General features: G+C 45.3%; 41 protein-coding genes, 2 tRNA genes, 1 pseudogene and 1 riboswitch (1 of these 45 only partly in view). Of the genes and pseudogenes, 28 read left to right on the plus strand and 16 right to left on the minus strand.

Annotated features, from left to right (window positions below):
- Positions 1 to 460: 460 nt before the first annotated feature.
- Positions 461 to 637 (plus strand): annotated as a pseudogene (locus tag F453_RS15970) (thioesterase).
- 136 nt (positions 638 to 773) lie between these two features.
- Here the strand turns inward: F453_RS15970 and F453_RS0101155 are convergent.
- Entirely contained in the window at positions 774 to 1,562 is a 789-nt protein-coding gene (locus tag F453_RS0101155; protein ID WP_018966352.1) for a tRNA threonylcarbamoyladenosine dehydratase, read from the minus strand.
- A gap of 287 nt (positions 1,563 to 1,849) precedes the next feature.
- Here F453_RS0101155 and F453_RS0101160 point away from each other — a divergent pair, with 287 nt between their 5' ends.
- Both F453_RS0101160 and F453_RS0101165 read left to right on the plus strand, forming a co-directional pair.
- The gene (locus F453_RS0101160) at positions 1,850 to 2,977 is read left to right on the plus strand and encodes an ABC transporter substrate-binding protein (RefSeq protein WP_025789816.1); all 1,128 of its coding nucleotides are present in this window, start codon (positions 1,850 to 1,852) and stop codon (positions 2,975 to 2,977) included.
- Positions 2,978 to 2,984: 7 nt separating this feature from the next.
- On the plus strand, positions 2,985 to 3,998 hold the full coding sequence (locus tag F453_RS0101165; protein WP_018966354.1) for an iron chelate uptake ABC transporter family permease subunit: 1,014 nt from the start codon (positions 2,985 to 2,987) through the stop codon (positions 3,996 to 3,998).
- A gap of 186 nt (positions 3,999 to 4,184) precedes the next feature.
- Here the strand turns inward: F453_RS0101165 and F453_RS0101170 are convergent, their stop codons facing one another.
- The 3 genes from F453_RS0101170 to F453_RS0101185 all read right to left on the minus strand — a co-directional run bounded on the left by F453_RS0101170 (position 4,185) and on the right by F453_RS0101185 (position 8,071).
- Positions 4,185 to 6,350, minus strand: coding sequence for a helix-turn-helix domain-containing protein (locus tag F453_RS0101170; protein WP_018966355.1), 2,166 nt, complete (start codon positions 6,348 to 6,350; stop codon positions 4,185 to 4,187).
- 180 nt (positions 6,351 to 6,530) lie between these two features.
- The gene (locus F453_RS0101175; RefSeq protein ID WP_018966356.1) at positions 6,531 to 7,025 is read right to left on the minus strand and encodes a low molecular weight protein-tyrosine-phosphatase; all 495 of its coding nucleotides are present in this window, start codon (positions 7,023 to 7,025) and stop codon (positions 6,531 to 6,533) included.
- A gap of 173 nt (positions 7,026 to 7,198) precedes the next feature.
- Complete coding sequence (locus F453_RS0101185; RefSeq protein ID WP_009235426.1) at positions 7,199 to 8,071, minus strand: sigma-70 family RNA polymerase sigma factor; 873 nt, start codon at positions 8,069 to 8,071, stop codon at positions 7,199 to 7,201.
- Positions 8,072 to 8,550: 479 nt separating this feature from the next.
- Here F453_RS0101185 and F453_RS0101190 point away from each other — a divergent pair, with 479 nt between their 5' ends.
- Genes F453_RS0101190 through F453_RS0101200 form a run of 3 tightly spaced genes read left to right on the plus strand, consistent with a single transcriptional unit; the run spans position 8,551 to position 11,914 of the window.
- Positions 8,551 to 9,615: a mannose-1-phosphate guanylyltransferase gene (locus F453_RS0101190; protein WP_018966358.1), complete on the plus strand. Its 1,065-nt coding sequence runs from the start codon at positions 8,551 to 8,553 to the stop codon at positions 9,613 to 9,615.
- A 14-nt stretch (positions 9,616 to 9,629) separates the two neighbouring features.
- On the plus strand, positions 9,630 to 10,715 hold the full coding sequence (gmd, locus tag F453_RS0101195; protein ID WP_018966359.1) for a GDP-mannose 4,6-dehydratase: 1,086 nt from the start codon (positions 9,630 to 9,632) through the stop codon (positions 10,713 to 10,715).
- A gap of 26 nt (positions 10,716 to 10,741) precedes the next feature.
- Positions 10,742 to 11,914 (plus strand): GDP-L-fucose synthase family protein, encoded by a 1,173-nt coding sequence (locus F453_RS0101200; protein ID WP_018966360.1) that lies wholly within the window; start codon positions 10,742 to 10,744, stop codon positions 11,912 to 11,914.
- 483 nt (positions 11,915 to 12,397) lie between these two features.
- Here the strand turns inward: F453_RS0101200 and F453_RS0101205 are convergent, their stop codons facing one another.
- Positions 12,398 to 13,468, minus strand: a complete 1,071-nt coding sequence (locus F453_RS0101205) for an AAA family ATPase (protein WP_018966361.1) — start codon at positions 13,466 to 13,468, stop codon at positions 12,398 to 12,400.
- A gap of 261 nt (positions 13,469 to 13,729) precedes the next feature.
- Between F453_RS0101205 and thrA the strand changes: the two genes are divergently transcribed.
- The 6 genes from thrA to uvrA all read left to right on the plus strand — a co-directional run bounded on the left by thrA (position 13,730) and on the right by uvrA (position 23,641).
- Entirely contained in the window at positions 13,730 to 16,165 is a 2,436-nt protein-coding gene (thrA, locus tag F453_RS0101210; RefSeq protein WP_018966362.1) for a bifunctional aspartate kinase/homoserine dehydrogenase I, read from the plus strand.
- Between the two features lie 11 nt (positions 16,166 to 16,176).
- Positions 16,177 to 17,421, plus strand: coding sequence for a cofactor-independent phosphoglycerate mutase (locus tag F453_RS0101215; protein ID WP_018966363.1), 1,245 nt, complete (start codon positions 16,177 to 16,179; stop codon positions 17,419 to 17,421).
- 15 nt (positions 17,422 to 17,436) lie between these two features.
- Positions 17,437 to 18,750, plus strand: coding sequence for a threonine synthase (gene thrC, locus F453_RS0101220; RefSeq protein ID WP_018966364.1), 1,314 nt, complete (start codon positions 17,437 to 17,439; stop codon positions 18,748 to 18,750).
- A gap of 40 nt (positions 18,751 to 18,790) precedes the next feature.
- Positions 18,791 to 20,260: a glycoside hydrolase family 125 protein gene (locus F453_RS0101225; RefSeq protein WP_018966365.1), complete on the plus strand. Its 1,470-nt coding sequence runs from the start codon at positions 18,791 to 18,793 to the stop codon at positions 20,258 to 20,260.
- A 171-nt stretch (positions 20,261 to 20,431) separates the two neighbouring features.
- Positions 20,432 to 20,519, plus strand: a tRNA-Ser gene (locus tag F453_RS0101230).
- Between the two features lie 302 nt (positions 20,520 to 20,821).
- The gene (gene uvrA, locus F453_RS0101235) at positions 20,822 to 23,641 is read left to right on the plus strand and encodes an excinuclease ABC subunit UvrA (protein ID WP_018966366.1); all 2,820 of its coding nucleotides are present in this window, start codon (positions 20,822 to 20,824) and stop codon (positions 23,639 to 23,641) included.
- A gap of 399 nt (positions 23,642 to 24,040) precedes the next feature.
- Here the strand turns inward: uvrA and F453_RS0101240 are convergent, their stop codons facing one another.
- Positions 24,041 to 24,997, minus strand: coding sequence for an NAD-dependent epimerase/dehydratase family protein (locus tag F453_RS0101240; RefSeq protein ID WP_018966367.1), 957 nt, complete (start codon positions 24,995 to 24,997; stop codon positions 24,041 to 24,043).
- A 183-nt stretch (positions 24,998 to 25,180) separates the two neighbouring features.
- On the opposite strand from F453_RS0101240, the gene kbl reads away from it, so the two are divergent.
- Complete coding sequence (gene kbl, locus F453_RS0101245; protein ID WP_018966368.1) at positions 25,181 to 26,368, plus strand: glycine C-acetyltransferase; 1,188 nt, start codon at positions 25,181 to 25,183, stop codon at positions 26,366 to 26,368.
- A gap of 427 nt (positions 26,369 to 26,795) precedes the next feature.
- Here the strand turns inward: kbl and F453_RS15975 are convergent, their stop codons facing one another.
- The 4 genes from F453_RS15975 to F453_RS0101260 all read right to left on the minus strand — a co-directional run bounded on the left by F453_RS15975 (position 26,796) and on the right by F453_RS0101260 (position 32,280).
- Positions 26,796 to 26,969 carry a thioesterase gene (locus tag F453_RS15975; protein WP_081619092.1) on the minus strand — a complete coding sequence of 58 codons (174 nt, stop codon included), beginning with the start codon at positions 26,967 to 26,969 and terminating at the stop codon, positions 26,796 to 26,798.
- Positions 26,970 to 27,617: 648 nt separating this feature from the next.
- Positions 27,618 to 29,021, minus strand: coding sequence for a glycoside hydrolase family 57 protein (locus tag F453_RS0101250; RefSeq protein WP_018966369.1), 1,404 nt, complete (start codon positions 29,019 to 29,021; stop codon positions 27,618 to 27,620).
- A 25-nt stretch (positions 29,022 to 29,046) separates the two neighbouring features.
- Positions 29,047 to 30,315, minus strand: a complete 1,269-nt coding sequence (locus F453_RS0101255; protein WP_025789815.1) for a glycosyltransferase family 4 protein — start codon at positions 30,313 to 30,315, stop codon at positions 29,047 to 29,049.
- Positions 30,316 to 30,333: 18 nt separating this feature from the next.
- Positions 30,334 to 32,280 carry a glycogen debranching enzyme N-terminal domain-containing protein gene (locus F453_RS0101260; protein ID WP_025789814.1) on the minus strand — a complete coding sequence of 649 codons (1,947 nt, stop codon included), beginning with the start codon at positions 32,278 to 32,280 and terminating at the stop codon, positions 30,334 to 30,336.
- Between the two features lie 255 nt (positions 32,281 to 32,535).
- Between F453_RS0101260 and F453_RS0101265 the strand changes: the two genes are divergently transcribed.
- Complete coding sequence (locus tag F453_RS0101265) at positions 32,536 to 33,240, plus strand: Crp/Fnr family transcriptional regulator (RefSeq protein WP_009235441.1); 705 nt, start codon at positions 32,536 to 32,538, stop codon at positions 33,238 to 33,240.
- Here the strand turns inward: F453_RS0101265 and F453_RS0101270 are convergent.
- From F453_RS0101270 to gap, 3 genes are all read right to left on the minus strand, one after another.
- Positions 33,237 to 34,169 (minus strand): diacylglycerol/lipid kinase family protein, encoded by a 933-nt coding sequence (locus tag F453_RS0101270; protein WP_018966373.1) that lies wholly within the window; start codon positions 34,167 to 34,169, stop codon positions 33,237 to 33,239. The two genes, F453_RS0101265 and F453_RS0101270, sit on opposite strands and share 4 nt — an antisense overlap.
- Positions 34,170 to 34,172: 3 nt before the next feature.
- The gene (gene miaA, locus F453_RS0101275; protein WP_018966374.1) at positions 34,173 to 35,123 is read right to left on the minus strand and encodes a tRNA (adenosine(37)-N6)-dimethylallyltransferase MiaA; all 951 of its coding nucleotides are present in this window, start codon (positions 35,121 to 35,123) and stop codon (positions 34,173 to 34,175) included.
- 82 nt (positions 35,124 to 35,205) lie between these two features.
- Positions 35,206 to 36,225 carry a type I glyceraldehyde-3-phosphate dehydrogenase gene (gene gap / locus F453_RS0101280; protein WP_009235444.1) on the minus strand — a complete coding sequence of 340 codons (1,020 nt, stop codon included), beginning with the start codon at positions 36,223 to 36,225 and terminating at the stop codon, positions 35,206 to 35,208.
- A gap of 196 nt (positions 36,226 to 36,421) precedes the next feature.
- On the opposite strand from gap, the gene mscL reads away from it, so the two are divergent.
- The 13 genes from mscL to serB all read left to right on the plus strand — a co-directional run bounded on the left by mscL (position 36,422) and on the right by serB (position 53,951).
- Positions 36,422 to 36,814 (plus strand): large conductance mechanosensitive channel protein MscL, encoded by a 393-nt coding sequence (mscL, locus tag F453_RS0101285; protein ID WP_009235445.1) that lies wholly within the window; start codon positions 36,422 to 36,424, stop codon positions 36,812 to 36,814.
- Between the two features lie 126 nt (positions 36,815 to 36,940).
- On the plus strand, positions 36,941 to 39,481 hold the full coding sequence (locus F453_RS0101290) for an endonuclease MutS2 (protein ID WP_018966375.1): 2,541 nt from the start codon (positions 36,941 to 36,943) through the stop codon (positions 39,479 to 39,481).
- A gap of 650 nt (positions 39,482 to 40,131) precedes the next feature.
- A riboswitch (cobalamin riboswitch) is annotated at positions 40,132 to 40,327 on the plus strand.
- 41 nt (positions 40,328 to 40,368) lie between these two features.
- On the plus strand, positions 40,369 to 42,384 hold the full coding sequence (locus tag F453_RS0101295) for a TonB-dependent receptor plug domain-containing protein (protein ID WP_025789813.1): 2,016 nt from the start codon (positions 40,369 to 40,371) through the stop codon (positions 42,382 to 42,384).
- Between the two features lie 14 nt (positions 42,385 to 42,398).
- Positions 42,399 to 43,559, plus strand: a complete 1,161-nt coding sequence (locus tag F453_RS0101300) for a YncE family protein (protein WP_018966377.1) — start codon at positions 42,399 to 42,401, stop codon at positions 43,557 to 43,559.
- A 141-nt stretch (positions 43,560 to 43,700) separates the two neighbouring features.
- Positions 43,701 to 45,467, plus strand: coding sequence for a DUF4465 domain-containing protein (locus F453_RS0101305; RefSeq protein ID WP_025789812.1), 1,767 nt, complete (start codon positions 43,701 to 43,703; stop codon positions 45,465 to 45,467).
- Between the two features lie 304 nt (positions 45,468 to 45,771).
- Positions 45,772 to 46,041, plus strand: coding sequence for a co-chaperone GroES (locus F453_RS0101310; protein WP_009235450.1), 270 nt, complete (start codon positions 45,772 to 45,774; stop codon positions 46,039 to 46,041).
- Positions 46,042 to 46,172: 131 nt separating this feature from the next.
- On the plus strand, positions 46,173 to 47,801 hold the full coding sequence (groL, locus tag F453_RS0101315) for a chaperonin GroEL (RefSeq protein ID WP_018966379.1): 1,629 nt from the start codon (positions 46,173 to 46,175) through the stop codon (positions 47,799 to 47,801).
- Between the two features lie 337 nt (positions 47,802 to 48,138).
- Positions 48,139 to 48,333 carry a hypothetical protein gene (locus F453_RS0101325; RefSeq protein ID WP_018966381.1) on the plus strand — a complete coding sequence of 65 codons (195 nt, stop codon included), beginning with the start codon at positions 48,139 to 48,141 and terminating at the stop codon, positions 48,331 to 48,333.
- 18 nt (positions 48,334 to 48,351) lie between these two features.
- Positions 48,352 to 49,893, plus strand: coding sequence for a RapZ C-terminal domain-containing protein (locus F453_RS0101330; RefSeq protein WP_009235453.1), 1,542 nt, complete (start codon positions 48,352 to 48,354; stop codon positions 49,891 to 49,893).
- 103 nt (positions 49,894 to 49,996) lie between these two features.
- Positions 49,997 to 50,773: a sugar phosphate nucleotidyltransferase gene (locus F453_RS0101335; protein WP_018966382.1), complete on the plus strand. Its 777-nt coding sequence runs from the start codon at positions 49,997 to 49,999 to the stop codon at positions 50,771 to 50,773.
- A gap of 74 nt (positions 50,774 to 50,847) precedes the next feature.
- The gene (gene guaA, locus F453_RS0101340; protein ID WP_026292405.1) at positions 50,848 to 52,392 is read left to right on the plus strand and encodes a glutamine-hydrolyzing GMP synthase; all 1,545 of its coding nucleotides are present in this window, start codon (positions 50,848 to 50,850) and stop codon (positions 52,390 to 52,392) included.
- A gap of 165 nt (positions 52,393 to 52,557) precedes the next feature.
- Positions 52,558 to 52,713, plus strand: coding sequence for a hypothetical protein (locus F453_RS15780; RefSeq protein ID WP_009235456.1), 156 nt, complete (start codon positions 52,558 to 52,560; stop codon positions 52,711 to 52,713).
- Positions 52,714 to 52,718: 5 nt separating this feature from the next.
- Positions 52,719 to 53,951, plus strand: a complete 1,233-nt coding sequence (gene serB, locus F453_RS0101350) for a phosphoserine phosphatase SerB (protein ID WP_018966384.1) — start codon at positions 52,719 to 52,721, stop codon at positions 53,949 to 53,951.
- 59 nt (positions 53,952 to 54,010) lie between these two features.
- On the opposite strand, the gene F453_RS0101355 is transcribed toward serB, so the two are convergent.
- Both F453_RS0101355 and spt read right to left on the minus strand, forming a co-directional pair.
- Positions 54,011 to 54,084: transfer RNA gene (locus F453_RS0101355), tRNA-Pro, on the minus strand.
- Positions 54,085 to 54,154: 70 nt separating this feature from the next.
- Entirely contained in the window at positions 54,155 to 55,345 is a 1,191-nt protein-coding gene (gene spt, locus F453_RS0101360; RefSeq protein ID WP_018966385.1) for a serine palmitoyltransferase, read from the minus strand.
- A gap of 218 nt (positions 55,346 to 55,563) precedes the next feature.
- Between spt and F453_RS0101365 the strand changes: the two genes are divergently transcribed.
- Positions 55,564 to 56,583 (plus strand): diacylglycerol/lipid kinase family protein, encoded by a 1,020-nt coding sequence (locus tag F453_RS0101365; RefSeq protein ID WP_018966386.1) that lies wholly within the window; start codon positions 55,564 to 55,566, stop codon positions 56,581 to 56,583.
- Positions 56,584 to 57,097: 514 nt separating this feature from the next.
- Here F453_RS0101365 and nifJ read toward each other — a convergent pair.
- On the minus strand, positions 57,098 to 57,671 hold the end of the coding sequence (nifJ, locus tag F453_RS0101370) for a pyruvate:ferredoxin (flavodoxin) oxidoreductase (protein ID WP_018966387.1). 2,999 nt of this gene lie beyond the right edge of the window; only the last 574 of its 3,573 coding nucleotides appear in the window; its start codon lies beyond the right edge, outside the window; the stop codon is at positions 57,098 to 57,100.

A 57,671-nucleotide genomic window follows, 5' to 3' on the forward strand; every position in this document is an offset into this window, starting at 1 on the left:
ATGTTGTGTGTAATGCTGTTACAGATAACATAGGACAAGGTTATAGATGGCCAGGAACAATATTACACATAAGAGGTAACACGAGTACCACTTATGTGTAGCACATCCCCTACTCGTTTTAGATATAATGAAAGAGTTGAAAAAGTTATTTCAAAGTTTACTAAACGTTGTCATAAATCAATTTTGGCGCTTACCACTTTACCACTAAAACGCCCCAAGAAATACGAGAGTTCGGGATAAAACACTCTCGTTATGCCTTGTGGTGCGTAGCACTAGTTGGCGAGAAAGCTATTTCTTTACCTGTCCAATCTTGTTTAGGGGGCATGGTTTCTTGCCTCGAACTCGCCAATCAACCCTTGCGTCGTTCGCATTTTCATAGTTCCGAGAATGCGCTTTCTATGCCCTCATTATGTATTATTAGATTAATCGCCACGTTAAATGTATTTTGGACGGCTGTTCCATGTTATCTGGAATGCTGTTCCAGTTGAATTGGAACCCTGTTCCAACTTAGCTGGAACAGGAGTCCAACTTAGCTGTAACAAGGCTGGAGCTGAAAAAGCTCACTCCAAGCACTTATGGGGTGAGGAGTGAAAGATGGTGTTTGGAGGTAGGAAGGGTAATAAAGTGCGATGAATAAAATGTACTAGCGTCCTCAAATCTCCTTGCTCTTTTTCTAACCAGACAGGTCTTCACAATATTATATACGCGTGCGTACGCGCGCGCGAAGCAAATCTTTAGCTTTTAAGAAGAGAATGGACATGTTAGACTTAGTGTTAATTTGAAGAGTAAATTTCCCATCCTATCAAGTCCTTAACAACCTCTCCTCCAACAACGATACCCGCTGCAGCAGGTACGAAAGCGTTACTTGCTGGCACACTGTTCTTTCCTTTGGGTTTATGTGCAGCTTCATTAGTCGTTTCGTCAATATCATTGGTTGGACAGTCTGTTTGTTGCAAGTCGGCCATACCCATAGGTTTAAGTGGCTTCTCTTCGCTAAACACCACTTTAACGCCAGTAATGTCCAGTGCTCTCAGCTTCTTTCGTATCACTTTAGCTAAAGGGTCCATAGTTGTTTTCGATAGGTCGGCCACCCTAAAAGCCGTTGCGTCCATCTTGTTTGCAGCGCCCATGCTTGATATAAAAGGCACATCAAGCTGTTTGCAACGCCTTATCAACTCAATCTTTGCCGTGATGGTGTCGATGCAATCTACCACGTAATCGTATTGCTTTAAGTCTACTTTGTCAGCATTCTCAGGTAAATAAAACATCTTATATTTGCCTACTACGCATGCGGGATTGATATCGTTGATGCGTTTTTCAATTACATCAACCTTTGCTTGTTCAAGCGTAGAGTGCAAAGCAATCACTTGTCTGTTCAGGTTGGTTATATTAACGGTGTCTGCATCAAATACATCGATGTTGCCAACACCACTCCTCGCCAGCACTTCTACGGCATATCCCCCTACTCCACCAACGCCAAATACAGCCACTTTACAGCCTTTCAGTCGTTCTACGGCATCTTGGCCAATAAGCATTTGGGTTCTGCTAAATTGATTTTCCATATTGTCTTGTCTGTATTTATTCCTTACTGCATACTCTAAAAATAATGTTTCGCCAGCAGTGAACGCGGCTAAGGTACGGCAAAGTTACATAGAAAAACCATGCGAACAGACAACTAGGCGTACCTTTTTTAAAGCAATAGAGTCTGTGGTGAATCCTTATAGTGCATTAAAGGAATGTTATCATGGTTACGGCGATAAACAATCTTTGTTTGAAACATGTACAAGCCCAAGAAATAAACTTCCTATTTTGTCATAAGACAAACAAAATTTGTAACTTTGTGGGATATATGAAGAAGGTTTTGTTTTTGTTGTTTGTCGTTTCAATTATTGTTTCTTGTGGTGGCAAACAGACCAATGGACAGAGGAGCGAGGGCGACACGCTCCGCTTTAAGTATGCCCAAAATATCGTGGTTGTAAGACAACAGGATGCTACTATTGTAGAATTGAAGAACCCATGGAAAGAAGGTGCGCTACTGCATCGCTACATCTTATTAAGCGATAGCAATGTCTCGCCAGGCAAGGCGGTTGATGGCGTACCAACAACCGTTATCCGTAAGGGGAGACATAGGACCATTGTGTGTCCGTCGGCACATGCTACCTTACTTAAGATGTTGAATGTAGAGCAGCAAATAGTAGGTGTATGCGACTTGAAGTATATGGTTTCACCCCACATGCAACAGTTGGCTAAGATGAAAAAGATTGCCGACTGTGGCGAAAGTATGAACCCTGACATTGAAAAGATGATGGAAGCCCATGCCGATTTGGTGCTCGTTTCTCCTTTCGAGAATAGCGGTGGTTATGGAAAGCTAGACAAAACGGGTATCGCCATCATAGAATGTGCCGACTACATGGAAACTTCTCCCCTTGGCAGAGCAGAATGGATGAAGTTTTATGGGCTCTTGTTTGGCTGTGAACAAACGGCTGATTCGCTGTTCATGGAGGTGGAAAAGAACTATATGGAACTGACGGAAACTGCGAAAAAAGAACATGAAAGACCTACAATACTGACCGAAAAACTTACGGGAACGGTATGGTACGTACCTGGTGGACAAAGCACGATGGGACGGATGATAGCCGATGCGGGAGCAACTTATCCCTTTTCAGACAATAAACAGAGTGGAAGTTTAGCCTTGCCACTAGAAAAAGTGCTGGAAGAAGCGCGTTCGGCAGACATCTGGTTGATAAAGTACAACGCTCCTACCCCACTCACTTACTCGCAGATGCTAGGAGAGAATAAGGGATATGCCATGATAAAGGCTTTCAAAACACGTCATGTTTATGGATGCAATGCGGCCATAAAACCTATTTTCGAGGAAACTCCGTTTCGCCCGGATTGGCTTTTGCAAGAGCTTGTTCGCATCGCTCACCCCTCAAAACAACCTTTTGTGGGACGTTATTTCGAACCATTAAATTGATGATAACATGCGTTCCGTACCGCTAAAAATCTTTGTTTTGGTGCTTTTCATCCTGATTTTGTTCGGGTTGAATCTTTTGATTGGCTCCGTTAGCGTGCCTTTCAAGAGTGTGCTGGGCATTATTATGGGATATAAGTCGGAGAACGAGCTTTGGAATTATATTGTTATCGAAAACCGATTGCCACAAGCGCTTACTGCATTATGTTGTGGTGGGGCTTTATCGGCTAGTGGTTTGATGCTTCAAACAGCCTTTCGTAACCCTCTTGCAGGACCAGGAATATTTGGCATAAACAGCGGAGCCGCTTTGGCTGTGGCCGTTGTGATGCTGTTCTTAGGTGGTAGTGTGTCGATAGAAACAGTGAATTTAAGCGGTTTCACCGCAATTTTGTTTGCTGCGTTTGTGGGTGCAATGGCCGTAACCTTTATCATTTTAGCTTTCTCAACTCGTGTTCGCAGCAACGTATCTTTACTTATTATCGGTATCATGATTGGCTATTTGGCTTCTTCGGTTATTTCGTTGCTCAACTTCTTTGCCACAGATCAGGGTGTAAAGTCGTATCTTATATGGGGTATGGGCAGCTTTGGCGGTGTTTCGTTAGGCAACATTCCCTTTTTCTGCGTTGTGGTATTGGTAGGCTTGCTTTGTTCCCTTATGTTGGTAAAACCACTTAATGCCCTTACTTTAGGCGAACAATACGCCCAAAGTCTTGGTATAAACGTGGGCCGAACGCGTTTTGTGTTATTAGCTATCACGGGGTTGTTAACTGCCGTAACAACAGCTTTCTGTGGTCCGATTGCATTTATTGGTTTGGCTGTTCCGCATCTAGCCCGACTATTAACAGGTACAGAAGACCATAGTTTGTTATTACCGGCAACAATTTTTCTAGGTTTTGGCGTAGCCTTGCTTTGTTCATTGCTGTGCTACTTGCCACCCAACGGTAGCATCATTCCCATTAATGCCATTACACCATTAATTGGTGCACCCGTCATTGTGTACATTATGATTAAACGCAGGGGATGAGTTAAAGGTGGAAGAATGGTAAGGCGAAAGGGTGAAAAGATAAAGAATTGAAAAAGTGAAAAATGTCTTTGTCTGTTGAGAGCTAACAGGTAAGTTCGTCAACAGCTTAACTTGTCAACTTGTCCACTCGATAACACATCAGTTCATCATGCTGTTAACTTGTCAACTTGACATCTTAGAGTCACATTATTTCTTGTTCCTGTAATACTCGGCCATCACAAATCGGATGTCTTCGTAGCTTATATTCGGACTAAGTTCCGCTTTTATGTCGCTCGCTGTTTTCCTTTCTTCAGGATGTTTCATTAAGAAGCGGGTTATCTCTTGGCGTTTCTTGTCGTCTACAAACTCTGAAATGGCTATTGCTCCTTCACCAACATAATGAGCCAAGTGCGTGCAAATGGTGCTTTTTGTCAGTTCGCGTCGTTTGGCAATATCATCTATACTCATGCCTAAACGATAGAGATTAAATGTGGCCAATTTCGTGTCGACTTTCTGTTTTACTTCCTTAGCTTTCTTCGTATTCGGTTTATCAGTATCCATCGTACCCAACAACAGCTTAGCCTTGGCCGAAAGATAATCACCTATACCGAACGAAACATCCTCCCTGCTTTCGTATTTTAGCAAGTTCCATTTAAAGTCTAGGGCTTCATGTACGTCGGAATATCGCTCTTTTAGCGTCTTTTTCAGGGCTTTATTGTCAGTGTCAATCTTATTTTTGCGGTGCATTTCTACAAGCAAAGACAAGCGTTTGTGAAAGTATTCTGCACCCGAGCGAATGCGTTTTATCACCTCGTTGCCCAATTCCTGCCCTTGTTGGGTAGCCAACATCTGTGTATATTGCAACCTGAACTTAGCTGCCACCGCCACAATCTCGTCTAGAATGGGTCTAGCCTGTCGATATTCTTGCAGCAAGCGTGGGTATCTGCGGGCGAAATGTTCATCAATAAAGCGCGTAATACGTTCGAATGCGATGCCAATAGGACGAAAATCGAACAGTTCGTCAATTAAGTTCAGTTCGTATGCGCGCTGCATTTGCGAAAGCATCTCACTGTTGGGTTGGTGTGCAGAAGCATCCATGTTGAACTGATGCACTTTCTCGTCGCAGATAACGGCATTTGTCGAGAGTGGTGAACTCAGCACTAGTCCTTCCAAAGTTTTGCATCGGCTTAGCGCAACGTATGTTTGGCCGTGGGCAAATGAGTGTTGTGCGTCGATGATAGCATGTTCGAAAGTTAGTCCCTGACTTTTATGTATGGTCACAGCCCATGCCAATCGCAGTGGAAACTGCTTGAAAGTGCCTTCCACTTCTTCTTCAATCTCATGCGTATCTTTATTTAATACGTACTTAGCGTTCGTCCATTCTTCAGGCAAAAGGTCGATCAATTCGCCCGTTTCATTACCTTTCACGGTTACGCCTCGTGGTGTTGTAGACACAACCTTGCCCAACATGCCGTTGTAATAGCGGCCTTTGCCTGTGCTATCGTTCTTTACAAACATCACTTGGGCGTTCTCTTTCAGTTCTAGTACAAACTCCGTAGGGTACGATTGCTCAGGAAATTCGCCCGTGATACTTGCCTTGTATTGCCTACTTACGCCTGGCAGTTCGGCCAACTTGCTTTCGTTGATGCTCTGCGCTTGGTAGTTGTGCGTCACTAGGCGAATATAGTCAGTGTCAGAAGGTGGAACAAAGTTTGGGATATATCTGTTATTAAGCCTATTAAAGGTGTCTTGGTCGGCCTTGTTGTCACGTATCTTGTTCAACAGAGAAAGAAATTCGAGGTCGTTTTGCCGATAAACGTGTTTTAGCTCAATGGTTATGTATCCCGTTTGTTTAAGAGCGAGGCTCGAAAAGAAATAAGGTGAATCGTAATACTTACCCAATAAGGTCCACTCCTCATCCCTTACTACGGGCGGAAGCTGTTGTAAATCGCCAATAAGCAAAAGCTGCACGCCACCGAAAGGTTTGCTTCTGTCGCGATACCGACGTAAAACCATGTCTACCGAATCAAGCAAATCGGCCCTCACCATACTGATCTCGTCAATCACCAGTAAGTCGAGCGTTCGTAAGATGCGCTGTTTTTCTTTGCTAACTCTAAAAATTCCCTCAGTTTTAAAGGTAGAATTGGGTACGTAAGGCGCAAAAGGCAGTTGGAAGAACGAGTGAATGGTTACGCCATTAGCATTGATGGCAGCGATGCCCGTAGGGGCAACCACCACCATTCGCTTAGGAAGTTTGTCTTTAAGGGCGCGTAGAAAGGTGGTTTTACCTGTTCCAGCCTTGCCTGTAAGGAATATGCTTGTGCCCGTGTTTTTCACAAACTGCCAGGCTAAGTTCATCTCGTCATTCTTCATTGTTTCTTTATCTTTGTGGTGCGTGGATGCCTGCAAAAGCTTAGGTAGTAAAGATTAAATGGAATATTATTAATCTGCTGCCTATCAAATGTTTATTTGTTGTGTTGTGGCACTTAGAAGTGATTGCGTTGATGTGTCTTTTCAACAATACCTCCGCTTGTATAAGTAAGGGCTAAGGCATTATATCTCGCAGCCTTCCGCTAACTTATCAGCCAACCCATTTGCAGCATCTTCGATGAGATCGAGCGCATAATTGAAGTCTTTTTCATCACCATAATATGGGTCTGGTATAAGTTTGGCCTTGGGATGGTTAGTGGTATAGTCCACCAGCATCTTCACTTTGGTCAGTTCGTGTTCGTCGTTTGTCTTTTGCGAAAGCATCTTCCAGTTCTCATTATCCATCACGAAGATGTGGTCAAAGCGTTTAAAGTCGCTCGTGGAAAACTGTCGTGCCCTACTGTTAAAGTCGTAACCGCGGGCTGCACCACATTTTCGCATCCTGCTGTCAGGAAGTTCGCCCACATGCCAACCACCTATTCCTGCCGAGTCTACTTCGAACATGTCAGCCATTCCCCTATTTAGTAGCACCTGTTTCATCACCCCCTCGGCTGCGGGCGACCTGCAAATGTTTCCCAAACACACGAATAACAATTTAGTTCTGATTTTATCTTCCATGTCCTTATATATAATAATGAGTGATGCAAACTTACTAAAAAAAGCCCTAATGGACAAGAATAGCGGTGAGAAACAAGTTCTCTCGTGTACACTTTACAGCGAAATGCACAAACAAAAACATCCTGCCAAGCAAATGGCAGGATGTTTGTAATCATTATTATGGGCATGTAGTGTTAGCCCAAATATTTCATTAAAATCTTTGCATTACCGCTATCGCGTAGTTTGGCAATGCTCTTTTCGCGTATCTGTCTTACGCGTTCGCGTGTCAAACCCAGTTGATCTCCAATCTCTTCAAGGCCTTTTTCGTGGCAGCCAATACCGAAGCACTCGCGTATAATGGTAATTTCTCTATCCTTAAGAACCTTTGCCAGTACACTATTCAGTTCGAGAGCCATCGACTCGTGGTCTGCTTGCTTATCGGTTCTGCTATCGTCTCCAGATGCCATAACGTCGAGCATGCAGTTGTCTTCGCCATCTTGGAAGGGTGCGTCGATGCTTACATGGTGTCCGTCAGCCATCAGGCTTTGCCCAATTTTCTCTTCATCGAGGTTAGTTGCATCCGACAATTCCGAAACGGAAGGGTGTCGTTGGTTCTCTTGTTCGAACTTATTTATCTCGTGGTTGATTTTATTGAGCGAGCCAACTTGGTTTAGTGGCAGTCTCACAATTCGACTTTGTTCGGCGATAGCTTGAAGGATGCTTTGGCGAATCCACCATACGGCGTACGAGATAAACTTGAAACCACGCGTTTCGTCAAACTTCTGCGCCGCTTTTATTAGTCCTATATTACCCTCGTCAATCAAGTCGGTGAGTGTCAACCCTTGGTGTTGATACTGTTTCGCAACAGATACAACGAAGCGTAGATTGGCTGTAACCAGCTTGTCTTTTGCCTTTTCGCCCTCTGGGCCACCCTTCCTTATCTTCTGGGCAAGCTCTATCTCCTCGTCTATCGATATCAATGGAGCCCTACCTATTTCAACAAGGTATTTATCAAGTGCCTCACTAGAACGATTGGTAATGCTTTTTTGAATTTTTAATTGCCTCATTTTTAAACCTCACATCAAATTTAAATGTCCGTTGACTTATCTATTTAAAATATGCCGTAAAACCTTGCAAAGGTAATGAAAAGAAACCATATATGCAAGTTTTTAACTTATCTAGTATCACCAAAAAACATGCCAAGCTATTTGTCTGCCAAAAAGAAATGTTGAAATGTTTTTGTTGACTTAAAAAAAAACGCTAACTTTGCCTGCAGTGAAAGCTTGAAAACGTAAGCACACAGCACATAATGAACGATAAAAACGAATTGTTATTGCACTGGTCTTCACTAGATAAGAACAATTAACAATATGGCAGAAGGCGTTATGCCTTGTTTTTAAATCATTAATAGTCAGTGATAATGCGAGGAGGTGTGCAGGCACAAACAATGCTCGTTGACAATAACCAATGCCGCAAATCAAAAGGTTAAGCAGCCCCATTTTGCCTGCCACCCAACCTAACAAGGATATAAAAATATAACGATTTTATGAGCATGAACAATTTTAATCATCTCGTCATCATGGCAGGTGGAGTTGGTAGCAGGTTTTGGCCAATGAGCACCGAAGAGAAGCCAAAGCAATTTATCGACGTGCTTGGCACTGGCCGTTCGCTGTTGCAACTCACGCTCGATAGGTTTGCAACGGTATGTCCGCCCTCGAACGTATGGATTGTTACCAACAAGAAATACCAGAGCGTGGTGGCCGAACAGTTGCCCGAAATCGATCCAAGTCATATCTTGCTCGAGCCGTGTAGGCGTAACACGGCCCCCTGCATTGCATACGTAAGTTGGCGAATAAAGAAAGAATGCCCCGGAGCAAACGTCATCGTCACCCCCAGCGACCATGTGGTGACCGACGTGCAGGAGTTTCGTCGCGTAGTTACTTCATGCCTTAAATTCACAAGCGAAACAGATGCCATACTTACTCTTGGCATGAAACCCACACGACCTGAAACGGGATATGGCTACATTCAGGCTGATCTCACCGTTAATTCGGCAAGAAACACCGAGGTGTTTAGAGTCGATTCGTTCCGTGAAAAACCCGATCTGCCTACGGCAACAGAATACATCAGCAAGAACAATTACTTTTGGAACGCAGGTATTTTCATTTGGAGCGTACACACGATAGTGAACGCTTTTAGGGTTTACCAGCCCGCAATGAGTAAGCTTTTCGAAGGTTTGATGCCCTATTATGGTACATCTGAGGAGCAAGCAAAGATAGACCAAGTGTACCCGCAGTGCGAAAATATATCGGTAGACTATGCCATTATGGAGAAAGCAGAAGAGATTTTTGTTTGTCCTGCCGAGTTCGGATGGAGCGATTTGGGCACTTGGGGCAGTCTTTGGGAACAGTCTAAGCGCGACCTTTATGGTAATGCCTGCATCGGAAACAACATTAAGCTCTTCGATTCGCACAACTGCATCGTGCACACCACCCAAGAACAGCGCGTTGTGATACAAGGGTTAGACGATTGTATTGTGGCCGAACAAGATGGCATCTTGCTTATTTGCAAGCGAAGCGAAGAACAACGTATAAAACAATTCAGCGAATAACATACTTAATTAATATGGAAAGAAAAGTTGCGCTCATCACTGGTATCACTGGCCAAGACGGTAGTTATCTGGCTGAGCTCTTAACTGAGAAAGGATACGACGTGCACGGACTGCTAAGACGTTCATCGTCGTTTAATACGGGAAGAATAGAACATCTCTACCTAGACGAATGGGTTAGGGACATGAAAAAGCAGCGGCCCATCAACCTGCATTGGGCAGACATGACCGATTCTTCATCACTCATTCGCATCATTGGGGAAGTTCGCCCCACCGAGATATACAACCTGGCTGCTCAAAGCCATGTAAAAGTGTCGTTTGAAGTACCCGAATATACGGCCGACGTTGATGCTACGGGTGTATTACGATTGCTTGAGGCGGTGCGTATCTGTGGACTTGAAAAGCAATGTCGCATCTATCAGGCTTCTACATCTGAACTTTACGGCAAGGTGCAAGAGGTTCCACAGAAAGAAACAACACCTTTCTACCCACGTTCGCCCTACTCGGTGGCCAAACTTTACGGCTATTGGATTGTGAAAAACTATCGTGAAAGCTACGGAATGTATTGCTGTAACGGTATCTTGTTTAACCACGAGAGCGAGCGAAGGGGCGAAACCTTTGTCACCCGCAAGATTACGCTCGCCGCATGTCGTATTAAACAAGGATTTCAAGATAAGCTTTATCTGGGCAACCTCGATGCTAAGCGCGACTGGGGATATGCCAAAGACTATGTGGAATGCATGTGGATGATGTTGCAACAAGAACAACCCGAAGACTTCGTTATCGCCACAGGCGAAATGCACACCGTGCGCGAGTTTTGCGAATTGGCATTTAAAGAGGCGGGAATAGACATCCGTTGGGAGGGTCAAGGCGTGAACGAGAAGGGAATCGACACCCAAACCAACCGCGTACTTATAGAGGTAGACCCCAAATACTTCCGTCCTTGCGAGGTGGAACAGCTTCTTGGCGATCCCACAAAGGCTAAAACGATGTTGGGATGGAATCCTACGAAAACGTCTTTCAGGGAATTAATTAAGAAAATGGTGGAACACGACATGCTGTTCGTTAAGAAACTATACATCAAGGCACAAATGCCCGAATAGCCCTCCCACCCCATTTTACTTGCAAAATGCTACATAAAGATACGAAAATATATGTGGCCGGACACCGAGGACTTGTTGGGTCGGCCATCTGGAAGAACCTCGAAGCGAGGGGGTATCACAATCTTGTGGGGCGTACCCATAGTGAACTAGACCTCACCAACCAAGCGCAGGTGCGTGCTTTTTTTGATGAAGAACAGCCAGAAGCTGTAGTATTGGCCGCTGCACATGTGGGTGGCATCATGGCTAACTCACTTTATAGAGCCGACTTCATCATGTTGAACATGCAGATGCAGTGCAACGTAATCAGCGAATCGTTTCGTCACAACGTTAAAAAACTGCTTTTCTTGGGCTCGACATGTATCTATCCTAAGAATGCCACTCAACCAATAAAGGAAGACGAACTGCTTACTTCGCCCTTAGAGTACACCAACGAGGAGTATGCACTAGCCAAGATATCCGGCCTAAAAATGTGCGAGAGCTACAATTTGCAATATGGCACAAACTATATAGCCGTGATGCCCACCAATCTATATGGGCCTAACGACAACTTCCATTTGGAAAACAGCCACGTTATGCCTGCTATGATGCGAAAGATTTACCTTGCCAAACTTGTCAATGAAGGCGATTGGCAGGCCATTCGTACTGATTTGAACAAACGGCCAGTGGAAGGCGTCGACGGAACAGCCACCGAGGAACGTATATTAGAGGTGCTTTCTAAATATGGTATCTCCAACAATGCGGTGCAGCTTTGGGGAACAGGTAAGCCGCTTCGCGAATTTTTGTGGAGCGAAGACATGGCCGACGCTAGCGTACATGTGTTGCTCAACGTAGATTTTAGCGACATCATCGGCATCGAGAAATATTCTTCGGTGTTCTACGGGGCGGAAATCAACGGCCAAAACGATCGAAACTCTAACGCAGGACGTGGTGGCGCCATCCCCGCATTGGGAGAAATAAGGAACTGCCACATCAATGTTGGTACAGGAAAAGAGATTACCATCAAAGAATTGGCAATGCTTATAGCAAAGGCTGTGGATTTTAAGGGCGACATCCAATTCGACGCCTCCAAACCAGATGGTACTCCGCGCAAGCTCACCGACGTAACTAAGCTGAACAATCTTGGATGGAAACACAAGGTGGAAATAGCCGATGGTGTAGCCAAACTCTTCGCTTGGTATCAACACGACCTGAAAGCATAATGCCCATCTTCTCCTCCACACAATGCTAAACAAGGCATGCTAAGGGGTTGAGCGCTTTGTCTGCATCATGTAGGACATGTTGCTTTCACACTAAAAATATACGGGTTACAAATTGGCGAATAAACCAATTGTAACCCGTTTTCTTATTGTAAGCATTCTTAAAGGAAACCATTTGCTGAACGACAGCTAAAATAATGTGCTTAGTTTACAGATTTATTGCTTTGTTCCACACTAACTGGACCACTATTCCATGTCATCTGGAACATTGTTCCAGTTAAGATGGAACGCGATTCCAAATCATCTGGAATACGATTCCAATTCATAGGGAACAAGTACGTTAATCTGTTTTTATTAAACGGAACGTAGTTAATTGATAATCAATACGTTAAATATTAGATCCCGATTGCTGTCTAAACGCTTCTCACATCACGTGTAGCTGTGTTATGGGTATTTTGCATCCCTCTCCCACTCCACAACCCGTACCTATTCCTGTCGTTGCCTTATCCAGCGTGCAAAGAATGGATCTTCAACCTCAAAAGCGTCTAGTTTGATGACATAGCCACTTTGCATCAGCCGTTTTACGCTGCTGTATATCGTGCTAGTAGGAAGCCGGCGGTTATTTGCAAGCTGCACGTTGTTTACCAGTCCCATCAAAATGCTGCGGTCGGTCTTGTTGAAATTCAGCCAAATACGTTCAAAGTCTAAGTCGTGCGTACGTACAAGGATTGTTATAGCCTGCTCTACAACCTCTGTCGCATCGAGATTTTTGTATGTCAACAAGTCCCAAACAAATGCAGCCAACTGTTGCGTATAATACGGATGGCAACGTGTGGTGGCTAAAATTTGCTCTACCACGTCTGCTTTTGCTCCACAATCGACTGGCAATCGTTCGGAAATATACTGGCTGAAATTGTCGTGAGGTATTCTGTCGAGATGCATCAGCACGCCGAAACGATAGAATGGAGAACGTTTTCGCTCGAATATTTCGGTCATCATCGACTCCTGACTGCCTAAGAAAACGTAATTGACGTGTTGTTGCGTTTGGATAATGGCGCGCAATCGCTTGTCGATGCCTTTGTCTAATCCCATTAGTTCCTGGAATTCATCAAACACAACCACCATCGATTCACCCTTTTCGCTCACTTTTTCTACCAATTGCAGTGCATCTTCTATCAGCACCGTGGCATCCGTTGTGGCCTGAAAGGTAATGTCGATGGTTTCTCCCGTAGGTGTGGTAGATATGGTTGGTACAACCCGAAAATTGCTTAGCAGATGTTTAAGCTTTTCCCAAGGGTGCAACTTAAACACTTCTTTCAATATCATTGCAGCCAAACCCTCTACGCTAACAACCATTTGTAGGTTGAGCGAGATGCAAGGACGCGCCACCTGCGTTACCGCTTTTTTCACTAAACTCGACTTTCCAAACCGCCTAGGACTTATCAGTATCAGGTGGTTATCGCTGTTTAGCAGTTGCTTTATCCTTTCCAGCTCGTCGGCCCTATCAGTGAAGTATTCTCCTTCGACAATGGTTCCAAACTTAAATGGGTTCTTCATTTGCGATAATTTTCGTTACGAACTTTTTCGCAAATATAAGCATAAGCCTTTGAAACGCCAAACAACTTACAGTAAATTGGCAGTATTGAGCATGTTTTTAACATGAATATGGCATACCGCGCTACGCCCTCTCATATTATAAAGGTTAATTATCTAGGTGGTTTGTTGGTGTTATATTTATTTATTGTTACTTTTGTATCGAAGTTATGTTCAACCTCATTTGTTTTGGGGCAACACAATATTAAATTATAACAACAACACATGAAAGTATTAAAATTTGGCGGAACATCGGTAGGTTCCGTAAAGAGCATTTTATGCTTAAAACGTATTGTGGAAACAGAAGCCAAACGGCAACCCGTTATTGTGGTTGTTAGCGCATTGGGCGGTATTACCGATAGGCTTATCTCCACAGCTCAAATGGCCCTGAGTGGCAACGAAAAATGGCGAGGCGAATTCGATGAAATGATGACGCGCCATCATCAAATGATAGACACAATCATTGATGATACCACGGCTCGAGAGCAACTTTTTAACACCGTTGATACCCTTTTCGAACAACTGCGCAGCATTTATACGGGCGTTTTCCTTATTCGCGATCTAAGCGAGAAAACCCTAGATGTCATCGTGAGCTATGGCGAGAGGCTTAGTTCGAATATCGTAGCAACACTTATTCGAGGGTCTAAGTGGTTCGATTCGCGCGAGTTTGTCAAGACTCGACGCAAAAATGGGAAGCATGTGTTGGATAGCGAACTGACGAATAAGCTTGTTATCGACACCTTTTCTCCCCTACCACGTATCTCGCTTGTTCCTGGTTTCATTTCGTTAGACCAAGAAACAGGCGAAACAACCAATCTTGGGCGTGGTGGTTCGGACTATACTGCGGCCATACTTGCTGCTGCATTAGATGCAGAGGTCTTGGAAATTTGGACCGATGTGGACGGATTTATGACGGCAGACCCACGAATCATCAAGACCGCTTACACCATAAAGGAGTTGAGTTATACGGAGGCAATGGAGCTTTGTAACTTCGGCGCGAAGGTCATTTATCCACCCACCATCTACCCCGTATGCGTTAAGAACATCCCCATACGAATTAAGAACACCTTCAACCCCAAGGCCGAAGGTACTACAATCAAGCAAAAGGTAGAGAAAACTGATAAGCCTATACGGGGCATTTCGAGCATTAACGATACTGCCCTCATCACTGTTGCAGGCCTCTCGATGGTTGGCGTTATTGGCGTTAACCGTCGTATATTCACCGTTTTGGCTAATAATGGCATCTCGGTGTTCCTTGTTAGTCAAGCATCCTCAGAAAATTCTACCTCTATCGGCGTGCGCGAAGAAGACCTTGCGGCAGCCGTAGAAGTACTCAACAACGAGTTTTCGAAGGAGATAGAAACAGGGGCGATGTTCCCCATGAATGCCGAGAGCGGACTGGCAACCGTTGCCATCGTGGGCGAAAACATGCGAAATACACCTGGCGTTGCAGGCAAACTGTTTGGCACGCTTGGTCGTTCGGGCATCAGTGTTATTGCATGTGCACAAGGTGCAGCCGAAACCAACATTTCTTTTGTTGTATCGTCGGCCTTCTTGCGTAAGTCGCTTAATGTGATACACGATTCTTTCTTCCTCTCCGAATATACCGAACTTAATCTCTTTGTGTGTGGTATAGGAACGGTCGGTGGTAAACTTATCGAGCAAATCAAGAGTCAAGCAGAAGAGCTACGCATACGTTCGCGCCTGAAATTACGCGTGGTCGGTATTGCCAGTTCTAAATTTATGATGTTCGACCGCAATGGTTTAGACCTCGACAATTATACAGAACGGCTGAAAGATGCCGACAGATGTACGCCAGAAAGTCTACGTAACGAGATATTGGAGATGAACATCTTTAATAGCGTTTTTGTGGATTGCACAGCCAGCAAAGACGTTGCCGACTTGTATCAAACGCTTTTAGACCACAACGTAAGTATCGTTACGGCCAACAAGATAGCCGCGTCTTCGAGATATGAGAAATACGAAAGGCTAAAACAAACGGCACTTACGCGAGGTGTGAAGTTTAAATACGAAACCAATGTAGGGGCAGGCCTACCTATCATAGGCACCATTAACGATTTGAGAAACTCGGGAGACCACATCTTGAAGATAGAAGCCGTGTTGAGCGGAACGCTTAACTTTATCTTCAACGAACTTTCGGCCGATGTGCCTTTCTCTGAAACCGTAAATCGTGCAAAGGCACAGGGGTATAGCGAACCCGACCCACGCATCGACCTTAGCGGAACGGATGTGGTGAGAAAGTTGGTGATATTGGCACGTGAGGCAGGCTATAAGGTGGAACAAGCCGATGTGGAGAAACGGCTTTTTGTACCCGATAGTTTCTTCGAAGGTTCGTTGGAAGATTTCTGGAGCAACCTTCCTACGCTTGACGCCGACTTTGAACGTCAGAACCAACAATTGGTCAAAGCGGGCAAACGCTGGCGATTTGTGGCCACGATAGACCATGGCAAAACCTGCGTAGGTCTACAAGCTGTGGATAAGAGCCACCCATTTTATAATTTGGAAGGCTCGAACAATATTGTTTTGCTTACTACCGAACGCTATAAACAGTATCCTATGCAGATACAAGGCTATGGAGCAGGCGCTGACGTAACAGCTGCTGGCGTGTTTGCCAACATCATGAGTATTGCCAACATTTAACTCCATGTGCAATGAAACATCTCATCATACTAGGCGACGGCATGGCCGACCACCCCGTTGAACGACTCGGTGGCAAGACATTGTTGCAATATGCCCATACACCCTACATGGATATGTTGGCACGGCAAGGCCAAACTGGCATGCTACATACTATCCCCGATGGGTTCGCCCCAGGGTCGGAAGTGGCCAATACGGCCATCTTAGGCTACGACTTGAATAAGGTTTACGAGGGACGAGGCCCGTTAGAAGCGGCCTCCATCGGTTACGATATGCAGCCATTAGCCCTTGCCTTGCGCTGTAATATTCTCACTTTGGCCGATGGCTTGATAAAAAACCACCATGGCGGGCATCTCAACACAGAGGAAAGCGAGCCGCTTATTGAAGCCCTGAACGAAGCTTTGGCTTCGGATGTGGTTAAGTTTGCTATGGGCATTCAGTATCGTCATCTGCTTATTATAAAAGGTGGCAGTAAACACATTGTGTGTACCCCACCCCACGATCACCCCAACGAGCCTTGGCAACCCTTGCTAGTGAAACCGCAAGAAGGATGGGAAGACGTGCGCGAAGTAGGCAGAATGACGGCCAGAGCAACGGCAACGCTGCTTAACGAACTGATAATCAAATCTCAAGAGGTGCTTTCCGCTCATCCCTTGAACAAGCAAAGGGTGACCGAAGGAAAGCTCCAAGCCAATAGTATTTGGCCTTGGGGAGGCGGTTATCGGCCTGCAATGAAAACGCTCTCTCAGTTATATCCCTGCGTGCAATCGGGTTCGGTAATCTCTGCGGTAGACCTTATACGTGGCATTGGTTGTTATGCGGGTTTGCGAAACATTGTTGTAGCGGGTGCAACAGGACTTTATGACACCAACTACGAAGGTAAGGTCGCAGCCACTATTGAGGCTTTAAAGAACGACGACTTTGTTTATCTGCATATCGAAGCGAGCGATGAGGCCGGACATGATGGTGATTTGGAGTTGAAACTCAAAACAGTCGAGGCCTTAGACAGTCGTGTCGTGGGTCCTATATATAATAAGGTGAAGGATTGGAATGAACCAATATGTATCGCAATATTGCCCGACCATCCTACTCCAGTAGAGATACGTACACATGTAGATGAACCCGTGCCGTTCCTGATATGGTACGAGGGCATCGTCTCAGACAGTGTTCAAGTTTTCGATGAACAGAGTTGCAGAAATGGTGGCTATGGCTTGTTGAAGCCAAACCAATTTATGCAGACATTTATGAATATTCAATGATAAGGCATTCCACGGATGAAATATTACAGTACGAACGGTAAAACGGAAGCGGTAGATCTTCGCGAAGCGGTGGTTAAAGGCTTGGCTGCCGATAATGGACTGTTCATGCCAGAGCGAATAGAGGCTTTACCTACAACGTTTTACGAAGATATAGACAAGTTTTCCTTTCAAGACATTGCTTTCGTGGTGGCACAAGCTTTCTTTGGTGAAGACGTTCAGGAAGATGTCCTGCGAACAATTGTAAACGAAACACTGGCTTTCGACTGTCCTGTGGTGCACGTACAGGACAACCGCTACGCCCTAGAACTGTTTCACGGACCTACTCTTGCCTTCAAGGATGTGGGTGCGCGATTCATGGCGAGGCTATTAAGACACTTTGTTGGTCAAGACCACAAGCGAGCAATTAACGTGTTGGTGGCTACCAGTGGCGACACAGGGTCGGCTGTGGTCAATGGTTTCTTAGGTGTTGAAGGGGTTAACGTGTACGTGTTATACCCCAAAGGGAAAGTAAGTAAGATACAGGAGAGTCAGTTTACTACCTTAGGACAGAACATAACCACTATCGAAGTGGATGGCACTTTCGATGATTGTCAGGCCTTGGTAAAGCGTGCTTTCATGGATAAAGAACTGAACGAACAGTTGCTTCTCACTTCGGCCAACTCCATAAACGTGGCCCGTTTTCTTCCACAAGCATTCTATTACTTCTACGCTTATGCGCAAATGAAAAGGCAGGGACTGCAAAATGAGCTGGTATTGTGTGTGCCAAGTGGCAACTTCGGCAACATCACAGCGGGCTTGTTTGCCCATCGCATGGGGTTGCCCATAAAGCGTTTTATCGCAGCCAACAATGCCAACGATGTTTTTTACCAGTATCTACATACTGGCAAGTATCTGCCAAAGCCCAGCGTTCAGACAATCGCCAACGCGATGGATGTAGGAAATCCCAGCAATTTCGCCCGTATCTTCGCCCTTTATGATGGTAATCACGAAACAATAAGCCGATTGATTGAAGGCTTCCGTTTTAGCGACGACGAGATAAGGGCAACTATACGCGAATGCTTCCAACAAACGGGCTATGTGCTAGACCCACATGGCGCATGCGGATATAAGGCATTGCAGCTATCGCTTAGTGAGAACGAACATGGCGTTTTCTGCGAAACGGCACATCCTGCCAAGTTCAAGGAGACGGTAGATGCGGTTCTTCCCACTCCAATCGACATCCCCGAAAGATTGGCTCGCTTTATGCAAGGACGCAAACTGGCCTGCCCTATGGATAATTCGTTTGATAAATTCAAGGCATTTCTTCTTCAAAACGCATCGCGTGAATAAATGACCACAATTCTATAACTAAACTCAAGTCAACAAGAAAATGAGATCTTTCTATCTGGCATTGGCCTTATTGGCTCTGCCCAGCCAACAACTGTTGGCCCAAAAGAACAAAGTGTACGGACAAGAATACATCGAGGCTGTTGCCGATAACACACGCCTCTATGTGAGTAAGCGACCTGACGTGAAGGACCGACTGTTCCGTTCAGAGGTTATCGACAAGAAAATAGAGGAGGTAAAGAAGTTACTTAAAGGCAACCGATACCTCGCATGGATGTTCGAAAACTGCTTCCCAAACACGCTAGAGACAACGGTTCATTATCGAAAGGTAAATGGCGAAGACGACACTTTTGTATATACGGGTGACATTCCTGCCATGTGGCTTCGCGATTCGGGAGCTCAAGTGTGGCCATACGTACAGTTCGCCAACAAAGATCCCAAGCTCAAAGCTATGATTCGCGGTGTTATCCTTAGACAATTGCGTCAAATAAACATCGACCCTTATGCCAATGCGTTTAACGATGGACCTACGGGCGAAGGACATATCACCGATAAAACGGAGATGCAACCCGAGGTGTTCGAGCGCAAATACGAGATAGACTCACTTTGTTATCCCATTCGTTTGGCTTACCACTATTGGCAAGTGACTGGCGATACTTCTATTTTTGGTGAGCTTTGGATTGAAGCCGTGAAGAAAATATTGGCCACATTCAAGGAGCAACAACGTAAGGAAGGACCAGGTAAATACCGATTTGAACGCGAATCGACACGTCAAACCGAGACGTTAGGTGGCGATGGGTATGGCTCTCCCGTAAAACCTGTGGGCCTTATTGCCTCTTGTTTCCGTCCGTCTGACGATGCTACGACCATGCTTTTCCTCGTTCCGTCTAACTTTATGGCAGTGTCTGCAATGGGTAAAGCTGCCGAAATCCTCTCGAAAGTTAACAAGAAACAGGAACTTAGCCAGTCGTGCGAAGCCCTAGCCAATGAGGTTGCAGCGGCATTGAAGAAGTATGCCATAACCGAACACCCTAAATATGGCAAGATATATGCTTTCGAGGTAGACGGATATGGTGGCCAAGTGTTGATGGATGATGCCAATGTGCCCAGTCTTTTGGCGTTAGGTTATATGGGCGATGTGCCATTGAACGACCCCATTTATCAAAACACGCGTCGCTTTGTTTGGAGCGAAGACAACCCTTGGTTCTTTAAAGGCGCTGCAGGCGAAGGCATCGGTGGTCCGCATATCGGTGCAAACTATCCTTGGCCAATGAGTATCATGCTCAAGGCATTCACCGCTCAGAACGACGAAGAGATTAAACAGTGCATCAAGATGTTGATGGAGACGGATGGTAATACGGGCGTTATGCACGAGTCTTTTAACAAAGACGATGCTAAGAAGTACACTCGTGCATGGTTCGCATGGCCTAACACGCTGTTCGGTGAATTGATTTTGAAACTTATCAACGATGGAAAGGTAGATTTGTTGAATAGTATTCAGGTGAAGAAATAAATTCTTATCGCCATAGCATCACATTATATTAAGAAGCTAGGAGGACGCAGATAGAAGGCTTGAAAATAGCTTCGGTCATGTAAAACCAGTGTCGATGTGTGGCGAATAAGAAAAAATATGGTTTGAAATGCGGTGTAATTGTGATTTTATTATTACCTTTGCACCGCATTTGGAAGATTGGCAGAGTGATCGAATGCGCTGGACTCGAAATCCGGTATACCCCTTTCGGGTATCGGGGGTTTGAATCCCTCATCTTCCGCGAGCATCTTTGTAAAGTCAATAGGCATATCCCAATTGGCAGAACAAAAAGAAATCGCTGTAAGACGAACGTTTTACAGCGATTTCTTTGTTTATTTCCTCTCAACTCCATATTTTATTGATTTTCATCATTTATAAAGAGAATTCGAAGGAGATGTCACGGGAATTGATGTGCCAGTGGCAACAGGAGCGGAGTGTAGAATTAACACTACACTTATTAGAAGCATTGATTTTTTAATCCCATTGATTTTCACACATAAGAGAAAAGCAGTAACTTTGCTTGTTCAAATAAGATTAGCATTTATGGATAAACATATAGAGTTAAAGGGAGTTAGGGTGAACAACCTTAAGAACATCAGCCTTAACATTCCTCGAAACAAGTTCATTGCCATTGCAGGTGTTAGTGGGTCGGGCAAGTCGTCGTTGGCTTTCGACACGCTTTATGCTGAAGGGCAACGGCGTTATGTGGAGTCGCTCTCTTCATACGCACGCCAATTTCTTGGCAATATGAGCAAGCCCGAGTGCGACTTTATCAAGGGATTGCCACCGGCTATTGCTATCGAACAAAAGGTGAACACACGTAACCCCCGCTCAACAGTGGGAACTTCTACTGAGATTTACGAATACATGCGCCTGTTGTTTGCACGTATTGGTAAGACTTACTCCCCTATTTCGGGACAGGAAGTGAAGAAACACAGCGTTGAAGATGTGATTCAATGCACCAAACAATACTCCAACGGAACGAAGTTCGTTGTGCTTGCACCCATTCATGTGCCAGAAGGGAGGACGTTTGAAAAGCAACTCAACATGTTTGTACAAGAAGGTTATGCACGATTGTGGCATAAGGGCGACTTTGTGCGTATTGACGACCTTACGGAAAATGCAGAACGGCTGAAGGATAGTAAGCCTGACGAATATCTCTTGCTCATCGACCGCCTTGCGGTAGACGACACCAAGGAACATATTTCCAGACTTACCGACTCCGTAGAGACTGCTATGTACGAGGGCCACGGTGAATGTAGGCTTGTATTTCTTCCCTCTAACATCACATACGAATTTTCTTCGCGTTTCGAAATAGACGGTATGACCTTCGACGAACCATCAGACAACATGTTCGCCTTTAACTCTCCGCTTGGTGCGTGTCCTTCTTGCGAGGGTTTCGGAAAGGTTATCGGTATCGAAGAAAGCCTTGTTATACCCAATTCTACGCTTAGTGTGTATGATGGATGTGTGCAATGTTGGCATGGCGACAAGATGGGCATTTGGAAAGAAGAGTTTTGCAGGCGCGCTGCAAAAGACGATTTTCCTATCTTCAAGCCTTACTTTGAACTGTCGAGAAAGGAAAAAGACATGCTTTGGCATGGTCTTCCATCCGAGAAAGGACGTGATATTAGCGAGCAGGTTAGCATTGATGCTTTCTTTCAGATGGTGCGCGAGAACCAATATAAGATACAATATCGCGTCATGTTGAACCGCTATCGGGGTAAGACAACTTGTCCCGAATGTCATGGAACTCGTTTAAAGAAAGAGGCAACATGGGTTAAAATCGATGGAATGAGTATTGCCGACCTCGTAGAAATGCCTATCGGCAAGCTCAAAACATGGTTCGACAATCTGCAACTAAACGATTATGATGCCAAGATTGCTGCTCGGTTGCTCACCGAAATAAACAACCGACTGCAGTTTTTGCTTGATGTAGGCCTGCATTATCTTACGCTCAACCGCCAATCTAACACCCTTAGCGGTGGCGAAAGTCAGCGCATACAACTTACCACGTCGCTAGGTAGCTCGCTGGTTGGCTCATTATACATCCTCGACGAGCCAAGTATAGGTCTGCATAGTCGTGATACCGACCGCCTGATAAAAGTTTTAAACGACCTTGTACAAATCGGAAACACCGTAATCGTTGTGGAACACGATGAGGATATTTTGCGGAAGGCCGACCATCTTATAGACGTTGGCCCCGATGCGGGACGTTTGGGTGGCGAAATTGTATTCAACGGTCCTGCATCCGACATCACAAAGGCTGTCCTAGACCGATATCCCAGCAGCCATACAGTTGCCTATCTCACTGGAGCAGAAAAGATTGACACACCCACATCTAGGCGTAAGTGGAACCAATCAATACAGTTGAAGGGCGCACGAATGAACAACCTTAAAGGCATTGATGTCACCTTTCCGCTCAATGTTCTAACGGTTATAACGGGTGTAAGTGGTTCGGGCAAGTCATCGCTCATCAAGGGCATCCTCCATCCTGCCCTTAAACGTAGCATGGGCGATGTGGCCGATGCGCCAGGAGAGTTTATTGCACTAGAGGGCGACCTTAAACAGGTGAAACATATCGAGTTTGTAGACCAGAACCCCATTGGTAGAAGCACGCGTTCTAACCCTGCTACGTACGTGAAAGCTTACGAACCGATTCGCCAACTCTTCGCAAATCAGCCCTTAGCGAAGCAATTAGGCTTCTCAGCTCAATTCTTTTCGTTCAACGCCGAGGGTGGACGATGCGAAGAATGCAAAGGTGCAGGCGTGATAACTGTGGAAATGCAGTTTATGGCCGACTTGGTTTTGGAGTGCGAAACATGCCACGGCCAACGCTTTAAGCATGACGTTTTGGACGTTCGCTACGAGGGAAAGAACATCAACGACATTCTAGATATGACCGTTTCGGAAGCTATTGAGTTTTTCACAAGCCATAAGCAGACGAGCGTTGTCAATAGACTGCAGCCGCTAGAAGATGTTGGCTTGGGCTATATCAAACTAGGCCAGAACTCATCTACTCTTTCGGGAGGAGAAAACCAGCGTGTAAAACTGGCTTACTTCATTGGACAAGAGAAGGCCGAACCTACGCTTTTCATCTTCGACGAACCAACAACGGGATTACATTTTCACGATATCAAGCGATTGTTAAGGGCAATGGGCGCACTGATAGAGCGTGGTCACTCTGTGATTGTGATAGAACACAACATGGATGTGATAAAATGTGCCGATCATGTTATCGATCTTGGACCCGATGGGGGCGATCGTGGAGGCAAGCTAGTATTTGCTGGTACGCCAGAAGAACTGGCCAATTGCAAAGATAGCATTACTGGAAAATACTTAAAGGCACAGCTAGAAAGTTAACAAGCCCTGCCCCATCCTAGCCCAGTAATGGAGTAAAACGAAAATGGCAGTTGTTCGAACGGCATGTAAAAATGCTTCGAACAGCTGCCATTATGCATCTCTGTTTGAGAGAAATCCTCTTTATAAATGTGTCTTGGTGTCTTTTTTGATGTTGTTTTCAGCAGATTGTCATTGGGCAAGCATTATGTTCTTCTCTCGCCATGGCAATGTTCAAGCAGGCTTGGCATTGCTCAATTGGGCTTAATGAGAATGTGTGCCTAAAAGGTCAATCCGTTGTTTGCGGCAAGTGTACATCTTTTTTCTTAGGTAGATTGCAGACATCTGTGTCCGCGCCACATTGTTTGTGCGTAGTTGTCGCCACACCAACGCATATATAAGAGGAGTTTTGCAAGTGTTGTTTTATTTCAACAGCTTCACAGACAGTTTCTCCAACATGTCTTTGGTCATTGAGTCAAGGTCGTATTGTGGCATCCATCCCCACTCGTTTCTTGCTGCTGAGTCGTCCATTTGGTTTGGCCAGCTATCGGCAATGCTCTGTTTTAAGGGATCGATTTCGTAAACCATCTCAAACTCGGGCTTGTATTTCTTGATGGCTTGATAGATGGTTTCAGGATCGAAACTCATCGATGCGATATTGAAACCGTTATGATGCACCAGCTTCGTCTTGTCGGCCTCCATCAGTTGGATGGCAGCGTGCAGTGCGTCGGGCATGTACATCATGTCCATGCGTGTGCCCTTACCGATAGGACAAACAAACTTTTCACCTTTAACTGCCGAGTAATAGATGTCTACGGCATAGTCGGTTGTACCACCACCAGGAGGCGTTACGTACGAGATAATGCCAGGGAAACGCACCGAACGCGTATCTACCCCATACTTCTTTTGGTAGTAATCGCTCAACAATTCGGTTGTAACTTTCGATACGCCATAGATTGTTGCAGGACGTTGAATGGTGTCTTGCGGTGTCATCTCGCGAGGCGTGTCTGGTCCGAACGAACCAATTGAGCTTGGTGTAAACACCGCACAGCCGTTCTCACGTGCCACTTCTAGAATGTTCCACAATCCGTCGATGCCGATTTTCCATGCCAATCGCGGTTTACTTTCTGCCACAACAGAAAGCAATGCGGCCAAGTTGTAGATGGTGTCGATGTTGTACTTACGCACCACTTCGGCAATTGCCTCTGGATTTGTCACGTCGGCAATGGCACAAGGTCCTGCCTCTTTCAGCTCGCCCTTAGGTTCTGCGCCTTGAATGTAGCCTGCCACCACGTTACTATTACCGTAACGTTTTCTTAATTCGCCAGTAAGTTCAGAACCTATCTGGCCTGTAGATCCAATGACTAAAACATTTTTCATAACTGTTTTATCTGTTTTTTTGTTTTTCAGCTGCAAAGTAAACGCTTTTTCTGATATGTATAAAAAGTTAATATTTAAAGAAGTTTAAAATTTTGAGAGTTCACAAAAAAAACTCCATTTGTAACCCTCGTATCAAAAAAAATGATTTACTTTGTCCCTTGTAACTTAAATTTAAAGATCATTATGTATGGCAAAATGAAAGAACATCTCAGTAAGAGCATCGCTGAGATTAAAGAAGCTGGACTCTATAAAGAGGAAAGGCTCATTGAGAGTGCTCAACAAGCCGCTATCACGGTAAAGGGAAAAGAAGTGCTGAACTTCTGCGCCAACAACTACTTAGGCCTGTCTAACCATCCCCGTCTTATTGAAGGCGCTAAGCGTATGATGGACCGTAGGGGATTCGGAATGTCGTCTGTTCGCTTTATTTGTGGAACTCAAGATGCCCACAAAGAACTTGAACAGGCCATATCTAACTACTTCCAAACCGAAGATACTATTCTTTATGCCGCCTGTTTCGATGCTAATGGGGGCGTATTCGAACCTCTTTTCACCGAAGAAGACGCCATCATCAGTGATGCCCTTAACCATGCGTCCATCATCGACGGTGTTAGGCTCTGCAAAGCAAAACGCTATCGCTACCAAAACGCTGATATGGCTGACCTCGAACGCTGTCTGCAAGAGGCGCAACAACAGCGCTTCCGCATCATTGTTACCGATGGCGTATTCTCTATGGACGGTAATGTGGCACCCATGGATCAGATCTGCGACTTGGCTGAAAAGTACGATGCGCTGGTAATGGTAGACGAATCGCACTCGGCTGGTGTGGTTGGTGCAACGGGTCATGGTGTTAGCGAACTTTGCAAAACATACGGTCGCGTAGACATATACACCGGAACGCTGGGTAAGGCCTTTGGTGGTGCACTGGGTGGATTTACCACTGGCCGCAAAGAAATTATTGATATGCTTCGCCAAAGAAGCCGTCCTTACCTCTTCTCTAACTCGCTTGCACCTTGCATTATTGGTGCCAGCATCGAAGTTTTCAAGATGTTGGCCGAAAGCAACGAACTTCACGACAAGCTAGTAGAGAATGTTAACTACTTCCGCGACAAGATGATGGCGGCAGGTTTCGACATCAAACCCACTCAAAGTGCCATCTGTGCGGTGATGCTTTACGACGCTAAACTCTCGCAAATATATGCTGCACGCATGCTCGACGAAGGCATCTATGTAACGGGCTTCTATTATCCTGTTGTGCCCAAAGAGCAAGCACGCATCAGGGTTCAGATTTCCGCAGGCCACAATCGCGAGCAACTAGACAAGTGTATTGCGGCTTTCGTTAAGGTGGGTAAAGAACTTGGAGTGCTGAAGTAAGCCTACCCTACCCTATAAGACAACAACTCCCGAAGAGCAAACATTGCCCTTCGGGAGTTGTTTCGTATGATTTTCATACTGCCAGATACAACTGTACTCCTAACTACAGCCTGCAAGCGATCATGCCAACTCCTTATTTTTATCACCCCACTAATTTGTCATCCCGCGTTTGTGCATCCATCTGTTTAGGTGTGTTCTAAAAGAGTGCTATCATTCAAATCTTGTTTCTTGTATAGCTCTTCGTTATCTCTTACGCGAGTTTGGGATAAGAGATGTTCACTATGTCGACTATCGCGTAGCGCTAGTTGGTGAGATTGCCATTCGTTTTTTATCTATTCTTGCTCAAAAAAGCATCGTAGCCTATCTCGAATTCACGTAACGTTTGACACTCGCTTGGCATCATCTAGGCGGTTCATTCCACAGCCTATCACTGCCACCAACTCACCCTCCTAACCTCCAAACGCCATCTTTCATTCCCCACCCGAAATGCTCTTGTAGTGAGCTTATTCAGCTCTCGCTCTGTTACAGTTAAGTTGGACTCCTGTTCCAGCTTAGTTGGAACAGTGTTCCAGTTCAACTGGAACAGCATTCCAGATAACATGGAACAGCCGTCCAAAATACATTTAACGTGGCGATTAATCTAATAATGCATAATTAGGGCTTAGAAAGCGCATTCTCGGAACTATGAAAATGCGAACGACGCAAGGAGTGATTGAGGAGTTCGGGCCAAGAACCCATGCCCTCTGAACAAGATTGGACAGGTAAAGAAATGACTTTCTCTCCAACTAGTGCTGCGCAACACAAGGCATAACGACTGTGTTTTTATCCCGAACTCGCGTATGGAATGCAATAATAAAAAAACACTTAATACAACCTAATGAATGTTTGTGAAGAGCTTCTGACGGGAATTTGTGAAACCATATAAGTGTATAAGTTCGTGTGTATACAAACTAGAGAGGTGAATAAACATGTTTTAGCTGATTTATGTGCACTAATTAAGGAGAGTTTTTACTAAATGATTGGTGTACAAGCTATATTGTTTTTTGATGAAAAAAGGGAAAAACAAAGCGCGAGCTTAGTTGTAAACCAAACTCGCGCGAAATGTGATAAGTGAACAAATATGCAGGAATGAAGCCCGCAGCGCAGACTATACTGGCTGTTGGAATCCTGCTAGAACACCATATTGCTTGCCAATGTGGCATGGAAAAGAGTATTCTACATTGTGCAGGCATGATGAAGCCTATAAGCCTTATTTCTTCTCTTCGGCTTTTGGGGCTGCTTTCTTCGTAGTCGTTCGTTTAGGCTTGTCCTTCGTCTCTTCCTTTTCTAACTTGGCACGAAGCTTATCTTCTTCGGCTTCAATCTTAGCGATTTTAGTTTGTAAGCGAACAATCTCTTTCTCTTTCATCTCGATTTCGTCGCCTTGGTTCTTAATCGTTGTCAACAAGCTGTTAAGTTCTTCGTTGCCGATATCCTCTGGATAAAGACTGTTAACCCTATTGATGAAATCGCCAAGGATATTCATGTAATTGGTGAATGCATCGAATGGGCTGCTGTAAATTCCGCGATCGATGGCCACTCCCGTGTTCTTGGTGGTCATAAAACGGAAGTTGTTTGAGGCCTGCAAATAGTCCCAGTCTTGGTTAATGCGCGAATCGTTGGCTATTCTTACCCTATCGGCCACGCTATATAGCTTGTTGAAAGCTTCGCGTTGCATTGGGTTGCCAAGCCAACTGCTCACGTCACGTTCTTCGTCGATCCACGACAGTGCGTACGGAACTTCCAATGCGCCCACGCTCTTCATCTTTGTACATATCTCGGTGGGGGTAGAGAAGGTGATGCCCGCTTGCTTGGCGCAGACAGGTATAGCCTTTAAGAACTCTAGGATGTTGCTAGATAGAGGCTGGGCAATGCCCAATGCCGATAGCTCCATGAAGATATTGATAACCTGTTCTTCGTTGGGAAGCGCTGCAATCTTGCCAATATATTTATCTGCAAACAGCGGATATTCGTCCCACTCACTGTTATTGAAGCGCAACGACACGTCATCGCTTAGGCGGATATCGCGCAAAAGCAGCTTCAGATTTGGCGCCATGGTGCAATGATAGAGGTAATGGGGCGACTTCCAACCCAATACGTGTTTGGCCCCTTCGGTAAGCATGCCCTTAAATCCCATGTGCGAGGCCTTCAAACCAATGTCGTCGTTATAGATGAGTGAAGAGTTTCGCAGCACCTTGGGCACTTGTCCGAAGTATTCCTTTATCTTTTGGCATTGCTTTTTCACTTCAGCCTCGAAGCTGTCTTCGTTGATGAGCGAAGCCAAACCATGTGAATATGGTTCGGCCAAGAACTCTACGCAGCCCGTTTCGTTTAGTTCTTGCAGCTTATCCAACACTTGCGGAGCGTGCATCTCCAATTGTTCGATGCCCACGCCCGAAAGTGAGAAAGCCACCTTGAAATACTTGCCGCTGACCTTAATCATGTCGAGCAGCGTGTTTAATGCGGGCATATACGAACGTTCGGCTATATCGGCAATGGTTCGTTCGTTCTCGAAATCGTCGTAGTAATAGTGGTCGGTACCGATGTCGAAGAACCTGTACCGCTTGAGATGGATAATTTGGTGTATCTCAAAATATAAACATATTGTTTTCATTGTTTTATTGTTTTAAAAGGCTGCATTAGTTCTTGTTAATTGTTCTCTCGTAAAGCGTGCGTATCCACATACCCACTTTCTCCCATGTTATCTGGTCTACCTCGTTCTTTCCTTCGTCTTGCAGATAGTGGAACAGGCTATCGTTGTGGCAGATGGAATAGATGGCGTCGGCCATAGCATGTATGTCCCAGTAATCTACCTTGATACAGTTGGTCAAAATCTCTGCGCAACCGCTTTGTTTAGATATGATTGTGGGTGTGCCACATTGCATCGCTTCCAAGGGCGAGATGCCGAAAGGCTCGCTTACAGATGGCATTACGTACACGTCGGATGCCTTCAGGCACTCGTAAACTTGTTTTCCGCGCATAAAACCAGGGAAATGGAACCTGTCGGCAATGCCGCGGTTGGCTGCAAGATAAATCATTTTATCCATCATGTCGCCAGATCCTGCCATGCAGAAACGTACGTTGCGGGTACGGTGTAGCACCATCGTAGCTGCTTCTACAAAATATTCGGGTCCTTTTTGCATGGTGATGCGGCCAAGGAATGTTACGGTTTTCTCCTTTCCATCATGGTTTGGGCGTGGAATGTCTTGTAATTCTTTTGCCAAAGGATACACGGCGTTGTGCACGGTGAAACACTTACGCGGGTCTTGATGGTATTGGTGGATAACCGTTTGACGTGTAAGTTCAGACACGCACATGATACAGTCGGCGTTATCCATACCGTCTTTCTCAATGGAATACACAGTGGGGTTCACTTTACCACGAGAACGATCGAAGTCGGTAGCATGCACATGAATGCAGAGAGGTTTGCCCGACACCTGCTTGGCATGAATACCTGCAGGGTAAGTGAGCCAATCGTGGGCGTGAATGATGTCGAATGACTCTCGCCTAGCCACAACACCAGCAACAATAGAGTAGTTGTTGATCTCTTCGTGCAGGTTATCGGGGTAGCGACCAGAAAACTCCACGCAGCCCAAATCATTTAGGTTCATGTAGTTGAAGTCGGCATAGATGTTGTCTCGTAGTTCGTAATAATACTCGGGAGACATAACATTGCCCAACCTTTCTTTAACATAATCGTAGTTAACGTCGCGCCATGCCACGGGTACGCAGTTCATGGCAACGATGTGAGCTGCGTTCTTATCTTCGTCTCCCCATGGTTTGGGAAGGCAGAAAGTTATTTCCATGTCGCCTTGAGCATGCAATCCCTCGGTGATACCGAAGCTAGCCGTGCCTAGACCGCCTAAGATGTGAGGAGGATACTCCCAACCAAACATTAGTACTTTCATTATTCAGCTCCTCCGTTTTTATTGATATGAGTATTTTTCAAGTAGTTCTAAAGTTCTTAATATTTCGCCCACATTCATGGCAAACGATATTGCCCCGCGTCCATGGAAAGGTGGGTTGCCATCGAAGAGTTCGGGAATGGTTCCGAGACAGTGGTAAAACATCTCGTCTTCGTAACCAACCATCTGCCTTTCGATGAAGCTCAGGCGTGTGCGCTTATAGAGTTTGAGGCACGCTTCCATGTAAAATCCACCCAGCCAAGGCCATGCCGTGCCCTGATGGTATGCGTGATCGCGCTGTATTTGTGGTCCTATAAACATGGGATTGTATCCGCCGCTCTTGGGAGACAGGCTTCTAAGCCCCTTAGGCGTAAGCAACTCGCGCGTACAAACATCGAGAACGCTCTTCTTTTGACTCAATTCCAATGGCGAATAATCAAGTGCAACGGCGAAAATCATGTTCGGGCGCACACTCCAATCAACCATATTGCCGTCTACGAAATCGTAAAGGTAGCCGTATTCGTTCAAGAAAGTGTCTACGAAAGCTTCCTTACAGCGTGCGGCCATTTCTTCCAAGTTTTCTGTTTCATGAGGTTCGCCCATGTCGGTGGCGATAGTTGCAGCGAATTTCAACGCATTATACCAAAGTGCATTAAACTCTACGATGTATCCAGAGCGTGGAACGGCTGGTCGTCCGTTGATCGTGGAGTTCATCCAAGTTACGGCCTTGTCCCTTCCGTTGGTCCTGATAAGTCCGTTATCGTCGAGTATAAGGTTCGGGTGTTTATTACTCCTTATATATATAATGATGTCTTTCACCAGTTGGCCATACTTTTCTATGCACCGTTCTTTGCCTGTTTCTCGTCCATATTGCTGTATAGCCCAGACGGCCCACAGCAAAACATCGGGCTGATCAATCTCTGCGATGTGCACGGTTAACGGCTTATCGCCCATAAACTCGCGCAATCCCCTTTCCGCAGTACGCATAACCGCTTCGAAGTAACTTTCTTCTTCGATGGCGAGCGTTAGTCCGGGCAGAGCCACGAAGGTGTCGCGAGCCCTACACTTGAACCACGGATAACCAGCAAGGATATACTCGTCGCCATTTCCGTCGTTAATATGGAACTGATGCGCAGCATTAACCAAACAATGGAAGAAGTTGTCGCGAGGACTCCTTTCTTCCACTTCCTCTTCAAATAATCGGCAAAGGTCCTTGGTTTTAAATTCTTGGATGGAGGCAGAGAACACGATACTTTCGCCCTTCTTGATGTTCATTTCGAAGTAACCAGGTACGTATAGGTCTTCGTTGGCATCATATCCACGCTCTTGTTCTTTGGGATATTCCACGCCATGATACCAATTTGGTTCGAAAATAAAGGTGTTTTTCTTGCTGAATTGCATAAACAAATCAGGATAACCTGCATACATACAGGTCTTTATCCCATTCTCCACGTTGTGATATTCGCGTGAAGCAACGGCATTTTCGTGCGTAAACTGTCGCACGCTTCTAAACGCCAAGAAAGGTTTGAAACGCAAAGTGGTGGCAGAATGCGCATCTTCTAAGGTGTATCGAATGAGTATTCGGTCTTCAAAATGCTGGAAAACCACTTCCTTCCTCAATACTACGCCTCCCACCCGATACAGGGTTGTGGGCACTTTATCGCAATTAAACTCGCGGATATACTTATGCCCGTTAGGACTATAAGTGTTTCCACGATACTTGTGTAAGCCAAGATTGAACTCGGCTCCATGTTGAATGACGGATACATCGAGTGCGGAAAGGAGCACATGGTTATCATCGTCTAATTCGGGAATAGGTACAACAAGAAGTCCATGATACTTTCTTGTGTTGCAATCCAGTATAGACGAGCAAGAATATGCTCCTGACCTGTTGGTTCGTAACAACTCTTTAGGTAATGATTCCTCAAGATTTGTCATGAGGGATTTTTCAAATCGTATATAACCCATACAGCTATACTTTAAGGTTTAATTGTTAGTCATCAAGTTTAAGAAGATTAGTTAGGACATCAACTCTTCTTGCATCAAAAGTACAAAAATATCAGCTTTAACACAAATAAAACCTAGTGAATTTGCGAAAATAACCTTTTTTCTGATTCATTTAAATAAAAAAGGGAACAATAAACCTGCCCCATAGAAGAAAAAGTTGTAATTTTGTAAGCAATTCTGTTAATCAACACAAGACTGAGTAAAGCCAGAAAAATTATGACAGCTAAAATTCTAGTATCAAAAGAAGAGGTGATAAGGATCATTTCCGAACGCTGGAGCCCCCTTTCGGAGTCTCAACGGAAATTGTTGACTGACAATGTTAGGATCGTTTCGTTCAAAAAGAACGACATTATATATAGAGGTGGCGAATCTCCACGTGAGCTTATGTGCCTGATTTTGGGTAAAATCAAAGTCTATAAAGAAGGTGTTAATGGCCGCAATCAAATCATTCGCGCCATTAAGGCTGTAGATTTCTTCGGTTATCGGGCATATTTTGCCGGCGAAGATTATAAAACTTCGGCCATGGCAATCGACAACTGCGTTGTGGCTTTCTTACCCATTCAATTGGTGGTGAAGCTCATGCATGAGAACAATGCGGTCTCAATGTTCTTCATTAGACACTTAGCCAAGTTGCTTGGTTCGTCTGATGAGCGTACTGTTAGCTTGACACAAAAACACATTAGAGGACGATTGGCCGAGACATTACTTTTCTTAAAAGACAGCTACGGTGTAGAAGAGGATGGTTATACGCTTAGTATCTACCTTAGTCGAGAAGACATAGCGAGTATGTCGAACATGACAACGAGTAACGCTATACGTACGCTATCATCTTTTGCTATGGAAAATATCATTATGATTGATGGGCGCAAAATTCGCATTATGCAAGACGAAGAACTGCGCAAGGTAAGCAAGCTAGGTTAGTCGGGTATCAGAAAGTTAATCACTTCTTGTTCCACCGAAATTGTAAACGAACCTGCGGGCGTGTTCATCGGCCTGCCGTCAATGCCAACCAAGGCGTGGTTGGCGTCCATGAATTCTACCATACGTGTGCGATAAGGATGCACGCTTCTATGATTTAAGAATTTACCACGTAAAAACAAGTAAATACCTTCGAACAACTTCATCATCTTAGGATGATAAACTACCGACACATCCAATAGCCCGTTGTATGGAACTGCATTGGGCGTTTGGCCGTATCCCAACGCGTTTCCAACGCAAATGGTCATGATTTTGCGATTTAACATCTCCTCGTTAATCTTCAAGCGCATCTTGTATTCTAGCCGTTGGAAGGCCAGTAATGCGAAAGAGAAGAGGAAAGATAGTGTGCGTGAACCGAAAAGGCGACGTGTTTGCAAACGAAGGTTCATGATTGTGGCAATCAAACCTACGTTCACGCAGTTCAGAAAATAGCGTTGGCAGTTCTTCCCCTCTTTATTTGTATAGCGTACGCGCCCTAAGTCTATTTTTCTTATACGTCTTTTTTTCAGCCATTTCACAGTACCGTCAACGTCACCTTCGGTCATTCCCCAGAAATGAGCAAAGTCGTTCATCAGCCCGTTAGGAATAACACCCAGCGCGATGCCTTCTCTCGTTTCCTTATCTACACGCATTAGGCAATTGGCAGCATCATTTAGGGCCGAGTCGCCACCAACAACAACAATCGTTTGATAGCCATTCTCGATGAACATGGTTATCAATCGTTCCACGCTATTGGCGTTTTCGCTCTGCACATAGTCAAATTCAATGCCATTGTCCATAAGGCTTCGTTCCACCTTACTCCAACGCACTCCCCTACTATACATACCCTTCTTGGGGCAGTACAATATCGCCCATTTCTTGTTTGCTGACATTTTCTATCCTCTTTTTTCGTAAGCTGTTTCGTTTTCTTGTGCCATCCACCTTTCTATTTGCGCAAGCTTGTCTGCCATAGGTATGCTCGCGTCTAGCCAATGGATGTTAAATCCGCGTCGTTCCATACCCCTGAACCAAGTCATCTGTCGTTTGGCAAACTGGTGTATGGCAATTTCAAGCTGATTAAACATGTCTTCATACGACATCTCACCAACCACGTATGCTGTAACATACTTATATTCCAGTCCGTAGTACATCAGGTCTTCTTTTGTAATGCCGTCCTTTTCAAGCAGTCCGCGCACTTCTTCTACCATCCCTTCTTCCAATCTGGCTTTCAGTCTGGCGGTTATTCGTTCGCGCCTTACGTCCCTATCAACGTCTAGTCCTACGATGAGCGAACCCACAGCAGGCACTCTTCGTGTGTCAACCGAATGGCGCAAATTGTGAAATTCAATTTCTATTGCCCTCACTGCACGACTTACCGTGTCTACATCCGTTTCATTGTGCATGGCCGAACCATTTCTTGCTTTCAGCCATATTAACAGCTCTTTCAGTTCGCCTAGTGACCTAGTGGAAAGCTTCTTACGTAAATTGTCGTCTTGTGGAACAGGCGATAGCGCATAACCTTTCAAAACCGCCTCCATATAAAGACCCGTTCCACCACATAAAATGGGTTGAACACCCCTACTTGTAATGTCTTCGTATGCGGCGTTAAAGTCTTCTTGAAACCTGAAGAGGTTGTATTTCTGCCCTGCTTCCTCTATATCTATAAGGTGGTAAGGTATTTGCTTGCCATCCATTTGGTATTCGGACAGGTCTTTTCCTGTGCCAATATCCATGCCACGATATACTTGACGGCTATCCGCACTGATAATCTCGCCACCCATTTTGGCGGCAAGACTAACGGCCAATGCGGTTTTGCCACAGGCCGTAGGACCCAATATCGTTATCATCTTCACGAAGACAAAGGTAATAAAAAAAGCCGTCCTAAATTATAGGACGGCTCGTTTTTGTTCAGTTAAACGCTAAAATTAATTAGCCGTTAACCTTTGCCATGTGCTTAATCAGCTCAACAACCTTGTGTGAGTAGCCGATTTCGTTGTCGTACCAAGATACAACCTTAACGAAAGTATCGGTAAGAGCGATACCTGCTTTGGCGTCGAAGATAGAGGTGCGAGCGTCTCCCAAGAAGTCAGAAGATACTACAGCGTCCTCGGTGTAACCCAGAACACCTTTGAGTTCGCCCTCAGAAGCAGCCTTCATAGCAGCGCAAATCTCGTCGTATTTAGCAGGTTTTGCCAAGTTAACGGTAAGGTCAACAACCGAAACGTCGAGCGTAGGAACACGCATAGACATACCAGTGAGCTTGCCGTTCAATTCGGGAATAACCTTGCCTACTGCCTTAGCGGCACCAGTAGAAGAAGGAATGATGTTGCCAGAAGCGGCACGGCCACCACGCCAGTCTTTCAAAGAAGGACCGTCAACAGTCTTTTGCGTTGCAGTGGTAGAGTGAACGGTCGTCATCAAACCATCGGTGATACCCCATTTGTCATTCAATACCTTAGCGATAGGAGCCAAGCAGTTGGTGGTACAAGAAGCGTTAGAAACGAATTGAGTTCCCTTTACGTAGCTCTTTTCGTTTACACCGCAAACGAACATGGGTGTGTCGTCCTTAGAAGGAGCCGACATTACAACGTACTTGGCACCAGCGTCGAGGTGGCCTTGTGACTTATCCTTAGAAAGGAACAAACCAGTAGACTCAACAACGTATTCTGCACCAACCTCGCCCCACTTCAAATCGGCGGGATTGCGCTCTGCGGTTACACGGATAACGTTACCGTTAACGATAAGTTGCGACTTTTCCACGTCTGCTTCGATAGTGCCTTTGAAGATACCGTGCATCGTGTCGTACTTCAGCATGTATGCCAAGTAGTCTACGGGGCAAAGGTCGTTGATGGCAACAACTTGCACTTCTTTAGCGTTAGCCTCTTCGAGAGAAGCACGGAAAACGAAACGACCGATACGGCCAAATCCGTTAATACCAATTTTAATCATCTTTGTTTTTTATTTTTAATGGGTTAAAAATACATAGCAGGGGCATATTAGCAAGTTGACATGACAAAATGGTTTAAAAAATCAAAATGTTAGCCTAAACAATGCTTTTTTCCTCAATTGCACCGCAAAGTTACAAATTTATTTCTACATTTGCATAGGATTTCACCAAATAATTATTATCAACAACAAAAAAACAATGAGTAAATTTTTAAACGAGTTCAAAGACTTCGCCATGCGGGGTAACGTATTAGATTTGGCGGTCGGTGTTATCATTGGTGGTGCTTTCGGCAAAATCGTTTCGTCTGTTGTAGACGACTTGCTGATGCCAGTCATTGGAATGCTAATTGGAGGGTTGGATTTCAAGGCGTTGTCTATCACTATTGGCCAAGCCAAGATCATGTATGGTAATTTCATTCAGAACGTTATCGACTTCACGATTATCGCTTTCTGTATCTTCTTGCTTATCAAGGGCATCAATACGCTTTCACGAAAGAAGGCCGAACCTGCTGCTCCTGAAGCGCCGGCTGAGCCTAGTAGCGAAGAGAAATTACTTGCAGAAATTCGCGACTTACTGAAAAATAAGCAATAAACATTGCTTCAACATTCAATCTATTGGCACCTGGCGAGCAATCGTTGGGTGTTTTTTGTTTTTACTCCAAACACCATTTTCTTCCTTTGGTTTTGTCATGTCAATAATGTGAAGTAATTTTGCAGTATGATTTATCCGAACAATTTCGAGCAAAAGATAGGTTTTAACGAGGTAAGAACCTTGTTAAAGGGCAAATGTCTGTCTACCCTTGGCACTGGTATTGTAGACAATATGACTATGAGCCACAATGCCGACGAAATACAAACATGGCTCACGCAGACGCGCGAGTTTAGGCTTTTGCAAACCCAAGCCGACGATTTCCCCCTGCAATATTTCTTCGACCTGCGCCCCACCCTTTCGCGTTTGCGCATCGAAGGGACACATCTAGACGAGCAAGAGTTGTTCGACCTCTTACGTTCGCTTGATACCATCCACCAAGTAGTACGCTTTCTCAACCGCACCAGCGATGGCGAAGTGGCTAGCGATGGACAAGATGCGCGCTTTCCCTACCCTTCCCTGCAACGGCTAACCGTAGATGTCGAGACTTTTCCCGATATCGTGCGTCGCATCACGCAGATTGTTGATAAGTTTGGAAAGATAAAAGACAGCGCATCGCCCGAATTGGCACGCATCAGACGCGAGCTTGCACAAACCGAAGGAAGCATATCGCGTATTCTCAACTCTATCCTCCGCAATGCGCAACAAGAAGGTTTGGTAGAGAAAGACGTTACGCCTGCGATACGCGAGGGCCGTCTTGTGATACCCGTTTTGCCTGGAATGAAGCGCAAAATTGGTGGTATCGTGCACGACGAGTCGGCTTCGGGGCGTACGGTTTACATCGAACCAACCGAGGTTGTGGAAGCTAACAACAAGATTAGAGAATTAGAAGCAGACGAGAAAAAGGAAATTGTACGTATATTAAAAGAGGTGTCCGACGACATCCGACCACATATCGCGCCCATGGCCGCCTCTTATCAGTTGTTGGCGCACATCGATTTTATTCGCGCAAAGGCAGAGTTGGCACGCACTTTCAAGGCCATCGAACCACAGCTAAGCAACAAACCGCTCATCGATTGGGGACAAGCTGTGCACCCATTGTTAAGGCTTTCGTTAGAAAAACAAGGTAAAAGGGTTGTGCCACTTGATGTTATGCTTACCCCCGAGAAGCGTATTCTCATTATCTCTGGCCCTAATGCGGGGGGCAAATCGGTGTGTCTTAAAACCGTAGGCCTGCTCCAATATATGGTTCAATGTGGTCTTTCGGTACCTATGGGCGAAACTTCGCGAGTGGGCGTATTCCAAAACGTGATGATAGACATTGGCGACGAGCAAAGCATAGAGAACGATCTTAGTACCTACTCGTCGCATCTGCTCAACATGAAGATGATGATGAGACACGCCAACGATAAGACACTCATTCTCATCGACGAGTTCGGAACAGGCACCGAACCGTTAATTGGTGGCGCCATAGCCGAATCGGTGCTCACTCAGTTTTGCAACAAAGGTGCGTTTGGCGTCATCACCACCCACTATCAGAATCTAAAACATTTTGCAGATACACACGATGGCGTGGCTAATGGTGCCATGCTCTATGATAGAAAGGAGATGCAAGCACTCTTCATGTTGTCTATCGGACAGCCTGGGAGTTCGTTTGCCATTGAGATTGCACGTAAAATAGGTTTGCCCGAAGAGGTAATACAAGACGCTTCACGCATTGTGGGCGAAGACTATATACAGAGCGACAAGTATCTGCAAGACATCGTGCGCGACAAACGCTACTGGGAAAACAAGCGAACCACCATACACAAGCAGGAGAAAGAATTGCAGGCGGTTATTGAATGCTACGAAAAAGATATTGAGGAGATTGGTAAAACACGGAAAGATGTACTGAAACGGGCGAAAGAACAGGCCGAAGAACTGCTTCGTGAAAGTAACAAACGCATCGAAACAACCATTCGCGAGATTAAGGAAGCGCAAGCTGAAAAAGAGCGTACGAAGCGTATTCGCGAGGAGTTAAGTGACTTCCGTACCTCGGTTGAACAAGTAGACGCAGCCGCCAACGACGAGTTTATCGCCAAAAAGATTGAGCAGATAAAGCGCAGGAAGGAAAGACACGAGAAGCATATTAAGGAAAAGGCCGAGAAACAAAAGAAGGCTGCCGAGCAAATAAGGGAGGCCGTGAGCAAGAAAAAATCGCCAACGGCTGAGATTAAGCCAGGCGATGCAGTAAAGATGAAGGGTCTTTCAACCATTGGACGTGTTGAATCGCTCGACAATAACGGCATGGCCATGGTGGTGTTTGGGGGTATGCGTTCGAAGATTGACGTTAAACGACTTGAATTGGCCACACAAACGGAGAAAGAGCAAACCAAACAATACACCGTAAGTAAAGAGACGCGGCAAACCATCGACGAGCGCAAGAGCCATTTCCACCAAGATCTGGATATCAGGGGTGAGCGTGGCGACGAGGCACTTAATGCCGTGATGCATTTCATCGACGATGCCATTCTCGTGGGTATGCCCCGTGTTCGCATCCTCCACGGTAAGGGCAACGGCATCCTTCGACAACTTATCCGCCAATACTTGGCCACCGTGCCCAACGTAACGGCATTTAAAGACGAGCATGTTCAGTTTGGCGGCGCGGGCATCACTGTGGTCGACCTATAATCCACTCGTTAGTGTTTGCCATACACTTGCGATGAAAGCTAGGTCTAGTTTGTCGCTTTACATTTAGCTTATCACTAAGCAATGTTTCCTAAAAAGTGTGTGTTTAAATTTCGATAAATAAGAGCCAAAAGGCCATTTTTACACCTTCTGCTGTGTTACCAACATTTTGTACTACTGTTCCATCTTAGGTGGAACAGAGTTCCAGTTGATATGGAACAATGTTCTAGCTTACATGTAACAGGGTTCCATCTTAGCTGTAACAAGGCAGAAGTTAAAAAAGCTGTCCTCTTAGGCTTTATTACGGGCTCTCGTTTATTCGTTAAACGCAAGATGTTTCATACGTAAACGCCTCCAAATCCATTCGGTTATTCGTCGTCACATACACTTACTCATTATTATATATGTGCGCATGCGAAAACGTTGCTTATGCGTAATGAACGCCTTGCAACAAACAGGTATGCTGATATATAACATCATGCAACATTGAAGGAATCAAAAAACGCGAGAGATTAAACTACGTTAAAAATGTCTTGTTCTAATCATGCGGTTTAAAAGAACAAAATCCGAGTCTTGCAGCATTAATACACGCTGAAGCAGCAATCAACCCTCTTCCAATATGGCGTTTGTGTATTCAACATATTATCACTATCTTTGCACAACTAGGCAATAGGTTCGCATACGGGCGATTAAAAGGGAATCGGGTGAAAATCCCGAACAGTCCCGCTGCTGTAAGTAACCTTTACTGGTCATAAACACTGTGCCACTGAACCCCACCAAGGGAAATTCGGGAAGGCGTTTGTGACCCGGTTACAAAGTCAGAAGACCTGCCATTGCCCTTTATCTTTAATTTAACCTCGAGGAAAGGTTATGAGATAAGAACTTGAAATATGCAGAGAGTACATTTCTTTTTGGTTTGTGCAGCGTTGTTCTTCGCTGCATCTGTCCATGGTCAGGATACTAAACGGCAGTTGGCATTAGACTCGGTACAACATGTACGCGAGATTGTTGTCGTGTCTAAGAATACCTTTCGCGAGGTTATTCCTTCGCAAAAACTTGACGGAGCTGCGCTTGAAAGACTTAATGCGCACAGTGTGGCCGATGCCTTGCGTTACTTCTCGGGGCTGCAAATTAAAGACTACGGTGGCGTTGGCGGACTGAAAACGGTTAATATACGTAGTATGGGCACCAATCACCTTGGCATTTTCTACGATGGAATTGAGTTAGGCAATGCCCAAAACGGACAAATCGACCTTGGTCAACTGTCGTTAGACAACGTGGAAGAGATAACCCTGTACAATGGACAGAAAAGTGCCATCTTCCAACCAGCTAGCGATTTCGGCAATGCAGGCTCTGTTTATATCCGCACTCGTACGCCTCGCTTCGACGTAAACAAACCTTTCAACCTTCGATTGAAAGCTGGACTTGCTTCTAGCGATACCTATCGGCTTTCGGGTTTGTGGGAAAACCGCCTTAGTCAAGCCGTTAACGCCTCGCTCAATGTGGGTTATCTTACATCTAGTGGCAAGTATCGGTTTCGTTATCTGCGCCACAACCAAGACCATTCTGTGGCCTACGACACGACGGTTATACGTCAAAACGGCGACATTTGGGCGTTGAGGGCTGAGGCAAATGTGCATGGTGTGATAGATCATGGCGCATGGAATTGGAAGGTTTACACCTATAATTCGCAACGTGGAATACCTGGGGCCATCGTTAACAACGTGTGGCGACGAGGTGAAAGGCAGTCAGACCACAACCACTTTTCGCAATTGCACTTTCAAAAGAGCTTCTCCGAGGCCATCTCCACACAGTGGCTGGCCAAATATGCTTACTACCACACCCACTATGTCAACAACGATCCAACTCAATTGCCCGTAGACAACACCTACAAACAACAAGAAGTGTATCTCTCTACGGCTAATGTGTTGGAGCTGATGCCCAATTGGTCGGTTAGTTTAAGTTACGATTTTAAGTGGAATAAGTTAGATTCCGATGCCCGTCTCTTTGTCTTTCCCCATCGTTTCAGCAACTTTATCTCGCTCGCTACTGCGATAGATTATCGTCATCTCAAGCTACAAGCCTCGGTTTTGGGCACATTCGTCAAAGACCACACACGTATAATGGTAGACGAACCCAGTCGTGGCGTGCTCTCCCCTGCCCTTTTCGTCAACCTATATCCCTTTTCCACCAAGGCGTTTTCTCTTCGTGCCTTTGCCAAGAAAAGCTTTCGCATGCCCTCTTTCAACGAATTGTATTACACCGAGATAGGCAATGCGCTGCTAAAACCCGAAACGGCCATGCAATATAACGTGGGAATGGTATGGGATAAAACCTATCCTACATCGTTGATTCGTGCTTTTAGACTGCAAATTGATGGCTATTTCAACAGTGTAAGCGATAAGATAGTGGCCTATCCCAAAGGTCAACAGTTTAGGTGGACCATGCTTAACCTCGGAAAGGTTCATATTAAGGGCGTCGACCTGCAAGCCGAAACAACCGTGAAACCCTCGCCTGAGTTGTCGTTTACGGGGCGGTTGCAATATACCTACCAACAGGCTAGGGACGTAACCAACCCTTCCGACTCGTATTATAAGCATCAAATACCCTACATTCCTTGGCATAGCGGTTCGGCCATTCTTGGTGCAACCTTTAAAGATTGGCAACTTAATTACAGCTTTATTTATGCTGGCAAACGCTACAACCAGCAAGAAAACATCGTGTATAACTACATGCCGGCATGGTATACCAGTGATCTCTCGCTTGTCTATGCCTTTAACTGGCAAAAACTTCGGTGCAAACTAACGGCAGAAGTTAACAACCTGCTTGCCCAAGACTACGATGTGATACTGAATTATCCCATGCCTAAGCGCAACTATGCTATCTCAATAGACGTCACCCTTTAACACCTGCAACAACAATGAAACGATTTTCGCTCTTCTATATCGCATACCTGATACTCGCGGTGGTTAGTTCGTGCCGCGAAGACTTTTACATTATCCCCTCTCAAAACCAAGATACGGGTGTTGCACCTACACGTGGCAATATTCTGGGCATGTATGTATTGAACGAGGGTAACATGGGTAGCAACAAGGCTTCGATAGACTTTTTAGATCTCGACGAGAATAAACCGACGGTACATTACCTACGCAACATCTACTCGGAACGCAACCCCAATGTGGTGAAAGAATTGGGCGATGTGGGCAACGACATCAAAATTTATGGCAGTAAGTTGTGGATTGTGGTTAATGTTTCTAACAAGGTGGAAGTGGCTACGGCAGATAGCTGCAAGCGTATTACGCAGATTAATATTCCCAACTGCCGTTACTTGGCCTTCAAAGATGGCTTCGCTTATGTCTCCTCGTATGTCGGTCCTGTGAAGTTTGATAAAGATGCACCTTTGGGAATGGTGTATAAGGTAGACACCGTAGACTTTAAGAAGAAAGATTCGGTGGTGGTTGGCTACCAACCCGAGGAACTTTGCATTGTCGATAACAAGCTTTACGTGGCCAATAGTGGTGGTTATCGCGCCCCTAATTACGACCAAACGTTGAGCGAAATAGACCTTACCACTTTTAAGGAGATAAGGAAAATAAAAGTAGGACTTAATCCGCACCATTGCCAAGTGGATCATTACGGGCAGATTTGGGTAACGTCGCGTGGTAACTACAACGATGTTCCGTCGCGCATTTATCGCCTTTACAAAGCGCGAAACCAACTTTATGAGGTAATGGACAGCATCGACACGCCCGTTTCGGGGCTTTCAATCGTTGGCGACTCCTTATATTATTATGGTACGGCATGGAACAATGCCACCGCTACAAACAACATCAGCTATGGGCTTATCAATGTAAGGACCCATAAAATCATCGATACCAACTTGTTTTCTGCACCTCAACTGAAGGCAATCACCATGCCCTATGGCATCATTGTGAACCCTGTTGAACGCGACTTTTACTTGATGGATGCCAAAAACTACGTGTCGAGCGGTAGCCTTTTGCACTTTAAGTCCGATGGAACATTTGATTGGTCGGTGCAAACTGGCGACATTCCCGGTCATGCCACATTCGTATATAAGTAGCGAACTTTTGAGTTTTTAGTTAATAAGTTTTGTGTTTTTAAGTCGATGAACACACAAACTCCATGTACAAAGAAACTCAAAGACTCAATAACTAACAAGCTCATCAACTCAATAACTCACAAACTCATAAACTCACAAAATATGAAAAAAGCTTTACTTCTTGTAGTTACTTTAGCGCTAACGGCTGCAAAAGTCACTGCACAACAGTTTTTCAAGCAGGGTAAGCTTAGTCAATATATCTACAAAGTAGTTGACTATTCACCCGCTCCTGGTCAGTTTGTAAACACGATGCCTGCATACGAAGAGGGCGACAATGCAGCCAAGATGGCACTGAAATGCACCGAGAGTCTGGCCAACAACAAACGAGTTTTGATTACGCTTGGTGCTTTTGGTGGTTCGGTAACGTTCCATTTCGACCATAGCGTGGCCAATATCGCAAATAAGAAAGACTTCATTATCGAGGGCAACGCCTTTCAAAACAGCAGCGAACCTGGCATTGTAATGGTGTCGAAAGACGTTAATCGCAATGGCATTGCCGACGACCCGTGGTATGAACTGCGTGGAAGTGTCGATGACGAAACGCCTAACAGGATGGTATATGGTTATGAAGTGACCTACACCTCCGCACCTATGCAAGACATTCCGTGGACAGATAACAAGGGTGGTAGCGGTAAAGTGGAGAGAAATAAGTACCATGCCCAGGAGTATTATCCCTTGTGGATGCCATCTAAAATTACCTATAAGGGCAGCCTTCTGCCTAAGAATGCCACACAAAACCCTGCTACAACCTTCTGGGAACTACGTGAATTTGCCTACGGATACGTAGACAACAAACCCAATACAGACAAAGATGCGAACAGCTTTGACATAGATTGGGCCGTAGATGTGAACAGAAAGAAGGTGAAACTCGACTTTATCGACTTCGTAAAGGTGTATAGTGCCGAGCAACAAATGGCAGGATGGTTAGGTGAAACCTCTACTGAGGTAGCAGGAGCTGAGGATTTGCACTTGGAAGAGTCGGTTGCAGCTATCAATAAGGCATTGGAGGGAAAGGTTGCCACCTTTGATGACGTAGATGTAGTACTAAATTCAGATGGTTATTATATTGGTGCAAGCAGCCCAGACCGCGAGGCAAAGACAAGTTTGTACACAAGTGGCAATTATCGTTTCGCAGTTACCAACATTCCTAAATGGAATTCCTGGAACGATTTCTCCATATCTAATCGCACGGCTACAAACTTTAAAGAGCTTTTCCCCGATCAGTTCAACTCGTGCGTTGGACATGGTTGCGACAACTCCGCCAATTATTGCGTGGCATACTTCTATGGCAAGTCAGCTCCCATTGAGGTGCTAGGCAAGCCCGAAGGCGATGTAGTTCGTGGACTATATGTAACCAACAGCGCTTACACACTTAGCTGTATCCTTAATGGTGACAATATGTCGAAGGGCGCAACAGGTAAAGATGAATTTGAAAAGGGCGATTGGCTGTTGCTCACCATTTGGGGAACAAAGGCTGATGGCAGTGAAACGAAGGCCGAAGTGTACTTGGCCGACTATCGTTCGAGCAACTCTGCCGAACATTATTACTTAGGTAATTGGCAATGGGTAGACCTTAGTGGCTTGGGCGCAGTAAAAGAATTGCGGTTCTCTATTACAGGATCGCGAAACAATAAATATGGTTTGACAACGCCTTCATACGTTTGTGTCGACAATATTAACGGCACCAACGATGGTAAGAGCGGTAAAGTGTACCACACAACAGGCATAGACAACTTGCCAACCACCGATACCGACAATCGCGAAGTGGCACGTTACACCGTTGATGGCAAGCGTATCAACGCTCCTGTAAAGGGCATCAACATCGTGAAATATGCCGACGGAACAACCCGAAAAGTAGTGGTGAAGTAGCAGTAATTTGCTACCCAAATGCGTACAAGTGGTTTGTAGTGCCACTACAAGCCATCTGTAGTGCCACTACCGATAAGTTGTAGTGTGGCTACAAGCGGTTTGTAGTCACACTACAAGGCTGTTTGTACTGCCACTACAAAGCAGCTTGTACTGTCACATTAACAAGTAGAAGGGTGAAAAAATGTCAGTTAAGGCGTGCCAAGATGTCAATTGGCGTTTTTGGCACGCTTTTCGTATAGTATAGGTCGAACGCCTAATTGTATGGCATTCCTTAAAAAGAGATTTAATTTAAAACTTAAATACAATGAACATTCAACCATTAGCAGACAGAGTGCTAGTTTTACCTGCCCCCGCTGAAGAGAAGGTGGGCGGCATCATTATTCCCGACACGGCTAAGGAAAAACCATTGAACGGAACCATCGTTGCAGTGGGTGAAGGCACGAAAGACGAGAAAATGATTTTGAAAGAGGGTGACAATGTGCTGTATGGCAAGTATGCTGGCACCGAACTTGAATATGAAGGTAAGAAATACTTGATGATGCGCCAAAGCGACGTATTGGCTATCGTGAAGTAAAAAGCTTTTTCTTTGTCCAAGTGGTGTGGGTTAATGGCGTGTAATGTCATGTTATTCTACCCCCAAGCACAGAATCAAAGGATTGGGCACTTACTCCTTATTATATATAACAACATAATAACGAACATAAAATGGCAAAAGAAATTAAATTCGATATAGAAGCACGCGACTTGCTTAAGAATGGTGTAGACAAACTGGCAAATGCAGTTAAGGTTACGCTTGGTCCCAAAGGTCGCAACGTGGTGATTGAAAAGAAATTCGGTGCACCACAGATTACCAAAGACGGAGTTACCGTTGCGAAGGAAGTGGAACTAGAAGATCACTTCGAAAACACGGGTGCACAACTCGTAAAGAGTGTTGCTTCGAAAACTGGTGATGATGCTGGCGACGGCACAACCACAGCCACCATACTTACGCAAGCCATCGTTAATGAGGGTTTGAAGAACGTAACGGCTGGCGCAAACCCCATGGACCTGAAGCGTGGTATTGATAAGGCTGTGAAAGTTGTTGTAGATTACATCCGTGAATCTGCCGAACAAGTAGACGACAACTACGATAAAATTGAGCAAGTGGCTTCGGTAAGCGCCAACAACGATCCCGAAATAGGAAAGCTTCTTGCTGATGCTATGCGCAAAGTTAGCAAAGACGGTGTTATCACCATCGAAGAAAGTAAGAGCCGTGAAACAAGTATCGGTATCGTAGAGGGTATGCAATTCGACAGAGGTTATCTCTCGGGCTACTTCGTTACCGATGCAGACAAGATGGAAGCGGTAATGGAAAACCCCTACATTCTTATCTACGACAAGAAGATTAGCAACCTGAAAGATTTCCTTCCCATCTTGCAGCCTGCTGCCGAAAGTGGTCGTCCGCTGCTCGTTATTGCAGAGGATGTAGACTCGGAAGCACTTACCACACTTGTGGTTAACCGTCTGCGTGGCGGCTTGAAGATATGTGCCGTTAAGGCTCCTGGCTTTGGCGACCGTCGTAAAGCTATGCTCGAAGACATCGCCGTGCTAACAGGCGGATTGGTTATCAGTGAAGAGAAGGGTCTTAAATTGGAGCAGGCTACCCTAGAAATGATGGGAACTTGTGACAAGGTGGTTGTTTCGAAAGATAATACCACTATTGTTAACGGTGCTGGTGAAAAGCAAAACATTGCCGATCGCGTGGCTCAGATAAAGAATGAGATTGCAAACACTACTAGCTCTTACGACAAAGAGAAGCTGCAAGAGCGTCTGGCTAAACTCTCGGGTGGTGTTGCTGTGCTCTATGTAGGTGCTAACAGCGAAGTGGAGATGAAGGAAAAGAAAGATCGCGTTGACGATGCGCTGTGCGCAACACGTGCTGCACTAGAAGAAGGTGTAGTTGCAGGCGGTAGCACAACCTACATCCGTGCTCTCGATGCATTGAAAGGACTCAAAGGCGATAATGCTGATGAACAGACAGGTATCAACATTGTGGAGCGCGCTATCGAAGAACCGCTTCGCCAAATCGTAATTAACGCAGGCGGTGAAGGTGCAGTTGTTGTGCAAAAGGTGCGCGAAGGCAAAGGCGATTATGGTTACAATGCTCGTACCGACGCTTTTGAAGACATGCGTAAGGCTGGAATTATTGATCCGGCTAAGGTTGCACGCGTGGCATTAGAGAACGCAGCGTCGATTGCAGGCATGTTCCTTACCACCGAATGTCTTATCGTTGAAAAACCATCAGATACTCCCGCAATGCCGATGGGTAACCCCGGTATGGGCGGAATGATGTAAGATAGTAACAAAAAGGCTCAAAAATGTGCCGAAACAGCTAAAAAAAGAGGCGTTTATCATCGGATAAACGCCCTTTTAGCTTTTCTTTGCATTGTTATTTTGCTTTTTTAAATAAAAATCCTTTGCAGTTTATCAATTCATGACTAAATTTGCAGATGAAAAGAAGAAGATACAATGGAGAAATCCATTTAAAGATATTTTTTTGATTTGTTTTAGTAGATTAGTTTTTAAGTAGTTTGTTTTGGAAATCGGTTGTCGGGAGACATCCGATTTTTTTAGTTGCATATTTTTCGTGCTTTTAGTCAATACCCCATAACTTTTTGCTACCTTTGTGTTCATGAAAATAAGAATTAACTGGAAACGCATCCTTGTGCTACTCCTTGTATCGGCAGGTTTGGTGTACATCACCAAGTCTTTCCTCATGTCTTTGGGCATATTTTTCCTGCTCTTTGCAGCTGATAGTATGCTGGCCAGATACGACGAGGATAGGAGAAGACGCAGACAAAGGGAAGAACACGAACAACAAGATTAGCAAACGAAGACGCACGAAATGGAGAAACTAGCTGAACTATACAAACGGTGGAAAGGTACGATTCCGGCCACAGTGGCACAATTGCCCGAGGCTGGAAGTAACCGAAAATATTACCGCTTGACCGATAGCGACGGTGAAAGCGTTATCGGTGTGGTGGGAAATAGTAGGGACGAGAACCACACCTTTATATACCTTACCAATCATTTTACGGAAAGGCGATTGCCCGTGCCACACATCTTGGCTGTGGACGACGATGAATTGCGCTACCTGCAAACCGACTTGGGTAGCACTTCGCTATTCGACGTGTTGCGTGGAGGACGTGAGTCGGGCGGAAGGTACAACATACATGAAAAACAACTGCTTACTGCCGTGATACGCGAACTGCCCAACATACAGATAAGGGGTGCGCGTGGACTGGATTGGCAGGTGTGTTATCCGCAACCCGAGTTTGATGTAGACAGCGTACTTTTCGATCTCAACTATTTCAAATACTGCTTTCTCAAGGCAACAGAGCTAGAATTTCACGAGCTAAAATTGGAAGCCAACTTCCGACTTTTCGCCAAGGACTTGACTTCGGAAAAGAGCGAGAGCTTTCTCTATCGCGACTTCCAGGCTCGCAATGTGATGCTCGATAGTAACGGCAAGCCCTATTTCATCGACTATCAAGGTGGACGAAAGGGGCCATTTTATTACGACTTGGCTTCGTTTCTATGGCAAGCAGCGGCCAAATATCCCTTCAAGCTGCGCCGCGAACTGGTTTACGAATACTACAATTCACTGAAAAACTATACAGAAGTACCATCGGTAAGGCATTTTGTGGAACGTTTGAGTCTCTTTGTCCTTTTCCGAACATTGCAGGTTTTGGGCGCATACGGGTTCAGGGGTTACTTTGAGCATAAGAAACATTTCATCAACAGCATTCCGCCAGCTATCGATAACCTACGCGAATTGCTTAAATTGAAGAAGTTCTTCCCCTACCCTTACATGATGGATATGCTGAGGCGATTGACCGAATTGCCCCAATTCGCCCACATCGAAGAACCTGCGCTAAGTCGTGCCGACGGGTTTAAGACGACTCCGCACACCGTATATAAGGCACACCCACAAGATGGTCCCGCTACCTTTTCTAAGTATGATGGCAAAGGACCGCTAGTGGTTAACGTCTATAGTTTCTCATATCGCAAAGGCATACCCGAAGATACATCGGGTAATGGCGGTGGATATGTGTTCGATTGTAGGTCTACCCACAATCCTGGACGTTATGAACCATACAAGCAATTAACTGGTCTTGACGAGCCCGTTATACGCTTTTTGGAAGACGATGGAGAAATTCTCAACTTCCTTGATGGTGTATATGCCTTGGCCGATCACCATGTGCGTCGCTACATCCAGCGCGGTTTCACCAACTTGATGTTCTGCTTTGGTTGCACGGGTGGTCAACACCGTAGCGTTTATTCGGCACAACATTTGGCCGAACATCTGCATAAAAAGTTTGGCATTGAGATTCATATCACCCATCGTGAACAAGATATCAGTTCGGTTTTGCCTGCTAAGAAGTGACGGAACACACCTTCCAACGACACCTAAAAGGCATGGCAAAACCTTTGCTGGGTGAAAAAATATCGCTAAATTTGCAACACAATAAAATACAAACAGCACGAGAATGATGCAAGCTATGATTTTTGCGGCAGGTTTGGGAACCAGACTTAAACCGCTTACCGACAGCATACCCAAGGCATTGGTTGAGGTTGGTGGAGAAACTTTGCTGCAACGCACCATCGAACGGCTGAAAGCTTGCGGAGTTAAAAGCATGGTGATAAACGTTCACCATTTTGCGCAAGCTATTGTAGACTATCTTCAAGCCAATGATAACTTCGGCGTGGAGATAGCCGTAAGCGACGAAACGCAACACTTGCTTGATACGGGAGGTGGACTGAAAAAGGCTGCCCATCTCTTTTCGTCCACCGCTAACATCTTGATTCACAATGTAGACATCATTAGCAATGTAGACTTGCAGGCGTTTTATACCCATCAAGAGCAGAGCGACGCATTGCTCCTTGTAAGCCAACGCGAAACAAAACGCTACCTGCTTTTCAATGATGACATGCGACTTGTGGGTTGGACGAACGTGGAAACGGGAGAAGTACGCTCACCCTACCCTAACCTCAATCCACAGACATGTAAGAAATTGGCCTTCGCTGGTATCCATTCGTTTTCGCCAAAGCTCTTCGAGAAGATGGAGAAATACCCAGACAAATTTGGTATTATTGATTTTTATCTCGACCAATGTGCCGACAATGACATCCGTGGATACCAACAAGAAGGCCTCCAACTGCTTGATGTCGGCAAGCTTAACACGCTAGAGCGTCTGCCAAAGCCCAAGGCTGGCAGTCTCGCCATCAGCGATGCAGACATCTTACAACATTTATATGCGCAATAAACAATAAGGGTCTTCGCCCCGTATACAAGCGATTGGAAACGAACGAAGGACCGAATTTCATACTCAACGACAACATGCAACAAAAGATTATCATCTTGGATTTCGGGTCGCAGACCACGCAACTAATCGGTCGCCGTGTGCGCGAGCTCGACACTTTCTGTGAGATTTTGCCCTATAACAAGTTTCCCAAAGACGATCCCTCCGTCATTGGCGTTATCCTTAGTGGCTCGCCCTACTCTGTTCACGATAAGGAAGCGTTTAAAGTAGACTTGAACGACTTTATCGGCAAATACCCCGTGCTGGGCATTTGTTATGGTGCGCAGTTTATATCGCATGCCAATGGTGGAAAGGTAGAGCAGACAGGAACGCGCGAATATGGTCGTGCCCACTTGCAAGAGATATGTCTAGACAACCCCTTGTTCGCTGGTTTCGAGCCAAACTCTCAGGTCTGGATGAGCCATGGCGACACCATTACCGCTATTCCTGATGGCTATCGTGTTATCGCTTCTACTAACGACGTTAAGTTTGCAGCATACGCCAGTGAGCAAAATCCCGTTTGGGCGGTTCAGTTTCATCCCGAAGTGTTCCACTCTACCCAAGGTAAGACACTCCTTAAAAACTTTGTTGTAGATATCTGCGGAAGTAAACAGCAATGGAGCGCGGCATCGTTTGTAGAGAGTACGGTGAACGAATTGAAAGAGCAATTAGGCGACGACCGCGTTATTTTAGGGCTTAGCGGTGGTGTTGACTCTAGCGTTTGTGCCGCATTGCTTAACCGAGCCATCGGTGATAAACTCACCTGCATCTTCGTAGATCATGGCATGTTGCGCAAAAACGAGTTCCAAAAGGTGATGGAAGCTTACAAAGGACTGGGCTTGAATGTAATTGGCGTTGACGCTAGCGACAAATTCTTCGCCGACTTAGAGGGTGTTAGCGATCCCGAACAAAAACGAAAGATTATCGGACGTGACTTTGTTGAGGTATTTAATGCTGAGGCTAAGAAGATAACCGACGCCAAATGGTTGGCGCAAGGCACCATCTACCCCGACCGAATAGAAAGCCTTAGCATCACGGGCATGGTTATCAAGAGCCACCACAACGTGGGTGGACTGCCCAAGGAAATGCACCTGAAGCTGTGTGAGCCCCTACAATGGCTGTTTAAAGACGAGGTTAGGCGCGTTGGATTGGAAATGGGTATGCCCCAACGGCTTATCAAACGCCACCCCTTCCCCGGTCCTGGGCTTGCCGTTCGTATCCTTGGCGACATCACGCGCGAAAAGGTTCGCATTCTGCAAGAGGCAGACGACATCTACATTGAGAACATGCACAACTACATTTGCGAAGATGGCGAAGAACTATACGACAAGATATGGCAGGCGGGAACGGTTCTGCTATCGTCGATTCGCAGTGTAGGCGTGATGGGTGATGAACGTACTTACGACCATCCTGTGGCATTACGTGCCGTGACTAGTACCGACGCCATGACCGCTGACTGGGCTCACCTACCCTATGACTTCATGGCAAAGGTGTCTAACGAGATTATAAATAAGGTGAAAGGCGTAAACCGCGTATGTTACGACATATCGTCGAAACCGCCTTCGACCATCGAATGGGAATAAAGATACAGGTGTTAGGCTAATGCCTCGCTGACTGTAATAAGATAAGGAGTGGGTTCTGGTTAAGTTCGAACCCACTCCTTTCTATGTGCGTACATGCAAAACATCTGTCGCAGGTGTGTGCGTTTCGTTATTTATGCGTACCTTTGCCTTTGTAAAAAGTTACACATGGCAAAGACATTCACTACATTTGGTAATTCGTCTGACGAGTTTCGGCGCGACGAATTGGTACGCAAAATAGAACATGCACTGCAAGAGCTCACCCTTGGCGAACTCGAAGCGTTGTATTACGATATGATTTCGAAGGACTATCTAAGAGATTAAGGTTTATGAAAACGAAAAAGAAGAAGGAAGAACAGATTCTTATCCGCATTACAGGACAAGACCGACCAGGACTTACCGCCTCTGTAATGAAAATCCTCGCACGCTACGATGCACAGATATTAGATATTGGCCAGGCAGATATTCACAGTTCGCTGTCGTTGGGAGTACTTATCCGCATTGACGACAAACACTCAGGTCAGGTGATGAAAGAGCTTCTTTTTAAGGCCACCGAACTGAATGTGCACATCGGATTTGAACCTATAGGCGACCAGCAATACGAGGATTGGGTTCACGGTCAAGGTAAAAATCGCTATATACTTACCCTTATTGGCCGTAGTCTTTCGGCCAAACAGATTGAGGCCGCCACTAAGGTGATCTCATCGCAAGGGCTTAACATCGACTCCATTCTTAGGCTAACGGGTCGTATCAGCATTATGAATCCCGATAAGAACGTGCGCGCCTGTATAGAGTTTTCGTTGAGAGGAACGCCACAAGATCGGTCGACCATGCAGAAACAACTAATGACGCTCTCTGCTGAAATGGGTATCGACTTCTCGTTTCAGAAAGATGACATGTATCGTCGTATGCGTCGTCTAATCTGTTTTGATATGGATTCTACCCTAATTCAGACAGAATGTATCGATGAATTGGCCATGCGTGCTGGTGTGGGAGATAAGGTAAAAGCCATTACCGAAAGTGCTATGCGTGGTGAGATAGACTTTAAGGAAAGTTTTAGAAAGCGCGTCGCGCTACTCAAAGGCCTTGATGTTGGGGTGATGAAAGACATTGCCGAACACATGCCCATTACCGAAGGGGTAGACAGATTGATGTCGGTGCTGAAACGTTATGGCTACAAAATTGCCATATTAAGCGGTGGATTTACCTATTTTGGTGAGTTCTTGCAACGCAAATATGGCATCGACTACGTATATGCCAACGAATTGGAGGTTGACGATAATGGAAAGTTGACTGGTAATTATGTTGGAGAAATAGTAGACGGACATCGCAAGGCGGAGTTGCTGAAACTTATCGCGCAAGTGGAAAGAGTACATCTAGCACAGACCATTGCAGTTGGAGACGGAGCGAACGACCTGCCCATGATTTCCGAAGCAGGTCTTGGCATTGCTTTTCATGCCAAACCGCGTGTCGTGGCCAATGCCCAACAGTCTATCAATACCATCGGCCTAGATGGTGTGCTCTACTTCCTTGGCTTTAAAGATAGTTACATCAACGCCTAAATAAACATTAGGAATAAACACAAAAACGGCCAATCATGTGATGTGATTGGCCGTTTTTGTCGGGGCGACAGGATTCGAACCTGCGACCGCCTGGTCCCAAACCAGGAGCGCTACCGGGCTGCGCTACACCCCGAGTCGCAAAACCTATTGTTGTTTTGCGGTTGCAAAGGTACTACTATTTGTTGGGTACTGCAAATATTTGTTTAACTTTTTATGATACCCAAGTCGACAAATATCTTCTTTAAGATTTGTACTCCACGTTCCACTTGCTCTTCAGTGTGTGTTGCCATAAGTGCCATACGCACCAACGTATCTTGTGGAGCGCAAGCTGGCGGAATAACGGGATTGATGAAAACACCTGCTTCGAAGGCCAACTTGGTTACGAGGAAAGTCTTCTCTACATCGTGAACATAGAGCGGAATGATAGGGCTTTCGGTGTCTCCAATCTCAAAGCCTTCTTCCCTAAAACGACGTAGCGCATAGCGTGTTACGTTCCAAAGCTTCTCAATGCGTTCGGGTTCTTGTTGGATGATGTGCAAAGCCTCGAGTGCTGCAGCAGTTGCAGCAGGTGAGTTAGATGCGCTGAAGATATACGAACGGCATGTATGGCGCAAGTAATTGATGGTATCTGCATCAGATGCGATAAACCCACCGATGGAAGCAAGGCTCTTCGAGAATGTTCCCATGATAAGATCTACCTCGTCAGTAAGGCCAAAATGATCACAAACGCCACGTCCATTTTTACCGAAAACTCCAAGACTGTGGGCCTCGTCCACCATAACCGAACAATTGTACTTATGCTTCAAGGCGACAATCTCTGGCAATTTGGCTAAGTCTCCTTCCATAGAGAACACTCCATCCACAACAATTAGTTTTACAGCTTCGTAAGGAAGCGACTTGAGAATGTTCTCCAAGTCCTCCATATCGTTGTGTTTGTAGTGCAGTTGTTTGGCGAACGACAATCGTCTTCCGTCTACAATACTGGCATGGTCGCGGTCGTCGCAAATGATATAATCACCTCTTCCAACCACCATAGCCAATACACCTTGATTAACAGAGAAGCCCGTAGAGAAGCATAGCGTATCGTCCTTGTGCATGAACGTAGCCAATTCTTTCTCTAATTCCACATGCAAGTCTAGCGTTCCGTTAAGAAAACGGCTTCCGGCACAGCCCGATCCATACTTGTCTAGTGCGTCTTTGGCAGCTTTTACTACCCTTTCGTCTCCCGTTAATCCGGTATAGGCGTTTGAGCCGAACATCAAAACATGATGGCCATCCATCTCTACTTCAGTTCCCTGTTTGCTCGTTATCTCGCGAAAATAGGGATAGACACCCGCCTTAATATATTTTTGCGGCTCACGATACGCCTTGTATCTTTCTTGTAATTGTCCCATTTTAAATAGGTAAAAGAACTTTTTGTTTGTTTATCAGAGTGCAAAGGTACGAAAAAATACAGCAAAACGCCCATTTTTTCAAAGAAATCGGCCTTAAGAACGTTTTTCCTTTGTTGCGTGCTTTTATCGAATGATTTTTATTATCTTTGCATTAAGGCATGGACAACGCCTTAGAAAGCAAGGATTAAAACCTGTCTAGAAACCACAAACGAAACGGAATGAGAAAGAAAATTGTGTTCATCATGAACCCCATATCGGGGTCGGGCAGCAAGAAAGGTATTCCCGAGGCAATTGACAAATATATTAACACGGAACTTTTCGACTACGAAATACGAACCACCGAATATGCTGGGCATGCTTGCCACATAGCCACTGAGGCTAAAGAGCAAGGGGTAGATGTGGTAGTGGCTGTTGGTGGCGATGGTACCGTTAACGAGGTGGCGCGTGCCATTGTTGAGTCTAACACAGCGTTGGGCATCATTCCTTGTGGGTCGGGTAACGGGTTGGCACGCCATCTGATGCTACCCATGAACGTCAAGAAGTGCTTGCAGGTAATAAATAAGTGCGAAATACACAGTCTAGACTACGGAAAGATCAACGAACACTGTTTCTTTTGTACCTGTGGAATGGGTTTCGACGCCTTTGTTAGCAAAAAGTTTGCCCAGGCAGGTAAACGTGGTCCAATTACATACGCAGAGAATATTCTACGCGAGGGACTGAATTATCAGCCCGAAACTTACGAAATTGAAGACGAAACGGGTGTACATCGCTACAAGGCATTCCTTATTTCGTGTGCCAACGCATCGCAATATGGCAATAACGCCTACATTGCTCCCCGAGCTTCGATGAGTGACGGATTGCTAGACGTAATTATTATGGAACCTTTCGACTTGCTCGATGCGCCACAAATTAGTCTCGACATGTTCAACAAAACGCTCGATAAGAACTCAAAAATAAAGACTTTTAGGTGTAAGGAACTAAAAATACACCGAAAGAACGAGGGCGTCATACATTTCGACGGCGACCCTGTTGAAGCGGGAAAAGACATCGTTGTGTCGTTAAAAGAAAAAGGAATTAAGGTGATCGTGAATCCTGATGCCGACAAGTCGCTACGAGAACCTAACGCCTTCCAATCTATTGCGGCCTCTCTTTTCAACGATCTCAACGACATGCGCCGAGTCCTTAACAAGCGAAGTCAAAAACTGGGAAAAGTTATCCAGCGTAAGCTCACAAGATAAGTGGAGCTTGTTTTGGTTCTTTTTCATTCTCTAAAAGCATCTTGATTCTGATCTAATACAATATTCATCTACTGCTTTCGTAAGTTATTTAACTGGCGATGAGAGTTTGTGTGTTTGATTTTCAATAAGTTGTATTAACCTCGCGCGCGTATTAAATAACGTGAGTGCTCTAAGTATATTAGATCGGTAAAATCATGCCTGCAAAATGATGTTTACAATATCAATTGTTTTTTGAGTGAACGGCAAGCTTGTGTGCTACTTAAACAGTGTAGCATAGCTTCAAGAAAAGGTGTTAACTTGCATCTTGACTTGCATTTGTCGGTGCAGACAAGTTGGTGGGAAGACCTTGTGGTTGAATTATACGTGTCGGATTTATACCATGCATCCGTGCAGGTATGTTTCTTTGACCTTATACAGACAACAGCTTTAAAACAAACAAAAGGGTGAGAGCATGTCCGTTTTTAGGACAACTCTCACCCATTTTTATTAGAAAGGCATAAAGCCTAGATGCAGTTTAGGCTTCCGTTTCCTCGTCTTTGCTCCAATCTTCTTGCGATTTACGAACGTAACTCTTGTAGCGAAGCTTGGCCATCTCTTCAGCAGCCTTGAACAATTCTTCGGCTTCTTCGGGATAAGCTTTCTTTACTGAGAGATAACGAACCTCACCTAGCAGGAAGTCGTGGAACTTGCTCCAGTCTGGTTCTTTAGAGTCGAGTGTGAAGGGGTTCTTCCCTTCATCGGCCAACAATGGGTTGTAACGCCACAAGTGCCAGTAACCAGCAGCAACAGCGTTGGCTTCTTCGGCCTGACTCTTACCCATACCTGCCTTCAAACCATGGTTGATACATGGTGCGTAGGCGATGATAAGCGATGGACCTGGATAAGCTTCGGCCTCGCGAATGGCTTTAAAGGTCTGCGCTTGGTCAGCACCCATTGCCACCTGAGCCACATAAACGTAGCCATAGGTTGTGGCCATCAGGCCAAGGTCCTTTTTGCGGATGCGCTTACCTTGTGCAGCAAACTGAGCGATAGCACCTAGTGGTGTAGCTTTAGAGCTTTGTCCACCCGTGTTAGAGTAAACCTCAGTG

The sequence above is a fragment of the Hoylesella loescheii DSM 19665 = JCM 12249 = ATCC 15930 genome, assembly GCF_000378085.1.
GTDB classification, from domain to species: domain Bacteria; phylum Bacteroidota; class Bacteroidia; order Bacteroidales; family Bacteroidaceae; genus Prevotella; species Prevotella loescheii.

Coding starts and splice junctions, on each gene's coding strand:
- F453_RS0101155 (WP_018966352.1), bottom strand. CDS start 1,562: ATGGAAAATCAATTTAGCAGAACCCAAATGCTTATTGGCCAAGATGCC.
- F453_RS0101160 (WP_025789816.1), top strand. CDS start 1,850: ATGAAGAAGGTTTTGTTTTTGTTGTTTGTCGTTTCAATTATTGTTTCT.
- F453_RS0101165 (WP_018966354.1), top strand. CDS start 2,985: ATGCGTTCCGTACCGCTAAAAATCTTTGTTTTGGTGCTTTTCATCCTG.
- F453_RS0101170 (WP_018966355.1), bottom strand. CDS start 6,350: ATGAAGAATGACGAGATGAACTTAGCCTGGCAGTTTGTGAAAAACACG.
- F453_RS0101175 (WP_018966356.1), bottom strand. CDS start 7,025: ATGGAAGATAAAATCAGAACTAAATTGTTATTCGTGTGTTTGGGAAAC.
- F453_RS0101185 (WP_009235426.1), bottom strand. CDS start 8,071: ATGAGGCAATTAAAAATTCAAAAAAGCATTACCAATCGTTCTAGTGAG.
- F453_RS0101190 (WP_018966358.1), top strand. CDS start 8,551: ATGAGCATGAACAATTTTAATCATCTCGTCATCATGGCAGGTGGAGTT.
- gmd (WP_018966359.1), top strand. CDS start 9,630: ATGGAAAGAAAAGTTGCGCTCATCACTGGTATCACTGGCCAAGACGGT.
- F453_RS0101200 (WP_018966360.1), top strand. CDS start 10,742: ATGCTACATAAAGATACGAAAATATATGTGGCCGGACACCGAGGACTT.
- F453_RS0101205 (WP_018966361.1), bottom strand. CDS start 13,468: ATGAAGAACCCATTTAAGTTTGGAACCATTGTCGAAGGAGAATACTTC.
- thrA (WP_018966362.1), top strand. CDS start 13,730: ATGAAAGTATTAAAATTTGGCGGAACATCGGTAGGTTCCGTAAAGAGC.
- F453_RS0101215 (WP_018966363.1), top strand. CDS start 16,177: ATGAAACATCTCATCATACTAGGCGACGGCATGGCCGACCACCCCGTT.
- thrC (WP_018966364.1), top strand. CDS start 17,437: ATGAAATATTACAGTACGAACGGTAAAACGGAAGCGGTAGATCTTCGC.
- F453_RS0101225 (WP_018966365.1), top strand. CDS start 18,791: ATGAGATCTTTCTATCTGGCATTGGCCTTATTGGCTCTGCCCAGCCAA.
- uvrA (WP_018966366.1), top strand. CDS start 20,822: ATGGATAAACATATAGAGTTAAAGGGAGTTAGGGTGAACAACCTTAAG.
- F453_RS0101240 (WP_018966367.1), bottom strand. CDS start 24,997: ATGAAAAATGTTTTAGTCATTGGATCTACAGGCCAGATAGGTTCTGAA.
- kbl (WP_018966368.1), top strand. CDS start 25,181: ATGTATGGCAAAATGAAAGAACATCTCAGTAAGAGCATCGCTGAGATT.
- F453_RS15975 (WP_081619092.1), bottom strand. CDS start 26,969: ATGTTATCTGGAATGCTGTTCCAGTTGAACTGGAACACTGTTCCAACT.
- F453_RS0101250 (WP_018966369.1), bottom strand. CDS start 29,021: ATGAAAACAATATGTTTATATTTTGAGATACACCAAATTATCCATCTC.
- F453_RS0101255 (WP_025789815.1), bottom strand. CDS start 30,315: ATGAAAGTACTAATGTTTGGTTGGGAGTATCCTCCTCACATCTTAGGC.
- F453_RS0101260 (WP_025789814.1), bottom strand. CDS start 32,280: ATGGGTTATATACGATTTGAAAAATCCCTCATGACAAATCTTGAGGAA.
- F453_RS0101265 (WP_009235441.1), top strand. CDS start 32,536: ATGACAGCTAAAATTCTAGTATCAAAAGAAGAGGTGATAAGGATCATT.
- F453_RS0101270 (WP_018966373.1), bottom strand. CDS start 34,169: ATGTCAGCAAACAAGAAATGGGCGATATTGTACTGCCCCAAGAAGGGT.
- miaA (WP_018966374.1), bottom strand. CDS start 35,123: ATGATAACGATATTGGGTCCTACGGCCTGTGGCAAAACCGCATTGGCC.
- gap (WP_009235444.1), bottom strand. CDS start 36,225: ATGATTAAAATTGGTATTAACGGATTTGGCCGTATCGGTCGTTTCGTT.
- mscL (WP_009235445.1), top strand. CDS start 36,422: ATGAGTAAATTTTTAAACGAGTTCAAAGACTTCGCCATGCGGGGTAAC.
- F453_RS0101290 (WP_018966375.1), top strand. CDS start 36,941: ATGATTTATCCGAACAATTTCGAGCAAAAGATAGGTTTTAACGAGGTA.
- F453_RS0101295 (WP_025789813.1), top strand. CDS start 40,369: ATGCAGAGAGTACATTTCTTTTTGGTTTGTGCAGCGTTGTTCTTCGCT.
- F453_RS0101300 (WP_018966377.1), top strand. CDS start 42,399: ATGAAACGATTTTCGCTCTTCTATATCGCATACCTGATACTCGCGGTG.
- F453_RS0101305 (WP_025789812.1), top strand. CDS start 43,701: ATGAAAAAAGCTTTACTTCTTGTAGTTACTTTAGCGCTAACGGCTGCA.
- F453_RS0101310 (WP_009235450.1), top strand. CDS start 45,772: ATGAACATTCAACCATTAGCAGACAGAGTGCTAGTTTTACCTGCCCCC.
- groL (WP_018966379.1), top strand. CDS start 46,173: ATGGCAAAAGAAATTAAATTCGATATAGAAGCACGCGACTTGCTTAAG.
- F453_RS0101325 (WP_018966381.1), top strand. CDS start 48,139: ATGAAAATAAGAATTAACTGGAAACGCATCCTTGTGCTACTCCTTGTA.
- F453_RS0101330 (WP_009235453.1), top strand. CDS start 48,352: ATGGAGAAACTAGCTGAACTATACAAACGGTGGAAAGGTACGATTCCG.
- F453_RS0101335 (WP_018966382.1), top strand. CDS start 49,997: ATGATGCAAGCTATGATTTTTGCGGCAGGTTTGGGAACCAGACTTAAA.
- guaA (WP_026292405.1), top strand. CDS start 50,848: ATGCAACAAAAGATTATCATCTTGGATTTCGGGTCGCAGACCACGCAA.
- F453_RS15780 (WP_009235456.1), top strand. CDS start 52,558: ATGGCAAAGACATTCACTACATTTGGTAATTCGTCTGACGAGTTTCGG.
- serB (WP_018966384.1), top strand. CDS start 52,719: ATGAAAACGAAAAAGAAGAAGGAAGAACAGATTCTTATCCGCATTACA.
- spt (WP_018966385.1), bottom strand. CDS start 55,345: ATGGGACAATTACAAGAAAGATACAAGGCGTATCGTGAGCCGCAAAAA.
- F453_RS0101365 (WP_018966386.1), top strand. CDS start 55,564: ATGAGAAAGAAAATTGTGTTCATCATGAACCCCATATCGGGGTCGGGC.